This is a genomic window from Pseudomonas sp. ME-P-057 (genome assembly GCF_030208975.1).
GTDB classification, from domain to species: Bacteria; Pseudomonadota; Gammaproteobacteria; order Pseudomonadales; family Pseudomonadaceae; genus Aquipseudomonas; species Aquipseudomonas lutea.
The window spans coordinates 1-56,754 of record NZ_JARVSX010000040.1 but is presented as its reverse complement, the minus strand read 5'-3'; the positions used below and the strand labels follow the sequence as shown (position 1 = coordinate 56,754).

The following is a 56,754-nucleotide window of genomic DNA, read 5'->3' as shown; positions in this document are numbered from 1 at the left end:
TATCTCCCGTGAGCTTTTTCCGTCCTCGTTCAATGACGAGTCGGAGGCGGGAGATGCACCGCACTGAATCACGGACAAAAAAAAGCCGCTCTCATCGGAGCGGCGGAAAGGGAATGGAGGGTGGCGCACTGACGGTGCTGCCGAAATGGTTTCGAAGCCGGCTGCCTTGTGTGATCTGGCGGCGGGTCTTCGTGATGGGGCGATTATGCGAGTCGGGGCGGGTCGGCGGAAATCGTCTCTCGCTATGCCGTCGATAGTTTTTTCAAGCGTGGCACGCATCGCTATGAAGCGTGAGCGAGTGGGTGAGGGCGCATCGCGCACGGGAATGGTGCGAGTGGTCTGACTGGTTTAACCAACCCGTTGAAATATAAGCGTTTATGCCGATGGCACGGGCCTTGCGAAGGCTCTGATGTCCATGGTGACAAGGAGTACGGCATGATCCGCACCTTTTACGACGAGATGTACGATGCGGGCGGCGCAGTTCGTCCGCATTACCGGGAATTTGCCCGCTGGTTGGGTGAAGCGCCACCTGAGCTGCTTGCTCAGCGCCGGCGCGAGGCTGACCTTTTGTTTCATCGCGCCGGGATCACGTTCACGCTGTACGGCGATGAGCAGGGCACTGAAAGGCTCATCCCCTTTGACACCATTCCACGGAGCATTCCGGCCAGTGAGTGGCGCGTCGTTGAGCGCGGCTGCATTCAGCGCGTCAAGGCGCTGAACATGTTTCTGGCAGACCTTTACCACGATCAGCGCATCATCAAGGCCGGCATCATCCCCGCCGAGCAAGTCCTCGCCAACGAGCAGTATCAGTTGGCGATGCAGGGCCTGAATCTTCATCGAGACCTGTATTCGCACATTTCCGGTGTCGATCTGGTGCGCGACGGCGACGGCACGTATTACGTCTTGGAAGACAATTTGCGTACGCCCAGCGGCGTCAGCTACATGCTGGAAGACCGCAAAATGATGATGCGGTTATTCCCCGAGTTGTTCGCGGCGCAACGCATTGCCCCCATTGATCACTACCCGAACCTGCTGCTCGACACCTTGAAAAGCTCCAGCCCGCTGGATAATCCGAGCGTCGTTGTGCTCACGCCCGGACGCTTTAACAGCGCGTTCTTCGAGCACGCCTTTCTGGCGCGGGAAATGGGCGTCGAGCTGGTCGAAGGCGCCGATCTGTTCGTGCGCGACGACCGCGTGTTCATGCGTACCACCGATGGCCCCAAAGCGGTGGACGTGATCTACCGCAGGCTCGACGACGCGTTCCTCGATCCGCTGGCGTTCAACCCCGACTCAATGCTTGGAGTGCCGGGCCTGCTGGCCGCCTATCGTTCCGGCAACGTGGTGCTGGCCAACGCCATTGGCACCGGGGTCGCTGACGACAAGTCGGTTTACCCTTTCGTGACTGACATGATTCGTTTCTACCTCGACGAAGAGCCGATCCTCAAGAACGTGCCGACCTGGCAGTGTCGCAAGCCCGAGGAACTGTCTCACGTGCTCGCCAATCTGGGCGATCTGGTCGTCAAGGAAACCCAGGGCTCCGGTGGCTACGGCATGCTGGTCGGTCCTGCCGCCACGGCCGCTGAAATCGAGTCCTTCCGGGCGCGGCTCAAGGCCAAGCCCCATGCGTACATCGCGCAACCGACTTTGTGTCTGTCAACCTGCCCGACCTTCGTCGAAAACGGCATCGCCCCTCGTCACATTGACCTTCGCCCCTTCGTTCTGGCCGGCCGCGAGACCCGTGTAATGCCCGGTGGCCTCACCCGCGTTGCCCTGCGCGAAGGCTCGCTGGTGGTGAATTCGTCGCAGGGTGGCGGGACCAAAGACACCTGGGTGGTCGAGGATTAAGGATGCCTGCCAATGCTAAGTAGAACTGCCTCGGATCTGTACTGGATGTCGCGTTACCTTGAGCGCGCCGAAAACCTGGCGCGGATGCTCGACGTCAGTTATTCGCTGTCGCTGATGCCACAGGACGGACGCGGGGATGGCCTTAATGAAATGGCCATGCCCTTGTTGATCACCGGAACCCTGGACGATTACCTGGAGCGCCACGGCGACTTGCACGCCGAGCGCTTGCTGCATTTTTTTGCCCTGGACGCGGCCAACCCCGCGAGTATCTTCAGCTGCCTCGGCGCTGCGCGGGCCAGCGCCCATGCCGTGCGTGGGCGTATTACTGCGGACATGTGGGAGAACATCAACGCCACCTACCTGGAAATTCGCGGCATCGCGGAGCAGGGCCTGAGCCGCTATGGCATGAGCCGTTTCTGCGAATGGGTCAAGGAGCGTTCGCACCTGTTCCGTGGGGCCACTTACGGCACCATCATGCGCAACGACGCTTTCCGCTTCATTCGTCTCGGCACCTTCATCGAACGCGCCGACAACACGCTGCGCATGCTCGACGCGCGTTACGAGATGCTGGAGCTTCGCGGTCCTTCTGCCAATGCCGCAGCGGACAGTTCAGCGGCGGGTTATTACCAATGGAGTGCGTTGTTGCGCGCGTTGTCCTCCTTTGAGGCCTACACGGAGGTGTATCGCGATGCGCCCGGTGCGCGGCAGGTTGCAGAACTGCTGTTGTTGCGAGCCGATATCCCGCGTTCGTTACGCGCCTGCCTGGAGGAACTGGACCTCATTCTTGCCAGCCTGCCGGGCGCCAATGGCCGTCCCGCGCAGCGGCTGGCAGCCGAGCTGGACGCCCGCCTTCGCTACACCGGCATCGACGAAATCCTCGATGAAGGCCTGCATGAGTGGTTGAACGAATTCATTCCACTTCTGGCCCAACTGGGTAGCGTTATTCACACTTCTTACCTGGAGGCTGCATGAGACTCTCAATTAGCCACGAGACCACCTATCACTACGACGATCAGGTCCGCGCCAGCATCCAGTATTTGCGTCTGACTCCCCATGACAGCGAGCGCCAGCAGGTGCTGAGCTGGCAATTGGCATTGCCGCGCCCGGTGCGTGCTCAGATCGATCCCTTTGGCAATATTCTCCACGTTCTGACGCTGGACGAACCCCACGAAGCCATCGTCATTGGCGCGCGTGGCCAGGTCGAGATCGACGAGAAGCGCGAGGCGGAACATGAAAGCCAGTCTGCACTGCCGTTCCTGCGCTTTACCCGCCTGACCGAGGCCGACGAAGCGATTCGCGCCTTTGCCATCGCGCAGACCCACAAGCGCACCGACCGCACCGCGCTGATCGACATGATGCACGCGCTCAACGAGCACATCACCTATACGCCGGGCTCGACCGCCGTCGATACCAGCGCCGCGCAAGCGTTCGCCAATCGCGTCGGCGTGTGTCAGGACCACACCCATGCGTTTCTGGCCTGCGCCCGCAGTCTGGGGGTGCCGGCGCGCTATGTATCGGGTTATCTCTGCAGCGACAGCAGCGAACATCTGTCCAGCCATGCGTGGGCGGAGGCGTGGATTGACGACGCCTGGTACAGCTTCGACGTGACCAATCAATTGGCGATCCCGGCGCGGCATCTGAAGCTCGCCGTCGGCCTGGATTATCTGGACGCCTGCCCAGTGCGCGGCATGCGCCGTGGCGGTGGTTGCGAACAGATGCACGCCAAGGTTGTCGTATCGCCCACTGCGCCGATCGCAGTCCCGTCTGCGGCCAAAAAGACTGCTGCGCCCATGATCCAGGTGCAGCGGCAGGGTTGAGGCAGGTCGGTCAGGCGTCCTGACCGCCACTTGCTTTCAGCAATGCCCATCGACCCGCCACGTCCTCGATGAACAGCCGTGCAGGCCTGCCGGCTGGTACTCATTCGTTTTGAGCTACTCGCAAGTACGTGCACACCGAGAACGCTGCCTGCGCAATGCAGTCATCGGCGTGATCGGAGCACGAGCTTGCCGCCGGGAGGCTCACCCAAACAATCGGGTGAGGTTTGGCAATATGAGGAGCAGGGTCGTCGCGAAAACAATCAACCCGGCCTGACGAATTTTTGAGCGCTTGAACATAGTAGATGCCTTTTCTTGTTATTCCTGAGCGACAGAAACCCACAGGCTTCGGGGATGACCAAAGCGAAGGGTTGGCAAAGGTGAGGCAAAAGAGCAGGTTTCCCGGTCAGCAGACCGTGGACGACAGGCGCTTGATGAATCGATTTTGTTATCGCGCCACTGCTACTGACTTAACCTTAGAGCCCACGTGCCGCGCGGCTTAGATCGTTATGAACTGGACAGCCGGTTTCTCATAACCGAGATGTTTTTTGGCGAATTGCTATCACGCATACATTCCCCTCCTAGACGCCTTCACCGTTTACCGCCATTGTTCGTTACCTTGCTACCGTTCGTCTGAGTCCGAAACTTCTCACAACCAGCTACCCTATCAAGCGGTTCGGCAGCGACGGTCGCGCAGTGAGAGATAGACGCCAGTCAAACATCAAGGCAGCAGCGTGATGACAATCGTGCTGTCAGTGAACGAAAAAAGTGGGTTAGCGAGGACAGGATGACCGAAGCGTTTATTTATGATGCTCTGCGCACGCCGCGTGGCAGAGGCAAGCCGGACGGAGCGCTGTACAGCGTGAAACCAGTGGATCTGGTCACCGGTCTGCTAAAGGAGTTGCAACTGCGCAGTCATCTGGACACGGCCCAGGTCGACGACATTGTGCTGGGCTGCGTGACCCCGATCGGCGAACAGGGGGCTAACATCGCCAGAACGGCCGCGCTGGTGGCTGACTGGTCGACGCGAGTCGCCGGGCTGCAGGTCAACCGGTTCTGCGCCTCCGGCCTTGAGGCGGTGAACCTGGGCGCGATGAAAATCCGCTCCGGCTTCGAGGACCTCGTGGTGGTCGGCGGGGTGGAATCGATGTCGCGCGTGCCAATGGGCAGCGATGGCGGTGCATGGATGGGAGATCCGCACACCAACCTGCACACTCAGTACACCCCTCAGGGCATTGGCGCTGACCTGATAGCCACGCTGGAAGGTTTCAGTCGCGAAGACGTTGACGCCTTTGCGCTGGGCTCGCAGCGCAAGGCCGCACAGGCCCAGGCGAGCGGCGCGTTTCGCCGTTCGCTGGTGACGGTGCGCGACCAGAACGGCATGCTCTTGCTCGACCATGACGAGTGCATTCGACCGGACACTTCGCTGGAAGCGCTATCCAGCCTGCGGCCCAGCTTTGCGAACATCGGCAAAATGGGTTACGACGCCACAGCGCTGCGCGTCTACAGCCACGTCGAACGCATCGAGCACGTGCACACGCCCGGCAACAGTTCGGGCATCGTCGATGGCGCTGCACTGATGCTGCTGGGCACCGCACACATCGGTCAGTCCCTTGGGCTCAGGCCGCGTGCGCGCATCGTCATGACCGCCGTGACCGGTACCGATCCCACCATCATGCTGACCGGGCCGGCGCCTGCCGCGCTCAAGGCTCTGGCGCGGGCCGGGCTTGTGCTGGATGACATCGACCTGTTCGAGGTCAACGAGGCCTTTGCATCAGTGGTGCTCAAATTCATCAAGGACACCGGGGTCGACCCCGACAAGGTCAACGTCAATGGCGGCTCCATCGCCCTCGGTCATCCACTCGGGGCCACCGGCTGCATCGTGCTGGGCACCTTGCTCGACGAGCTGGAGGCCCGGCAGCTGCGTTATGGTCTGGCGACCTTGTGCGTCGGCGCCGGCATGGGCATTGCGACGATCATCGAGCGGGTATGAGCATGAACCCCGCGCACTTGACCGCACGCGTGTATCCGCAAACAGTTTCAGGAAGAACGACCGTATGACCGACGCCATTCGCTACGAGACGGGGGCCGATCAGATTGTCACGTTGACCCTCGACATGCCCGGCCAGCAAGCCAACACCATGAACGCCGCTTACCGTCAGGCCATGGCTGACATTCTGGAGCGCCTGCAGGCCGATAAGGCATTCATCGCCGGGGTCATCATCCGTTCGGCAAAAAAGACGTTCTTCGCCGGGGGCGACCTCAACGAGCTGGGCCAGGTCGATGCGTCCCGTGCCGCCGGGTTTTATCAAATGACCATGGGCATCAAGGCCCAGCTTCGCCAGTTGGAAACGCTCGGCAAACCCGTCGTCGCTGCCATAGAAGGCGCGGCGCTGGGCGGAGGGTTGGAGTTGTGTCTGGCCTGTCATCATCGCATTGCCCTGAAGGGCAGCCACGTCAAGCTGGGACTGCCGGAGGTCACCCTTGGCTTGCTGCCGGGAGGCGGCGGGACGGTGAGGCTGGTGCGCATGCTGGGGCTGGAGAAAGCCTTGCCGTTGCTGATGGAGGGGCGCGCGCTGAGTGCAGAACTTGCCCTGAAAACAGGTGTGATCGATCAGATTGCCAGCGATGCCGATGACCTGCTGGCCAAGGCACGGGCATGGATTGTGGTCAATCCGGCCCCGCTCAAAGCGTGGGATCAGCCCGGCTTCGAGTTGCCCGGCGGCACGCCAGCGAACCCGAAGGTCGCTCAGATGCTGGCCATCGCGCCCGCCATACTGCGCAGCAAAACCCAGGGCTGCTACCCGGCGCCGGAAAAGATTCTCGCCGCGGCGGTGGAAGGTGCCCAGGTGGACTTCCACACCGCCGAAAAGATCGAGGCGCGGTATTTTACCGAGCTGGCCATTGGTCCCATCGCCAAAAACATGATCGGCAGTTGGTTTCAGCTCAATCAAGTCAAGGCGGCCGAGGGCCGACCCAAGGCGCCGCCGGTGTTTCATATGCGCAAAGTCGGCATTCTGGGTGCTGGCCAGATGGGCGGCGGGATCGCTTATGTCACCGCGATGGCGGGCGTCAATGTGATCCTCAAGGACCTCAATCTGGCGGCCGCGCAGAAGGGCAAAGACCACTCCGTACGATTGCTGGACCGTCAGGTTGCCGCAGGACGCCTTACCGAGGCTCAGCGCGACGCGGTGCTGGCGCGGATCAAGCCCACCGGTCGCGACAGTGATCTGGAGGGTTGCGACCTGATCATCGAGGCGGTGGCCGAAGACCGCGAACTGAAAGCGCAGGTCAGTGCCGCCGCCGAGCAGGTGGTGGTGCCCAATGCAGTGATTGCCTCCACCACCTCGACGCTGCCGATTACCGGTCTGGCCAGCGCGATCAGCCGGCAGGAGCGGTTCGTCGGTATGCACTTTTTCAACCCCGTGGAAAAGATGCGCCTGGTGGAGATCGTCAAAGGCGCGCGCACCAACGACATGACCCTGGCCCGTGCGTTTGATTTCGTTCGGCAGGTGGGCAAAATAGCCCTTCTGGTGAACGACACGCGCAGCTTTTTCACTTCGCGGGTGTTCACTGCGTTCGCAGACGAGGGTATTGCGATGGTCGGCGAAGGGGTGAGTGCGCCGATGATCGAAACCGAGGCGCGCAAGGCCGGGATGCCCGCAGGCCCGCTGGCGATGTCGGATGCGGTGTCGTTGAGACTGATGAGCGACATTCGCCAGCAGACCCGCAAGGACCTCGCTGGACAAGGACCTGACATTGAGGTCAGGGTACATCCGGCCGACGCGGTGATTGAGCAGTTATTGACCGAGCATGGCCGTACAGGCAAAGCCGGCGGTGGCGGGTTTTACGATTACCCCGACGCCGCGCCCAGGCATCTGTGGCCGCGGTTGAAACTTCGTTTCGAAAAGCCCGAGGCGCACATCAGCGGTCAGGACATTCGCGACCGGTTGCTGTTTATTCAGGCCCTGGAGACCGTGCGCTGCCTGGAGGAGGGCGTCGTGCGCTCAACCGCCGACGCCAACATCGGATCAATGTTGGGTGTCGGTTTTCCTGCATGGAGCGGAGGGGCGTTGCAGTTCATCAATCAATACGGTTTGAAAGCCTTCATTACCCGCGTCCGCGCCCTGGCCGAGCGTTATGGTGAGCGCTTCCAGCCGCCGGCCCTGCTGCTGGAGAAGGCAGAAGAGGGGTCGCGGTTTTAATAACCGGCCTGAGATGCGCCCACGGCTGCGTTGCGCCTCCAAGTGAAGGCGCAACGGCGTGCGGTTGACAGGGCGCGCAACCCAACTGGGCCTTGCCTTGCCCGGGCCTTCAAGGCAGGCTTGGGCCGTGCATTTTCGCCTTTTCCGCTTCAGGGATTTATATGTCGTTACGCATCTGCATTCTGGAAACCGACGTCCTTCGCCCGGAACTGGTTGATCAGTACCAGGGTTATGGGCGGATGTTTGAAAGGCTTTTCGCACGTCAGCCGATTCCTGCCGAATTCGTCGTCTACAACGTCATGCAAGGCGACTACCCGCCTGATGAAGAGCAGTTTGACGCCTACCTGATCACCGGGTCCAAGGCTGATTCCTTCGGCACTGACCCATGGATCGAAACCCTGAAAACCTATCTGCTCGAACGCTACAAACGTGGCGACAAGCTGCTGGGCGTGTGCTTTGGCCATCAGTTGCTGGCGCTGCTGCTGGGTGGCAAGACCGAGCGGGCCACGCAAGGCTGGGGTGTGGGCATCCATCATTACAACCTGGCGCCGACCGAGCCCTGGATGACGCCTGCGGTGGATAAGCTCACGCTGCTGATCAGCCATCAGGATCAGGTCACGGCGCTGCCTGAAGGCGCGACAGTCATCGCTTCCAGCGACTTCTGTCCGCTCGCGGCGTATTACATCGGCGATCAGGTGCTGTGCTTCCAGGGCCACCCGGAATTCATCCACGACTATTCCCGGACGCTGCTCGACATCCGCCAGGACGCGTTGGGTGAGCAGGTCTATGGCAAAGGCATCGCCAGCCTGGAGGAAGACCATCACGGCACGGCCGTTGCAGAATGGATGATGAGGTTCGTTGCCAACAAGCGTCCAGCAGTGTGATGCGCAACCCGGCGCTTGCGGGCGCCGGACGTGCCCGGTTTACGCCAGGCGGGACGCAGCGACGCGGTTTGCAGCCAGGCTCTTATAGCCAACCGGAGCGCTTGAAGCTCGCGAACAAAATCCCGCATCCGCCCACGATCACGCCCAGCACCACGTAGTAACCGTAATGCCAGGTCAGCTCGGGCATGTTCTGGAAATTCATTCCGTAAATGCCGGCGATCGCTGTCGGGAACGCCAGTATCGCCGCCCATGCTGCGAACTTGCGTTGGGTGAGGCTTTGCCGGGATGACTCCAGCAGCAGGCTGATCTCGATGGTCTGGCTGGCAATGTCGCGCAGGTTGGCAAGGTCTTCCATCTGCCGCTTGACGTGGATCTCCACATCCCGGAAGTACGGCCGCATGTTCTTGTCGATGAAGGGAAAGCTGAGCTTCTGCAGCTCTTCACCGATTTCAACCATGGGCGCCACATAGCGGCGCAGGCGCAGCAAGTCCCGGCGCAGGGCGTGGATGCGATGGATGTCGGATTCGTTGAGGTCTTTGCGCAGCACATTGTGCTCAAGCTCTTCGAGCTCGCAGTGGATCGACTCGGTGACCGGCTGGTAGTTCTCGGTGACGAAGTCCAGCAGCGCGTAGAGCACGAAGTCCTCACCGTGCTCCAGCAGCAACGGCCTCGCCTCACAGCGCTGGCGCACCAGCCCGTAGGATTTGGAGTCGCCGTTGCGTGAGGTGATGATGTAACCCTTGCCGGCGAAGATATGGGTTTCGATGAAAATCAGCTTGCCGTTTTCGCGGATCGGCGCGTAGGTCACGATGAACAGGGCGTCACCGAAGGTCTCCAGCTTGGGGCGGCTGTGGACTTCCAGCGCATCTTCAATGGCCAGTTCGTGCAGATTGAATTGGCGTTGCAGGGTGGTGAGTTCCTCCAGACCGGGATGCTCCAGGCCGATCCAGACGAAATGCCCCGGCTTGGCTGCCCAGGCTGCGCCTTCATCCAGAGAGATATTGGTGACTTTCTTTCCAGCGCTGTAGACGGCAGCGGCAACCACTCGACCCATGATGATCTGCTTCTTCTTTTAGGAAACTGACGCGCAGCTTAGCGCGCTCCCAGATCAGAGTCGGCGGTTATCAGCGAGTTCGCATGTTTTTTTCAGCGTCGTTCAGCGTCTGTTTGGTCGGGCAGGGCATCGCCCAGTTGCGTGTCCATGCTGACAATGCAGGCCTGGATCTGCGCGTGGCACTGCGCGATGAGCTGGGGGATATCCTCGGCGGACAGGCCAGCGGTCCGGATGGCGGGCAGCGTGCGAATAATCACTTCGCCGCTGCGCCAGCGCTGCAAGTTCATGCTGCGCACATAGGTGCTGACGCATACCGGCACGATGGGCACGCCGGCCTCGATCGCCATCTGAAAGGCGCCGCGTTTGAAAGCGAGCAATCCATGACCCTTGTTACGGGTGCCTTCGGGGAAGACCCAGATAGAGGTGTCTTTATGCTGCAGGGTTTCGGTGGTCTGAAGAATGGAGCGACGCGCCCGCAACGGGTTGCCGCGATCGATCAGCACATTGCCCGCCAGCCAGAACAACTGGCCGAACAGCGGCACCCACTTGAGGCTTTTCTTGCCGATGCAGACCGTGCGGGGCGGCACGATGTTGCCGAGCACAAACAGATCGTAGTTGGATTGATGATTGCAGACGATGACGCAAGGCCGCGCCCGTGCGAACTGCGGGCTGAGCTGCGCGTCAAGGCGCAGGCCGAGAATCCGCATGGCGGGGCGCGCGTACAGGCGGGCACACAGGCGGCTATTGTCCGGGTTGAAAGGTCGACACAAGCCGAGCACCAGCCCGAGCACGCCCGCAGCGATAAAGTGCAGACCCATCAGCAACATACGCAGAACAAACAGCATGCGAAACCTACCCGGCAGGCGAAAAGCCGCGCAGTGTACGGGTGTGCACTGAAGTCGGCAATCGAACATGGCCCGCGCGGGGCTGGGGAATTTAACGGGATATTTCAGGACAACGCGCTGCGAGGTTCCAGCGCGATGCCGTGCCGGGTCAAAGGGGGATCTGGCGATCCAGTTCTATGGCGCGGTCGAGGGTTTCAAGCAGGTCCTTGCGCACTTTGAGCTTGGTCTGCTTGTGCGCGCGCATGTTGATCTTCTTCAGTTGCAGCGCCACGGTGCGCGCTGCTTCGGTGAGTTCGTCAGGCGCGACCACCTTGTCCAGGAAGCCGGCTTGCAGCGCACCTTTGGGGTCGAACATTTCGCCGCAAATCACCGAGCGGCCGAACGCACTTTTGCGCAGGCGGTCACGGGCCAGTTCGATGCCGGCGTGGTGCATGGTCATGCCGATCTGCACTTCGTTGAGGCCGATACTGAACGGGCCGTCAACGCCGATTCGGTAGTCCGCAGACAACAGCAGAAATGCGCCTTTGGCCACCGCATGACCGCCACACGCGACGACGATGGGAAACGGGAAAGACAGCATGCGCCGCGCGAGCGTAGAGCCCTCGGCCACCAGGCCCATCGCCGCTTCGGCGGATGAGGTCATGATTTTTAGATCGTAGCCGCCCGAGAGGATCCCCGGCTGGCCGGTGATGATGACCACGGCGCGGTCTTGCTCGGCGCGGTCGAGGGCGGCGTTGAACGCAGCGACCACATCATTGCTGATGGCGTTGACCTTGCCGTTGGCCAAGGTCAGCGTCGCAACGCCGTCGTCCAGCTGATAGGCGACCAAGTCACTCATGGAGCACGTCCTTTGTTGTTTTGAAGTGGCGCAGACGTTACTCACCCGGCGGTGAGAGGTAAAGCACAAAGGATGACCGGGGAGTCAGAGGGGGCGGGTCACCCAGCCTGGCGACCCGAGGGAGAGGGAGGGGCTAAACTTCGACTTCGTTGAGCTCGCAGTATTCTTCCCAGTCCATGTCCAGCGCTTCGGCGGCTTCCTTGTGTGCGGCCAGACGCAGTTCCTTGAGCTGTTCCGGGGTTTCGGCGATGAACGTCAATGCCAGTTCCCAGGTCGGGATGCCCAGGCTTTCCGCTTCATCCTCAAAGGCCCAGAGCGTTTGCTGTTGCTGCTCTTTCGGGCTCAAGTCCTGGATTTCAGCCTGCAACATCGGATTGGTCACGATGTACTTCGCCAAGGCAGCTTCGGTCCAGTCGTTTGCGTTCATGCGGGGGTGATCTCCTGTGGGTCGAGCTGACGTATTGCAGTGAATGGAAATTGAGGTGAGCCCGGATTGTGCGGGATGTCATTCGCTCGCGCCAGTCACCGATGGCCCGTCGGTCGGGGTGGCATGGATCACACGGCGCACGATGAAAAGCGCCTGCTTCAAAGCAGGCGCCTGGTCAACTGCGCCGGAAAATCAGCCGATCGCCATGGGTTTCTTCACATTGCGGTGCGCATTGTCGCCCAACAGCGGATGCGGCCCGTGCGCGCCATATACGCCAACCGGTTCCGGGAACGTGCGCAGCAGCGTGATGTAGAGCAGTGCTGCAAGGCCCAGGGTAATCGGCAGGCTGATGTCGATACCTCCGGCCAGATTACCCAGCGGACCGACGAACTGCCCCGGCAAGTTGACGAAGCACAGACCCACCGCCGCGCTGGGGATCCACGCACCCAGGCCGCGCCAGTTCCAGCCGTGCTCGAACCAGTAGTGACCGCCGCTCTGCCCCCGGGTGAACACCTGCAAGTCCGCCGGGTGATAAAAGCCACGACGCACGATCAGGCCCAGCACCATGATGATGATCCATGGCGAGGTGCAGGTCACGATCAACACCGCGAAGGTCGACACGCTCTGCACCAGATTGAAGGCGAACCGACCGATGAAGATAAAGGCAATCGCGGCGATGCCAATCAGGATCGTGGCCTGGGCACGACTGAGCAGGCGCGGAAACATGCTCGACATGTCCAGGCCTGTGCCATAGAGCGATGTTGTCCCGGTGGACATACCGCCGATGATCGCGATCAGGCACACCGGCAGAAAGAACCAGCCGGGCGACACGGCGAGCAGTCCGCCGACATAGTTGTTGTCTGCAATGTATTGCGGCGCCTGGGTGGCGACGATGGTGGCCGTGCACAGCCCGAACAGGAATGGAATCAGCGTGCACAGCTGCGCCAGAAAAACCGACGCCATTATGCGTTTCTTCGACGTCTGCCGCGGGATATAGCGCGACCAGTCGCCGAGAAACGCGCCGAAGGACACCGGGTTGCTCATGGCCAGCAACGCAGCGCCGATGAACGCTGCCCAGAAGCCTTCGCTGCCGTTATTCAGCGTGCCGGCGAAGCCTGCGTCAAAGCTGCCGCTGAAGGCGAAGATTCCCAGGAGGAACAAGAGGCTTGAGGCGAACACGGCGATCTTGTTGACCCACAGCATGAAGCGAAAACCGTAGATGCACACCACCAGTACCAGCACCGCGAAAACGCCATACGCCAGGCCCAAGGTCAGGTCATTCTCCGGCAGACCGGTCATGCGCTTCGCTCCGCCGATCAGGGCATCCCCGGAACTCCACACCGACAGAGAGAAGAACGCAACCGCCGTGAGCAGTGACAGGAACGATCCAACGATGCGACCGTGAACGCCGAAGTGGGCACCGGACGAAACGGCGTTGTTGGTGCCGTTGAGGGCGCCGAACAGGCCCATCGGCGCAAGGATGATCGACCCGAGCACGACGCCCAGTAGAATCGCCCAGACGCCCGCCTGAAACGACAGGCCGAACAACACCGGGAAACTGCCCAGCACGGCAGTGGCGAAAGTGTTGGCCCCGCCAAAGGTCAGACGGAAGAGGTCAAGTGGCGAGGCATCGCGCTCGGCATCGGGGATTTGCTCGACGCCGAAACTTTCAATTCGGTTGGCGGGGTGGGTCATGGGAGGTTCCTGCGCGCTGTCGTGTTGTTATAAGGCCGGCGGCGAGCGCTGGCCCGTTCTCTCGATCGTTTAACGATCGTGGCATTGGCAGTGGTCGCCATCGCGACCATCAATCACTGAAAGTGCTGGGTAGTACGGGCGACGGCCTCTGCGGGCCATTCGCCGGAATGGAGTAAGGCTAGCCAGACTGTACGGAGAGATGCTCGTGACAGGCCAGCCAGCGATTGCCGTACTGCCTGAAGACGATGGTCTCGCGCTCGCTCGAATGAGTGTCTTCATGGCCGAAGCGCACGTGCGTGTCGACGTCGTGCATGAAAATCGCCAGCTCGCCCTGAAGGCTGATGTGCGCGTTGCGTGACGCGCAACTCAGTACGGCAAAACCGTCGGCTTGCCAGCCAGCCCACACCTCCCGATAGGCGGCGCGCGACAACAGCGGGGCCGGCAAGGTGTGAAAAAGGAAGGTGGCGTCTTCAGTGAATGCGTCGAAATAGGCATCCGTATCGTTGCAGGCAAACGCGTCAATCAGCGTGCGTGCCGCGCGTAAAACTGCGTCGTGGCGGGGGTCGTAGATAGTCATGGCCGGCTCGTTTTTGTGATTCTGGCGATGGGGCCTGACTTTAAGCAGCTCGCCCTGGGCATCACATCTGCAGCCGTAAAAACTTAGTTCAGAAAATTGACAAGTATTTGAAGCGGCAAGCGCTTAGCCGCAAGCCGCAAGCCACGAGCCACGAGCGTTGATTGTGGGAGAGGGGGCGGAGGGGTCAGTTACCTGCGGATTTGATCAGGCCATTTTTCGTGGGCTGTCGCACGCGACCACCGGAGGGATCGAAGCAGGCGCTGTCGTAGCGGGGCGCGATGCAGGTTGAGGGGGCGGCCGGGGGAGGCGGGCGGATGCTCTGAAGGCGATCGGCGATTTCCCGTTCGTTGGTGATCACCAACTTGCGGCGTCGGCTGATCTGCAGGATCTCGGTGGCGTTCTTGTTCAGGCGGTACGGAAAGTCAGATTCTTCCCATTCGCTGGAGATGCGCGCCGGCCCCGGTCGTTGCAGGGTGGATTCACCGACGTACGTTGGGCATGGGCTGAACGCAAAACGAGTGGTGCCGTCGGCTGCGACACACTTGAAGACTTCGCCGTTGGCAGCATTCGCGGTGAGCAGAACGGACAACGCCAGTCCAGCGTTGAAGAGCGTAGAGAATTGAATCATCGAGACCTCCGTGGATGGCGCAAGGCTACCATCCCGGAGGCGTAATGTCAGGATTTGGGAATTACGGTCAGTGCGTCTCGTGTGCCGCTCGTTGCACCTTGGCCAGTGCCAACGCTGCAAACATGTCGGCGTCGCCTTGCAGCACTTTCAAGTGATCTTCCACGTGGTCGGTGCTGGAGCGAGCCTCCTCGGAATCCACCAGTCGGGTGACTTCGCACAAGGCATTTGCCGTAATCCACAGACTCTGACGCAGTTGGCTGATGATTTTCACCATGCTTTCCGAACTGTCCAGGTCTTCGTCGCTGTCCAGGCTCTGGCTGTCCTGCGCTGCCGGGAACACCGGAATCTCTTTGCGGGCCGTCGTTTCCACGCCGGTGACAACACGGGTGATGTCGACGCCCGCGGCGGCGATCCGGAACAGATAATCCGCCCTGGGCAAACGCTGCCCGCTTTCATAATGCCCCTGGGCATTGGCCTCGACGCCACCGATGGCGCCCAGCGCGCTTTGGGTCAGCTTCAGCCGTTTTCTTTCTTGTCTCAAACGCTTACCGATACCATTCATCAACCTTCTCCTGCGAATTCGCACCCTGCTCGTTGTGAAAGCGGGTGCGCAATGGGGGCCGGAACACGGGCTGTTTTCTCGTATGCAAAGCGAGCCACATGTGGGTGTTGGAACAATTCAAGCTCATACGATGATTAGACAGTAACTGCTCATGCACTCAAATGGCGATTTTTCCGACGCTTTGCGTGGAAAAATTCAACATCACGGGTGGCTTTGGCCGTTTAGAGCGTTGAGCCGGGATCGGTTACCGTGGGTTGTCGGATGGCAAGGGCTGCGAAGGTGGCGTAATCACCGAGCTGGCCTTGGGCGTAACGCTAACGATCTCGCAGGCAGGATTGCTTCTGGGTGCAGCATGGCCCTGGAAGGTCCGCATACGTCATGAATATTTGGGTTGTCTCGGTGTATCTCGTTTAAGACGGTACTGAGGAAGGAAAACAGCGTTGGCCGGGCTGCGATAAACACAGGCCAAACGCTTTGTTAAGTTCAGGCGGTCAGGTTTGTTTAAAGTTGTGTGGGTTGCTAAGAATTGTCTGACGGTGCTCTTTGCTGTTTCTGAAAATAACTTCGGCGGCTTCACGTTTAACTGCATCTATGTTTAAGTTTCTCCTTCGTCTGAAGATGAAGGAGTAAGAAATGTCTTTTGAAGCTTATCTGCAAATAGAAGGTATCAGTGGCGAAACACTGTCTGAAGGTTATGAAGGCTGGATCGAACTGCAAGACTTTGATCTGTCTGCAAACCAAACAGCCTCCGCAACATCTGCTTCCGCCGGTGGCGCAACGTCAGGGCGGGCCTATATGGGTGATTTTCTCGCGCGTAAAGCCGTTGATAATGCCACTGCCAAGATTCATGAGGCTTGCTGCAGTGGCAAACATTTCAAGCACGTGGTTGTGCATGTCTTTCGGGCGGGTGACCCAAAGGTAAAATATCTGGAGGTGTTGTTGGAGGAGGTTATTATCAGTTCGTTCGCGCTTGCCGGTAACGGGGACAAAAGAGATTCTTTTCCAGCTGAATTAATCGCTTTTAATTACGGGCGAATTCAGTTGATTTACTCGAAGCTAAGCCGTGTCAGCGGTCAGGGCGCGGGTCAAATCGCCGGCGGGTGGGATGCAATCAACAACACAATTTACGCCTGATTTCATAGTTCGTCCAAGGAGGGCGTGATGAGTTTCGAACTTCCTAAATCAAAGCCGCCAGCGGTTAATCTCGACGTCAACATGAAGATCGCCAATAATCAGTGGAGGAGGTCTTTTTCCGTGGTTACCTTCATGACGTGGTTCTACCAGCAAGTCCGTAACCGGGGCCCTTGGGATTTCAAGCAGAAGCATCCTGAGTGGGAGAACTTTGGTAACTTTCACTATGGTGCAGTGGGTAGGGGTGGCCAGTTGTCTGATCAGATTCTCTTGCGGGCAGCGGGATTCGCCCAGAATAGCGCAAGCACTCAAAGTGCCGAGGAAGACTGGGGAGCCTGGTATTGGAGACCTCCTTTCGGGGACGATCCCAAGGACCAGTACTGGATCATGCAAGGTATAGAATATGCAAAATCAAAAGGCTATTAACAGCGGTCGCATTTACAAGTACCTTTTTTGGATGCTTGGAAGTGCAGTGCTTATCTACTACGTGCTTGTGCATGTTCTGAGTGGAATGGCGGGCGCAGATGACCTTGTATTGAAACAAAAGCTAAACGGCGGTGCGTGGATGTACATCACTCATTATGGCGCGCCTGCCACTGATCTGGACACTTTAAGGTTTTACCTGACTGACCCGATCATGGGTTCTGATGAAGAAATTCTTCAGGCGCTTAATGACCGCAACTCATTCCTGATCACGGACAGCGCCCTGGAGGATGTAGTGGTCCGCGATACGCTCAACGGCGTGGGTATTACAGTGAAGGGGGTGGTATATCGCTATTTCAGCAAGCAATACACCAAGGCCGATGGTCTCAGATTGTACAGGGTGAGCCTGGACCAAAAGGATGAGCGGGAGTGAGCGGCTATGTCGGGCTGGAGCGCACGTTGCTGATCCAGGCCAGTCGGATAGCCAACCTCGTACTGGAAATGTAAGGGCCTCATAAAAAAAAATCCCCGCAGCTGACAGCATGCGGGGATTTTTTAAATGTGGCGGTGAAGGAGAGATTCGAACTCTCGATACAATTTCTTGTATACACACTTTCCAGGCGTGCTCCTTAAGCCACTCGGACACTTCACCGTGTCTCGTCAGACGTTCAGTCTGTCGAGGCGCGCTAATGTAGTCGAAAGCTTTCCCGAAGGCAAAACTTTTTTTCAGAATTTTCATGCGCTTAAGCCAGAAGCGCAAAGCCCCGGATGCTCATTGAGGTCCGAGGCTTGCCCTTTATGGCCACCGCGCAGGGATCAGGCGCCGAAGCCGCCGTCGATGGTCAGGCTGGCGCCGGTTACGTATCCGGCTTCCGGCCCGGCGAGGTAGGCGACCATGGCGGCGATCTCCTCGGATTTGCCATAGCGCGGGACGGCCATCAGGTTCATCAGTGAGTCAGCGAAGTCGCTATCGGCCGGGTTCATGTCGGTGTCCACCGGGCCTGGCTGTACATTGTTAATGGTGATGCCGCGCGGGCCGAGGTCGCGGGCCAGGCCTTTGGTCAGGCCGACCAGCGCCGATTTGCTCATGGCGTAGACGCCGCCGCCTGCAAAGGGCATGCGGTCTGCGTTGGTGCTGCCGATGTTGATGATGCGACCGCCTTCTTTCATGTGCCGCGCTGCCGCCTGACTGGCGATGAACACGCTGCGTACGTTGATGGCCAAGGTTCGGTCGAAGTCTTCGAGGGTGAATTCGTCGAGCGGGGCAATCGCCAGCACGCCGGCGTTGTTGACGAGGATGTCGATTCCGCCGAACGCCTCGACTGTCCTGTCGACAGCGCTGGTTATCTCTTCAGCGTTGGCGCTGTCAGCTTTGATGGCGAGGGCTTTACCGCCCGCTGCCGTGACGCTGTCCTGCAACTCCTGGGCTTTTGCTTGAGAGCTGACGTAAGTAAAGGCAACCGCTGTGCCTTGTGCCACCAGACGTTTCACGATGGCGGCGCCAATGCCGCGGGAGCCGCCTTGTACCAGTGCTGTTTTGCCGATCAGATTAGTGGGGTGAGTCATGTTGCTCTCCATTAACGGTAGGGCTTGAGTGGATGGGCATGAGTATCCGCCGGGCATTACCGCCGCGGTAGCCGGTATTCACGATAGTCTGTGTAAACCAAAAGTTGTGAGTGGGTGCGATGGATAACTTCAGCAGCATTGAGTGCTTCGTGCGCAGCGCCGAGGTCGGCAGCTTTGCCGAGGCGGCGCGGCGCTTGAGCCTGACCCCCGCCGCAGTGGGCAAAAGTGTCGCGAAGCTGGAGGCAAAGCTTGGCGTACGATTGTTTCAGCGCAGCACCCGCAAATTGGCTCTGACCGAGGCGGGCGCGCGCTTCCTCAACGAGGTCAGCGCCAGCCTGAACACCATCCAGAACGCCATCGCCAACCTGGCCAGCGCCGAAGGCTCTCCCGCCGGCACCCTGAAAGTCAGCGTCGGCACCCTGTTTGGTTGCCTGTATGTGGTGCCTCTGCTGGCCGAATTCCTCCGCCGTTATCCGGCCATCATCCCTGACTGGCATTTCGATAACCGTCAGGTGGACTTGATCGGGCAGGGCTTCGACGCGGCCATCGGCGGTGGCTTCGAACTCCCGCAAGGCGTGGTCGCCCGCAAGCTGGCGCCTGCTCACCGTGTGCTGGTGGCATCGCCGGAATGGCTACAGGCCAACACAGATATCGAGCACCCGGATGATTTGCACGATTGCGATGGAATTCTGATCCGTTCGCCGCAGACCGGGCGGATTCGTTCCTGGCCCTTGAGTCATCGCAGCCACACACAGAGCCCGTTGCGCATGAAAGTGCGCATGACCCTCAGCGATTCCGAGGCAGCGTGTCGGGCTGCCGGGCAGGGGCTGGGCGTTGCGTTGGTGAGCATGCCGTTTGCGCTGCCGTATTTGCGCAGCGGCGCTCTTCAGCGAGTGCTGCCCGAGTGGTATGTCGAGGACGGCAACATCTCCATCTATTACAGTGGGCACGCCCTGTTGCCGGGCAAGACCCGCGCCTTCGTCGACTTCATCATCGAGCAGTTCGCCGAGCAAAACTGGGCGCAGCATTTCAGCGCTGTGTAACCCGACAGCCCCCGTTGGGCATCCTGATAAGGCAAAAGGAATAACGATGCATATCCACCCCAAGGCCGCGCTGGTCCTTATCGACATGCAGCAGGGCATCAATCACCCCAAGCTGGGACGGCGCAACAATCCGGACGCCGAGCGACAGATGCTTGCGTTGTTGAGCGCCTGGCGTGACAGCGCGCGGACGGTCATCCACGTCCGGCATTTCTCCCGCTCTCCGGACTCGGTGTTCTGGCCGCAGCAATCGGGCGTCGAGTTTCAACCGGCGTTTGCGCCGTGGGACGGTGAGGGCGAGCTGCACAAACAGGTGCCCGATGCGTTCTGCCATTCGGCGCTGGAGGGTTGGTTGCGTGCGGACGGAATCAATCAGGTGGTGATTGTTGGCGTCGTCACCAACAACTCGGTGGAGTCGACCGCGCGCACCGGCGGCAATCTGGGCTTTGAGGTCATCGTGCCTCACGATGCCTGCTACACCTTCGACGGCGCGGACTTTTTCGGCAAGCCGCGCAGCGCCGAGGACATCCATGCCATGTCGCTGGCGAACCTGCACGGCGAATATGCGCAGGTGGTGGCAACCGAGGACCTGTTGAGCGCCCTCCGTTAAAAGCCTGTCGCCAGCAACCAGTCGCTTAGGCGTGCTGGACGCCTGCACGTTTGAGCAGCTTCTTGCAGCGTTCCGACAGATGCACCACGCGCAGATGCTTGCCGGCTTTCTGATAGCGCTCGCGCAGGGTTTTCAGCGCAGCGATTGCCGAATAGTCGACGAAGATCAGGTGGCGGCAGTCCAGGGTGACGTGCTGCGGGTCGTTCAGGTGATCGAACTGATCGAGAAACGGCGTCGTTGAAGCGAAGAACAGCGTGCCATGCAGGTGGTACATCTTGCTGCCATCGGGCTCGACGTGGCTGTCCGCATAAAGCTCGCGGGCCTGCTGCCAGGCGAAGTTGAGGGCGGCGATGAGGATGCCGAACAGAACAGCAGTCGCCAGGTCGGTGAGCACGGTGACGATGGTCACCGCGATGATCGCGAAGACGTCGTTCAACGGGACTTTGCGCAGCACCCGCAGCGACGCCCAGGCGAAGGTCTGCTGCGCCACCACGAACATCACGCCGACCAGCGCCGCCAGCGGAATGCGCTCGATCAGGGGCGACAGGAACAACACGAACATCAAGATCATCACACCGGCGACGATCCCCGACAGACGACCACGGCCACCAGAGCTGAGGTTGATCACGGTCTGCCCGATCATGGCGCAGCCGCCCATGCCGCCGCACAGGCCCGAGGCGATGTTGGCCACGCCCAAGGCCACGCATTCGCGGTCGGGGTAGCCACGGCTCTCGGTGATTTCGTCGGTGAGGTTCAGCGTCAGCAGGGTTTCCAGCAGACCGACCAGTGCCATCAGAATGGCGTAGGGCGCAATGACCCGCAGGGTGTCGAGGTTCCACGGCACGTCCGGCAGTGAGAGGCCGGGCAAGCCACCCGCGATGTGCGCCATGTCACCGAGGGTGCGCGTCGGCAGGTCGAAGAGGTAAACCAGCAGCCCAACGCCGAGAATCGCAACCAGCGCTGGCGGCACTGAACGGGTCAGACGCGGCAGCAGATACACCACCGCCATGGTCATGACCACCAGGCCGATCATCAGATAGAGCGGCGTGCCGCTGAGCCAGGATTCTCCGCTTTTGAAATGCTCCAGTTGCGCCATGGCGATGACGATGGCCAGGCCGTTGACGAAACCGAGCATGACCGGGTAGGGCACCATCCGCACCAGTTTGCCCAGGCGCAGCAAGCCGAAGGCGATCATCACCAGCCCGCCCAGTAGAATTGTCGCCAGCAGGTATTGCACGCCGTGTTGCACCACCAGCGCCACGATGACCACGGCCATCGAACCTGCCGCCCCCGAGACCATGCCGGGACGCCCACCGAACAGGGCGGTCAGCGTGCAAATGATGAAGGCGCCGTACAGGCCCATCAGCGGATTGAGGTGCGCCACCAGGGCAAAAGCGATGCACTCGGGCACCAGGGCGAAAGAGGTGGTAAGGCCGGCGAGAACGTCGGCACGAAGACGGGCGGGTTTCATGAAATACCTGACGTGCAATGCGCAAAAGGGGGCGATGTTACGGAATGTGAACGCGCACGGCCAGCCGCTTGAGCGTCGACATGGCACCGCGATGGATCGTGCAGGTGTCCAGTCAACCCCGATTGTGTAACCATGTTTGACCCGAAAATACGGCCGACTTGCCCGGCCTGTCATAAAGGATTGGACACGGATGCTCGCTGCGCTCAAGCACTACCCAGCTTCAGTCAATCTCCTGCTTTCGTCGTCGCTTTTTCTGACGCTGGGAAGGGCCATTACGCTGCCCTATCTGGTGATTTACCTGTCCTCCAACTTTGTCCTGAGCATGAGCGACATCGGGATGATCGTCGGTGGTGCGCTGATCGTCGGTTCGTTACTCAGCCTGTATGGCGGTTATCTCACCGACAAACTGTCCAGTTATCGCCTGATTCTGAGTTTCACCGGGTTCTTTGTGGCCGGCTTTATCGGCATGTGCGTGACCAGCAAACTCTGGCTGTTCTTTCTGTTTCTGGTGTCGTTCAATTTCGCGTACGCGGTGGTTGATATCGTGGTCAAGGCCGCCTTCGGCAAGCTGCTGCCGGTGAGCGAGCAAAGCAAGGTGTTCTCGGTGCGCTACACGCTGATCAATATTGGCTATGCGGTCGGGCCCTTCATTGGCGCCGGCCTGGCGCACTGGAACATGAAGCTGCCGTTCGTCATGTCCGCGCTGCTGGGACTCGGTTTCTTCCTTGTCTACGCGCTTTACGGTGACCGCAAGCTGAGTTCGGCGGACCCGGCCAATGCGCCGATTTCCTTCATCGCGGTGGGGCGCATTCTGCTCAAGGATCATCGCCTGGTCTGCTTTACCATCGGCGGTGTGCTCAGCGCCGTGGTGTTCGGTCAGTTCACGGCCTACCTGTCGCAATACCTCGTCACCACCCGCACGCCGGAATTCACTTATCAAGTGATCAGCTCAGTCGTCGCCGTCAATGCTGCCGTGGTGATTTGCCTGCAATACGTGGTCGGCAAGCGCATCAGCCATCAGTACCTCAACCAATGGCTGACCGCAGGGTTCAGCCTGTTCCTGATGGGCGTGGTGGGGTTTGCGATGTCGACCACGGTGCTGCACTGGTCGCTGGCTGTCGCGGTGTTCACCCTTGGCGAAATCATCGTGTTTCCGGCCGAATACATGTTCATCGACCGGATTGCGCCGACGCATTTGCGCGGTATGTATTACGGGGCGCAGAACCTGTCCAACCTCGGCGGCGCTCTGGGCCCGGTGCTGTGCGGGTTTGCCCTGGCGAGCCAGTCGGCACATTTCATGTTTTACATGCTGGCGGCGTTCATCATCGCTGGCGGCTGTTTTTATCTGTTGGGCGCTTCGTATTCCAGACGCCATGATCAAAACTCCTCTGTGCAGTGAAGCGTTAAATGACTGTTCTTTCTCCTCTTGATGCGTGGCAACACGCCGTCGACACGCAGGGTTTTCAGCCGGACGAGGCGCAGCGCAATGCGGCGCTGCACCTTCAAGCCTGCTGGCAGGCGTTGCACGACGGCAAGCGGGGCGGCGCCGTCAAAGGCGTGTACCTGTGGGGCCCGGTCGGGCGCGGCAAGACCTGGCTGATGGACCGTTTTTACGAGAGCGTGCAAGTGCCTGCTCGTCGCCAGCATTTCCATCACTTCATGCGCTGGGTGCATCAGCGTCTGTTCCAGCTCACTGGCGTGGCCAAACCGCTGCAGATCCTGGCCCGGGAGCTGGCGCAGGACGTGCGCGTGCTGTGCTTCGACGAGTTGTTCGTCAATGACATCGGCGATGCGGTGATTCTCGGCGGGCTGCTGCGTGCGATGTTTGAGGAGGGCGTGGTGCTGGTCTGCACCTCCAACCAATTGCCCGAACAGCTTTATGCCACCGGTCATAACCGCGAGCGTTTCGTGCCCGCGATCACAGCGATCAGCCACTTCATGGACGTCGTCTCGGTGGACGGCGGCGAAGACCATCGGCTGCATCCCGGTCAGGCGCATCAGCGTTACTGGGTCAAATCCGAGGCGGGCCCAAGCGCGCTGGTCGAGGTGTTCGAGACGTTGAGCAGCGGTGAATCCGTGTCAATTCAACCCGTGCCACTGGGGCGGCGGCATGTGCCAGTGGTGCGCAGCAGTCGCACGGTGGTCTGGTGCCGCTATGCCGAGCTGTGCGAGCAACCGCTGGCGGCGATGGATTTTATCGAGCTGTGTGACCGCTACAAGGCTGTGCTGTTGAGTGACGTTCCGGCGCTGAGCGCTCCCCAGCGCGAGGGGCGCATTGCCCGAGGCACCGAGGATGGTGTCGAACAGGTGACCGCGGGTGACCGTGAACTGCCGCAGCTTTCGCCTTATGACGACGGCGTGCGGCGTTTCATCGCGCTGGTCGACGAATGCTATGACCGCAAGGTGCCGCTGTACATCGAGGCGGCATTGCCGATGACCGAGCTGTATACCGAGGGCTATCTGGCGTTCGCCTTCCGGCGTACGTTGAGCCGGTTGCAGGAGATGCAACTGGCACGCTTCGGACGCTGACAGAAGATGCGGAGTCAACCGACGATCCCGTGGGAGCGAGCTCGCTCGCGAAGGCTGACATTCGGCAGACGCGCAGTGGTACTGGGCACTTGTCGATAGCCACTCACACGCTGTTGCGGCGTCGCTGCACCAGCACGTGCTTTGCGCCTTCGCCGACCAGCACCATCACCGCCAGCCAGATCGGCAGGTAGGTGAGCCATTCATCACGGCTGATGGATTCACCCAGCAGCAGGGCGACGCCGACCAGCAGCACCGGCTCGACGTAGCTCAGCAAACCGAACACGCTGAAGGCCAACAGGCGGCTGGCGCGAATGTAGCTGACCAGTGCAGACGCGCTGATCGCCCCCAGCACGGGAATCAGCACATAGAAGCGTGGGAATTGTTCGACCACCGACGGATTGCCCTGGCAGATGAACAGCACCGCCACGGGCAGGATCAGCAACATGTCCCACCACAAGCCACCAAGGTTATCGGTCTTGAGTTTGCGCCGCAGTATGAAATACAGCGGATAACCCAGGCACACAAGCAGGGTTTCCCAGGAAAAGCTGCCCAGCCGCAGCAGCTCATTGCCGACGCCGACCAGCGCACAACACGCAGCAATCTTCTGCAAGCGTGACAAATGCTCGCCATACACCAGGCGGCCGGTGAGGATCATGGTCAGCGGCAGCAGAAAATAGCCGAGCGAGACCTCCAGGCTGCGACCGTGCAGCGGCGCCCACATGAACAGCCACAACTGCGCGCCCATCAGCGCCGCCGACAACGCCATCGCGGCCAGCAGCGCGGGGGTCTGGCGCACTCGCACGGCCAGCGCGCGGGCGAGTTTCCAGTCTCCGCTGGAGAGCATGAACAGCGTCACGCAGGGCAGGGTCAGCAGCATGCGCCAACCGAAGATTTCTTCACCGCTCAATGGCTTCAGCAGTGAGGTGTAGTAGTACATGACCGCGAACAGGCAGGAGGCCATGACCGATAACGCAACACCCTTGTACACAGGGGCTCCTTGTTTTTCGATGAATCAGAATCAGGCGCAGGATTGCTTATGACGGTGGCTCTGGCGGCACACCTGAAGGACACGCAGTCGCAAAAAACGAGCAGAGTTTATCCGAGCGGCAGGGGGAGGTCCGCAGCAATCTGGTAAACCCCAGATGGGCTGGCAGTAAACGATGCACGTTTGGCAGAGAACGAGACCGCGTGCCGATTGAGCCGATCTGCACGCACGCCCAGACTTCTTCTCAACGCGCCATACCGGCGCGGCTGCTGGAGAAACCCCCCATGACCCAATCGATCGCCGGTATCACCCTTCCTGACAGCGCGCTGGCGCGCGCGACCACCGAATACATTCGCGATCAGGAGGGCGACCTGCTGTTCAACCATTCACGGCGGGTGTTTCTGTGGGGCGCGCTGACGGGTGAGCGCAAGGGCCTCAAGTACGACGCCGAGCAGCTTTATGTCGGTGCGATGTTTCATGACCTTGGTCTGGTGGAGCAGCATCGCAGTGCGGACCTGCGTTTCGAGGTGGATTCGGCCAACGCCGCGCGGGCGTTCATGCAGCCGTTCGGGTTGTCCGAGGGGGATATGGAGCAGGTCTGGTTGTCCATCGCGTTGCACACGACGCCGGGTGTCCCCGAGCACTTGCGGCCGAACGTTGCGCTGGTAACGGCGGGCGTCGAGATGGACGTGCTGGGCATCAACTACGCGCAGTTCAGCGAGGCGCAGCGTGAGGTCGTGACCCATGCGCACCCGCGCGGCGAGGACTTCAAGGAGTGCATTTTGTGCGCATTTGCCGATGGCTTTCGGCATAAGCCTGATACGACGTTTGGTACGGTGAACGCGGATGTGTTGGTGGATGAAGATCCTGAGTTCAAGCCGATGAATTTCGTGCAGATCATTCGGCAGTCGGCTTGGAGGGCGTGACCAGATCAAAGTCCTTGAGATCAAGGGCTTCGGCCTAACGGCCTCGGGTTTCGCCTTCGGCGAGTTACTTTTAAAAAGCCGGGAGCCGGACCAACTAAAAGTAACCAAAAGTGCCTGCTCCTGGTTTGGCCCCTCCTTCGTCGGGGTTCCTTCACTCCGGTCTCGCTCCGTGGGCCCGCCGCCATCCGCCATCCATGGCGGGGGGCGGCTCTCGCGGCATCCATGCCGCTCGGCCCACTCCACAAGACCTGCGTTCAGCCTGCACCCAAGTCGCGATTGGCGGTGACTGGGATTTTTGCGTACGGAGATCAAAAGCGCTCTTAAAGCAGATCAACCGCTTCCCGGCTGAAGCCAGTCCCACTAAAGCATCGTGTCCATTGAGTGGGGGCGGTGGTGGGGCTTAATTGAAGGAACGCGCCATGACTTGGTGGGACCGGCTTTAGCCGGGAAGGCGTCGAGCGACGCGCCGCAGAATGATGGGTGTACGCACAGGCCTCTTCCCGTCTGAAGCCGGTCCCACTGAAGCATCGTGTGCATCGATCATTCCCCACGCCCCGCGTGGTCATGCATCCTTCGGCGCTCGGCGTCGGTGTCTCGCAGACCGGTTGAGGCGTTCTTGAGGCCGGTCCCTTCAACATCCCTTCTTCGGCATTGTTTCAAGCTTTGTTAGGCTGGTCCCTATTTCGAGGGGGACTCATTTGTTTACATCGCTTCACCGTAAATGAATCTGTCCCCGTCCAGGCATTCAAGGGAGCGGCAATGACTTCCATCGGCACCGCAGCGCCTGTTGTACCGGGACGGCTGGAGCAGTTTTCCACACGTATCGCTTTTTTTGTTACCGGGTTCAGCATGTCCGCATGGGCTCCGCTGGTGCCCTATGCAAAAAGCCGGCTTGGGCTGGATGACGCGGGCCTCGGCCTGTTGCTGCTGTGCCTGGGCATCGGCTCGATTGTTTCGATGCCGTTGGCCGGCGCCATGACCGTGCGCTATAGCTGTCGGCGCCTGATTCTGCTGACGGGCATCATCGCCTGCCTGTGTCTGCCTCTGCTGGCGACACTGACCTCCGTGCCGTTGATGGTGCTCACACTCTTCGTTTATGGCGGGAGCATGGGCGCGCTGGGTTGCATCACCAACATCCAGGCCATCATCGTCGAACGGGCGAGCGGCAAGACCATGATGTCCGGTTTTCATGGTCTCTTCAGTTGTGGCGGGATTGTGGGCGCGGCAGGTGTTTCGGCTCTGCTCAGCGTCGGTGTTTTCCCCTGGCTGGCGATGGGCGTAGTGGCGTTTTTCATTGCGATTGCGCTGTACAAGGCGGCGCCGCATTTGCTGCCCTATGGCGGCGAAGCGGGAGGTCCGGCGTTTGCGATTCCCCGTGGCGTGGTGCTGTTCCTCGGCCTGATGTGCTTCACGGTGTTCCTCACCGAAGGCGCGATGCTCGACTGGAGCGCCGTGTTCCTCAGCGCGCAGCGCGGGGTCGAGCCGTCCTACGCAGGGTTCGGTTACGCGGTGTTCGCGCTGGCCATGGCGATCGGACGCCTGTGCGGCGATCCTATCGTCAGGCGTTTGGGGGTGCACAAAATCATCCTGTTCGGAGGCTTGTGCGCGGCGGCCGGCATGACCGTCGCCACGTTGATTCCGGTATGGCAGGCCGCGCTGTGCGGTTACGCGCTGGTGGGCATCGGCTGTTCCAATATCGTGCCGGTGTTCTACAGCGCGGTCGGGCGGCAGAAAACCATGCCGGAGAACGTCGCGGTGCCGGCGATCACCACCTTGGGGTACGCCGGCATTTTGATGGGGCCTGCCGGCATTGGTTTCGTCGCCCACCTGAGCAGCCTCGGTGCGGCGTTCATGGTGATCGCCGTCATGCTGCTGGGTGTGGCAATCAGTGGCCGGTTCTTGCGGGTGTGATGCCTGGCACCGGATCGATGCATCTTTTAAAGGTGCGTCCGTCAATGGGGGCGCGGCGACAGCGACGCCTGTGGGCGAGCAGGCTCATACAGCGCCGTCCTGTCGCCCGGACCGCGCTGAGTATCAGCCTGGCATCATCGCAAAGCCCACACCGAAGCGGTTCCAGGCATTGATGGTCGCCGCGGCCAATGTGATGTTGACCACTTCGGCCTCGCTGTAATGCTCCAGCAGCGCTTCGTATTGATGCTGCGGCGCGCGATGCACGGGCAGCAGGGTCAGGCTTTCAACCCAGGCGAGCACGACTTTTTCCTTCTCGGTGAAGAACTCGGTCTCTTCCCAGACGCTGAGCGTCTGCAGCCTGGCCTCGGTCTCACCGGCCTTGCGCGCATCATTGGCGTGCATGTTGACGCAATAGGCGCAGCCGTTCAGCTGCGAAGCCCGCAGGCGAATCAGCTCCAGCAATGAGTGGTCCAGCCCGGATTTACTCAGCACGACTTCGAGGCCAGCCATGGCTTTGTAGACTTCCGGAGATTTCTGCGCCCAGGCAATTCGTGTGTTCATGGCAAAGGGTCTCTTCGTAGGGGTCGGCGACTGTCGCTTCACGTGGCGAGACTTTACGCTTGGGCCGCGATGCGCCGAATAGCCAATAAAGAGGGTTTCCGGGAGTCCAATTACGCCGCGGTCAATCAACCATACAGGGGCGAGAGCGGGCGAGCAGACGCTCGCGAAGACGGTCGTAGGCGAGGTTGAACAGCATCGTGTACGGCAGAAACAGCAGCAGCAGGCCAATATCCAGCACAAAGGCTTCGAGCAGGCTGATCGACAGCCACCAGGCCACCATCGGCACCACCATAAACACCAGACCCACTTCAAAGCTGATGGCGTGCAAGGCTCGAGCTTTCAGGCTCATGGCGAAGCCAACGCGGGCCCGCAGCCGATCGAACAGCGCATTGAAAACCATGTTCCAGAGCATCGCCACTGTGGAAATCATCACCGTCATCGCGCCCATCTTGCCGATCGATTGCCCCAGCACCCAGGCCAGCCCGGGGGCGAACATCAATACGCCAATCAGCTCGAACAGCAGCGCATGCAGCGCGCGCTCCTTGAGGGACTTGGGCGCAACGACCGGTTTGGCGACCGGCTTCGATGACAGCGTGTGCAGGGGCATGTGGGCAATCGCTTTACGAGGGCAGGCGTGCATTGTCAGGTAGCCATGGGCTAGAGTGAAGATCGGTCCCATCGGAAAAACCGATGGCGACGCTATGTGCTGGCCAGAGGTGTCCACTGTGAGCTATTCCCCCGAAGCCCTTGAAGCGTTCGCCCAGACCATCGCGCTGGGTTCGTTCAGCGCCGCCGCACGGCGTCTGGGCAAAAGCCAGTCGACCATCAGCGAGGCCATTTCACGGCTGGAAATTGATCTCGGCGTCGAACTGTTTGATCGATCAACCCGCCATCCGGCGCTGACCGAAGCGGGCAGGGCGCTGGAAGGGCGCATCGAGGATGTGCTCGCCGCCTCCGATACGCTGCGTCGCGCGGCGGGCCGTCTGGTTGAAGGGATGGAACCGCGTCTGACACTGGTGCTGTCCGACGCCAATCAGTTCGCCGAATTCCAGGCCCGCATGACCGAGCTCGATCAACGCTTTCCGGAGCTGGAACTGGAGTGCGTGTTTGCCGAGCACGGCGACGCGATCAACTTGATCCAGACGGGGCGCGCGTCCCTGGGCTTGCTGTCCGCCCAGGCTTCATACCCGCCGGAAGTGGGCTACGCGACCATTGTCGAGCGCGCCGACTTTGGCATCTTCGTTTCCCACAGCCACCCGTTGGCCGCCGAAACGGCTGTTGATTACCGCCATCTGGCGCAGCATCGGGCGTTGTGCCTGAACACCATCGTCGATGAAAGCGTGCCCACCGACGACCTGCCCAGTGGGGCGCGACGCAGCTGGTCAGCGCCCAATTACTTGCTGTTGATGGACATGGCGATCTTTGGATTCGGCTGGTCGGCGCTGCCGCGCTGGCTGGTCAGCACCTGCGGTCAGGGTCGGTTGAAGGAACTCAAGGTGCCGGGCTGGCCGCGCAGCTCGGCGGTCGACGTGATCTGGTCCCGGCAAAAGAGCCTCGGCCCCGCAGGGACATGGCTGCTGGACACGCTGCTGGAAGGGCGCGGCGGGTATTAATCCAGTCGGTCTAAACGCATTGTTTTTGCCCGTCGGCCCGGCAGATAGCGCGCTCATAGGTCTGCATCCCTTTGTAGGAGCGCGCTTGCGCGCGATGCGTCAGACCAGACCGCACAAGTGTGTCAGGCCTATACTTTTCGCGGGCAAGGTGGAGCGCCACCCCGTTCGTTCCCACAGGATCTGCGTCTGCCATCAGTGCGGTAACGCGGGCGAATCCAATCCCTCCAGCCCAACCCCTGGCAGCACAAACCCCTCTGGCATCTCCTCGGCGAAGGCGTTCACCACCTCGCGGGTCAGGCCGACGATGTCTTCCACCAGTTCCATGCCGGCGCCGGTCCGCCAGCTGGCGACGATGTCCATCACGGGCGGCAGCGGCACGTTTTCGATCAGGGTCAACACGCCTTGGGCCAACTCCCCGTGCACCAGCGTGACCGGCAGCGCGCCGATGCCGAAACCGTCGCGCACCAGCCGGGTGATGGCCGATGCCGAGTTCACGCAGTTGATGCGCGGCGTGACGATGTGGGCGCTGTGCAACATGTTGAGGATGTCCTGGTGGGGCCGCGAGTTGCGCGAGAAAGTGACGATGCGCGCCTCGGCGATTTCTTCAAGGGTGACGTCGGGCCGGTCGAATGCCGATCCGGCCGGCACCACCCAGCGCAGGGGGTAGCGCGCCAGCACCGCATTGCGCGCGCTGTCGAAGCGCAGCACATCGGTCTGAAAGATGATGTCCTGATAACCCTTCTCCAGCTGCGAGCAAAGATTACTGGCGGTCTCGGCGGTCAGCTCGATTTCCAGATTCGGGTAACACTTCATCAGGCGTGTTACCAATGGGCTGAGCCAGGTGTGTATGACCGTATCCATGGCGCCGATGCGGATGCGGCCGCGCACCTGGTTCGGGTCTTTGATGGCCGCTTTCATGCTTTGCAGGGTGTCCATGATGTGTTCGGCATATTCCAGCACGCGCAGGCCTTCAGTGGTCAGCGACACGCCTCTGGAATCTCGAACGAACAGCCGCACGCCCATTTCATCTTCCAGCGCGGCGATACGGCTGGAAATGGACGCCTGGGTGCTGAACAGTTTTTCCGCCGTGAGGCGAAAGCTTTTAAGCCGCGCGACCCAGACGAAGGTTTCCAGAAACTTGAGGTTCACCAAAGAACTCCTTGAACAATGGAGGCCCGGAGACGTGCAGCACGCTCGTGGAATCGATGCGCGAGGCTGTCACCGCCGGAATAATCTGCAGACGCGGCAGCAGGTTGCATGCCACCCGGGCAACAGAAAATTTTATCGGGCATAGCGGTTTTTTCCCGTTGGACGTCGCGGCGCTGACTGCGGTGCCATGGGCCGGCGGCGCGATGACTACGCTGAGCATGGGCGCTGCCGTCGGCTCGTTTCGCCAATCCGTTTCTCATTTGTGCCCCAGCAAGGTATCGCAACCGCCACCGAGAATCCCATCATGCAAACCGCAATCAACCTCTGGCCGCTGCTCGGCGTGCTGGTCATCGTTCTGGGCTTCGTCCTGCGCTTCAATCCCATGCTGGTCGTGGCGCTTGCCGCGCTCGCCACAGGTCTTGCAGCCAGCATGCCGCTGGACACCCTGCTGGCCACCATCGGCAACGGCTTCATCAAGACCCGCACACTGCCGCTGATCATCCTGCTGCCGCTGGCAGTGATCGGCCTGCTTGAGCGGCACGGCCTGCGTCTGCATGCACAAAACTGGATCGCCCGATTCACCGGTGCCACGGCAGGGCGCTTGCTGATCGCTTACCTGTTCGTGCGAGAAACCACCGCGGCGCTGGGGCTTACCAGCCTGGGCGGGCATCCGCAAATGGTGCGCCCACTGCTCGCGCCGATGGCCGAGGGTGCCGCGGAGTCGCGCTTCGGCAAGTTGCCCGAGGCCTTGCGCATCAAGCTGCTGTCGCTGTGCGCGGCGACGGATAACGTCGGGCTGTTCTTCGGTGAGGATATCTTCGTGGCGTTTGGCGCGATTGCCCTGATGCACACCTTTCTGCTGGGCTCGGGCATTGACGTCGACCCCATGCACATCGCTTTCTGGGGCATCCCGACGGCCATTTGCGCGTTCGTCATCCACGCCATCCGCCTGCACCGTTTCGATCAGCGCCTTGACCGCGAACTGCAGGCGCTGCCGCCAGGCTCCGCTGCGCACAAGGAGCTCGCGCCATGATCATTTCCATTCAATACCTTTACTGGCTGGCGGGCGTGATTCTGGCGATCACCGCGTTCATGACCGTCACCGATCGCAGCAATCCCAAGCGCTGGACGACAGGGCTGTTCTGGGGCTTGTTCGCCATCGCGTTCCTGGTGGGCGAGCGCCTGCCGCCGGTGTGGGTGGGCGTCGGTGTGATCGTCATGGCGGTCATTGCCGGGTTCGGCGGCGTGGGTTTCGGCCAGCATGAGAACCTCAATGACCGGGCACGGCGCGAGAGTGCAGGGCGGTTGAAGAACAAACTGTTCATTCCGGCCCTGGCGATTCCCCTGGTCACCGTGGTCGGTGCGGTGCTGCTGAAGAACGTCAAGTTCGGCGATGTCTATTTACTGGACCCGGCCAACAGCACGTTCGTGTCGCTGGGCATTGGCAGTCTGGCGGCGTTGGGGCTGGCGTGCTGGCTGACGCGGGACACGCCGGTGCAGGCCATGCGCGAGTCGCGGCGTCTCACCGAAGCATTGGGCTGGGCGCTGGTCCTGCCGCAGATGCTGGCGATGCTCGGGCTGGTGTTCAACGATGCTGGCGTTGGCAAGGCGGTGGCGCACTTGGCAACGGCGTACATCAACCTTGATTTCCGGCTCGTCGCGGTGATGGTGTATGTGCTGGGCATGGCGCTGTTCACCATTGTCATGGGCAATGGCTTTGCGGCGTTCCCGGTAATGACGGGCGGCATCGGCGTGCCGGTGCTGGTGGGCATGTACGGCGCCAATCCGGCGGTCATGGCCGCGATTGGCATGTTTTCGGGCTACTGCGGCACCCTGATGACGCCGATGGCCGCGAACTACAACCTGATCCCGGCCGCGTTGCTGGAGCTGCCGGACAAATACGCGGTGATCAAAGCGCAGATACCGACGGCGCTGGCGATGTTGGTGACTAACATCTTGCTGCTGTATTTCCTGATGTAATTGGAGTTATCAGCTACCTTTCCCGATGAAATGACAGCGCTTGCCCGGACGCCTTCCCGGACAAGCGCGCTCCTGCGGCCTTCGCTCAGGATCAAAAGCCATCTCCATCCGCGTCTGGCCTTCGCTCAGGGTCGAGTGTCATCGCGGTCCTGTAGGAGCGCGCTTGCCCGCGATCTGGCGCGAAGCGGCAGCAAACCACGCAATCGATCCCTCCCTGCTTTTCCTGCCTCTTGCGCTGCCCAGCCTCGTCTCCAGACCAACTGTTCTGCCTCCCTGCACCCCAACCACCGACATTAAATCCCCTCATCGCAAACGTTTGCGCTAAACCGTGGTCTGTACGACCGGTGGTTGCAAAGCCTCTGTCTCAAGGCTTCCAACGACCCTCGGCGTGCGCTTTTCGCCGCTGGCGCACAAGCGCCTGTGAGCACCTGAAGAAATAGGTTGAATAGTCACACAAAATGTTATTTAAATAACAAAAATAAAACCGCGACGGCGGCTCATCTTCCGGGCCCAGCGGGTGCACAAGGTAATCACACACATGAACAAGATCGCGGTCATCGGCAGCAACATGGTGGATTTGATCACCTACATCGACCGGATGCCGGCGCAGGGCGAGACCCTCGAAGCACCCAATTTCGCCATGGGCTGCGGGGGCAAAGGTGCCAACCAGGCTGTAGCGGCTGCCAAGCTTGGGGCGGACGTGCTGATGCTGAGCAAGGTTGGCGACGACATGTTTGCCGACAACACCCTGGTCAACTTCACCCGCTACGGGATCGATGCCCAGTTCGTGCAGCGCGTGCCCGGGGTTTCCAGTGGCGTGGCGCCGATCTTCGTGCAGAGCGACTCGCACAACAGCATCCTCATCGTCAAAGGCGCCAATGCGCACCTGAAGCCGGCAGACATTGATGCGGCACAGGCGGCACTGCGCGATTGCGCGCTGATCGTGCTGCAGCTGGAAATCGAGCTTGAGACGGTTTACTACGCCATCGAATTCGCCAAGGCCAACGGCATTCCAGTGCTGCTCAACCCTGCGCCGGCCGTCAAAGGCTTGAGCCGTGAGCACCTGTCGCAGCTGGACTTTTTCATCCCCAACGAAACCGAGCTGGCGTTGATCACCGGGCAGACCGTCGATTCCCTTGAATCGGCACGCGCCGCAGCCTTGCAACTGGTACAGGACGGTATCCGCCACGTCATCGTGACCCTGGGTGAGAAGGGCGCGCTGTACGTGGGCGAAGAAGGCGAATTTCGCGTTGAGGGCATCAAGGTCGACGCCCGCGACACCACCGGCGCAGGCGATGCGTTCATTGGCTGCTTCGCCCGCCACTGGAGCGAAGACGGCGACATGCGCAACGCCATGACACGTGCGGTGGCCTATTCCGCCTGTTCGGTCACAGGCCTCGGCACCCAGAGTTCCTACCCGGACGCTGCCGCGTTCGCCCACTTTCTAGACACCCTTTGAGCCGCCGCGCCCTGCCGATCGCCTGATCGGTGGGGCGGGGTATTCCCTGCACTTCCCGGAGAACAACAATGACAACGCCCGCGCTCCAACAATCACCGGACGGGTTCTACCTGAACCGCACGCCGTGGTTCGCCTTCCTGCTGCTGTGCTGCTGCTTCGCGTTGTGGGCGGCGGCGGCGAGCATGAACGACGTGCTCATCGCGCACTTTAAAAAGGCCTTCCTGCTCAGCGACGTGCAGACGTCCTTTGTGCAGTCGGCGTTCTACCTCGGTTACTTCTTCGTGGCGATTCCGGCGGCCATGGTCGTCAGGCGTTTCAGCTACAAGACCACCATCCTCATCGGCCTGGTGCTGTACATGGCGGGTTGCTCGCTGTTCTTCCCGGCGGCGTCGATGGCCAAATACGGCATGTTCCTGATGGCGCTGTTCGTCATCGCGGCCGGCCTGGCGTTCCTTGAGACCGCATGCAACACCTACTCGACGCTGATGGGCCCGCGTGAAACCGGCACCCGTCGCCTGAATATCTCGCAGACCTTCCACCCGTTCGGCGCGATGACCGGCGTGTACGTGGGCAGCTTCGTGATGTTCAAGGACACCGATGCGACCACCGAGCAACTGACGCAGATGAGTGCTTCGGAGGCCGCCATCCAGCAACTGCAGATGATCCAGTCAACGCTGCTGCCGTACAAATGGATGATCGCGGTGCTGATCCTGATGTTCGTGCTGATCGCCTTCACCAAGTTTCCGGCCTGCAAAGGCAACGTCCAGACCCAGGTCAAATCCAGCAGCATCGGCCAGAGCCTGTCGCGTTTGTGGCGTAACCCGCGCTTCACCTTCGGTGTGCTGGCGCAGTTCCTGTACGTGGGCGCGCAAGTCGGCGTGTGGAGTTTCACCATTCGCCTGGCCATGCAAATGGGCGGGATGAACGAGCGCAGTGCGTCGTGGTTCCTGCTGACCACTTTCGCGGCTTACTTTGTCGGCAAGATGGTTGCCAACCTGCTGATGCGCAAAATGGCCCCGGCCAAGGTGCTGGCGATCTACGGCGTACTGACCATCGTGCTGCTGGCGTACACCATTCTGGTGCCGAACATCAGCGCGGTGTATGCGGCCGTTGGCGTGAGCATTTTCCTGGGCCCTTGCTGGCCGACCATCTACGGCCTGACCATTGACGGTCTGGGCGAAGACACCGGCGTCGGCGGCTCGCTGCTGGTGATGAGCATCGTTGGTGGCGGCGTAATGCCGATCTTCCAGGGGCTGCTGTCCGATGCCACCCACGGCAACATGCAGATTGCCTACACCGTACCGTTGCTGTGCTTCGTGGTAATCGTGGCCTACGCGATCAAATGCATGCGCGACCCGCTGAGCGCCAAGGCACCGGTTGGTGCGGTGACGGCATCATGATGGCGACGGACAAGCGCACCACCATTTCGTTGCACCCTGAACTCTTCGGCACAGATGAGAAAACACTGCTGGCGTCTGCCGACTTTCGTGTGCTGGCCTGGACCTACCCCAGCGGTGTGAAGGCCCTGGCGCTGGAGAACAATCGGGGCCGGGTCGTGGTGTTGCCTTATCAGGGTCAAATGGTCTGGTCGGCGGTGTTTGACGGCTGCGACCTGACCATGCGCAACATGTTCGAACAGCCGCGCCCCAGCCCGACGGTGATTGGCACTTACGGCTGCTTCATGTTTCACAGCGGTCTGCTGCGCAACGGCTGCCCGACGCCGAATGACGACCACCCGCTGCACGGCGAAATGCCCTGTGCGCCCATGGACCGGGCGTGGCTGGAAGTCGGTGAGGATGCCGCCGGACCGTTCCTGCGCCTCGGCGGCGAATACGAGTACGTGATGGGCTTCGGTGACCACTATCGCGCGATGCCCAGTGTGACCTTGCGCGCAGGTTCGGCGCTGTTCGACATCGGCATGGACGTGCGCAACCTGGCCGGCAAGCCGATGGAGCTGATGTACATGGCGCACATGAACTACGCCTACGTAGACGGCGCTCGTTTCGTCGAACCGCTGGGCGTGGAGCGTACGCGGGTGCGCAGCAGCGTTCCCGCCCACGTAAAGCCGACGCCGGCGTGGTCGGCGTACATGGCCGAATTGACGGAAGATCCTGCGCGGCTTGAAAGCCTTGATACGCCCGAGCTGTACGACCCGGAGATTGTCTGCTTCTTCGACGGCGCCCGGGCGGACCCGCAAGGCAACGCGCATTTTCTGCTCAAGCATCCCGACGGCCCGGCGTTTTACACGCGCTACCAGCCAGCACAGTTCGATCACGCCGCCCGATGGGTATTGCACAACGCTGATCAGCAAGTGGCCGCCTTCGTGCTGCCTGCGACCTGCGAGCCGGAGGGTTATCTGGCGGAAAAGGCCAAGGGCAATGTGCGCGAATTGGGCGCAGGGCAGAGCGCCTCGTTCAGCGTGACCACGGGGTATCTGGCCGCTGAAGAAGTGCAGCAGCTGGAAGGGGATTTGAAACGCTGAGGGATCAGTCAACGTCGGGCGTCGAGGCTGTACGCAGTCACTGTACGCGCTGCGGCAGCCCCGGCCGTCGGGGCTGTACGCAGTCACTGTAGGAGCTGCTGGAGGTTACGACAGTGGCGAACGCGTTGGCCCAGTTGCGCACCCGCTGGCAGGCAGACCGCATTCGCCAGCACGGTGGAGCCCCCCGGCGGCTCCTGCGGATCAGGAATGTGTCGCACACCGCACACCGGGCAGCGCCACTGACTGGGCGTTGCTCACACCACCCAACGCGCCCCATACCCCTCGATCAAATCCCGATAGGCTTTGGGCAGCTTCTTGTCGCTCACCACCACGTGAAAATCCTGCAGCGTGGCGAAGTGCGCGGTACGCACGGCATCGAACTTGGAATGGTCGGCCAGCAGCATGCAATGCCGGGCCTGGCGCAGGACCTTTTGCTTCACCTCCACTTCGTTGAAGTTGAAGCAGGTCACGCCGAGTTCATCGCTGACACCCGCAGCCGAGACAAACGCCCAAGTCAGGCGAATGCCATCAAGAATCGTGGCTTCGCTGTGGTGCTCGAACACCTGATTCTTGCGATGAAAGGTGCCGCCGCACAGCACGATGGAACAATTGGGTTTCTGCTGCAGCTTGAGCAGCACGTTGAGCGAGTTGCACACAGCAGTGAACTCCAGCTCATCCGGTATGAAGTCAATGACAAAAGGAATGGTCGTCCCACAGTCAAAAAATACCGTGTCGCCTGGCTGAATGAACGCGGCGGCCAGTTTGCCGACGCGCCGCTTTTCTTCCACGTGACGCATGCCTTGCTCGGTGACCTTGTAGTCACTGGCCTCGGCCGGATCGAACGCCAGGGTGATGTGCCCGCCCAACAAATGAAATTTGTCGGGGTGCCGGGTCAAGTCGCGGCGCAGGGTCATCTCCGAAACATCCAGCAGGGCGGCCATTTCCTTCAGATGAATGGCCTTCTGGTCTTGCAGGGCTTGCTGGATCAATTTGATGCGGTCGGATTTTTTACTGTCCACGGGCATTCCGATTGTCGAATGGATATGGTAAAAAAATAACATTCATTGTTATATTTACAACATAAAATGATGCGCTCAGGCATGAAGCTTAAAGCGTGTCGCCGGTTACCGCTTCACTATCAGGAAACGATTTGCCATGAAGATTGAACCCGCAGCACTCGCGCAGTACATCGACCACACGTTGCTGGCCGCCGACGCCAGCCGCGAGCAGATCGCAACGCTGTGCCGCGAGGCCCAGGAGCACGGATTCTATTCGGTGTGCGTGAATTCCGGCCAGGTGCCTTATGCCGCGTCGTTGCTGCAGGGTCAGGCCGTCAAGGTCTGCGCCGTGGTGGGCTTTCCACTCGGCGCCGGGCTGAGCGACACCAAAGCGTTCGAGGCCAGGCAGGCGATCGCTACCGGTGCTGGCGAGATCGACATGGTCTTGAACATCGGCTGGTTGAAAGACGGTCTGTTCGACGAAGTGCGTGATGACATTGCGGCGGTCAAAGACGCGTGCGGTGCCGTGCCTTTGAAAGTGATCTTCGAAACCTGCCTGCTGGACGATGCACAGAAAACCCGCGCGGCCGAAATCTGTCGCGAGCTCAATGTCGCGTTCGTCAAAACGTCCACGGGTTTCAGCCGCAGCGGCGCGACCCTGGAAGACGTAGCGTTGATGCGCAAAGTGGTCGGGCAGGGCGTCGGTGTGAAAGCCTCCGGCGGCGTGCGTGATTACGCGACGGCTGTGGCGATGATCGAAGCGGGCGCCACGCGGCTGGGCACCAGCTCCGGGATCGCCATCGTTACCGGCGCAACGGCGTCGGGCTCCGGTTACTGATTGCCCCCGGTCGGAGAGCGCTGCACCCATTGCTTGCAGCGCTCCCGATCCGTCCGGACTGTTGAGGGAAGGCTTTGCGACGGAAAGCCTTGCGACGAAAGGCCTTTCAGCGGAAAGAAGAGGACCCACCCCGCCAATGAATGGCAAACTGCCGGTGCATTCATTTCTGCACCGGACACTCATCCCCCATGCAAACATTCTCCCTGGCGAGGCTCAAGGCTCGCTGGTTCTTCTGGCTGTGCCTGCTGGTGATCGTCGTCGGTCTGCCGGTCGGGTGCGCGGCGTTGCAACACAAGGAGCGTGAGCTGGTTTTCATGATCGAGCCCGGTACCGCGAGCTGGTACCACGGTCTGCCGTCCGATGTGCAAGAGCTTGAGCTCAAGGCGCCTTCCTTCGGCATCACCCAGAACATCCATGCGTGGTGGTGGCCGTCGGACAAAAAAGACGCCCCGGCGATTCTGTATCTGCACGGCTCGCGCTGGAACCTGACGGGCCAGCTGTTTCGTATTGAGCAATTGCGCGCGCTGGGTTTCTCCATCCTCGCCATCGACTACCGCGGCTTCGGCCAGAGCAAGGGCCAGTTGCCTTCTGAGGCGTCGGTGTATGAAGACGCGCGCATCGCCTGGGAGCGCCTTGTGCAGCTGCAGCCCGATCCGCAAAAACGGCTGATCTACGGGCATTCGCTGGGTGGCGCTGTGGCGGTCGATCTTGCTGCCGAGTTGGGCCGCGATGCGCAGAAAAGCGACGAGCCGATCCAGGCGCGCGGCTTGATCATCGAATCAACGTTCACCAACTTGGCCGACGTGGCGTCCTCGGTCGCCAGTAAACGCACCTCGTTGCCGGTACGCTGGCTCGTTTCGCAGAAATTCGACTCCATCGACAAAATCGCCGACGTGCACATGCCTGTGCTGATCGTCCACGGCACGGCGGACCAGTTCGTCGCGCCGCAATTCAGCGAGGCGCTGTTCGAGGCCGCGCAAGAACCCAAACGTTTGTTGATGGTGCCCGGCGGCAATCACAACAACAGCATGAGCCTCGGACGTCAGGCCTATACCCAGGCCATCCAGAACCTGCTCAGCGCGAAGCCGCCCGCGGCGCATGCCTCCGCCGCCGAGCCCGCACCGCTCAAACAGGCCGGCTAGTCTCTTCACGATGGCGGAGCGCTACCGATGGCCACTCACTCTCATGACGATGCACATCTGACCCACTCACCGCATGACTGGGTACTGCGTGCGGCGCCGCTGCCGCAGGTGGAAAGGATCGAGGCGTATTTTCACGGGCACGGGTTCGACATGCACCGGCACGACACCTACGCCATCGGTCATACCTTGTCGGGTGTGCAGAGCTTTCGATACGGAAAAGAAAGGGTGAATAACCTGCCGGGCCGCACGCTTGTGCTTCACCCGGATGAGGCGCATGACGGGCGTGCCGGCACCGAGGACGGCTTCCGCTACCGGATGTTCTATCTGGAGCCGGCCATGATCCAGCAGGTGCTGGGCGGCACGCCACTGCCGTTCATCAAGGGCGCAGCGTCAAATCATCCCGGTTTGTTCAGGGCGACCCAGGCGTTGTTGGCCGACCTCGACGCAGCGCTGGATCCGCTTGAGCTGGACGACGCCCTCTACGACATTGCTGTCGCGCTGCAGGCCGCCGCCGGCGTACGCAAGGGGCGGCAGACGGTCAATTACGCCGGCGCGCAGCGTGCGCGTGAATTGCTGCGGGCCAGTCTTGAGCAGGGTGTCAGCCTGGCTGAGCTGGAGCACGCCAGCGATACCGATCGCTGGCGCCTGTCGCGGGATTTTCGCGCGCTGTTCGGGACCACGCCTTATCGCTACCTGACCCTGCGCCGGCTGGACCAGGTTCGCCATTCGATAGCGCTGGGCGTCTCGCTCACCGACGCGTCAGCCATGGCAGGCTTCGCCGACCAGAGCCACATGACTCGCCATTTTGTGAAAACCTTCGGCTACCCGCCGGGACGCTGGTTGAAGATGTTGAAGGTCCAGCGAGCCGTCTGAATGGCGTCACACGAGGAATTTGGCGCCGGTCGCAAACCTGCGGGAATGCGCTTACTGGCGAAGGCGGTGTGTCAGTTGCCGGGTATCTCTCCAAGCGACCGGGTTCGCCAGCGAGCCGGCTCCTGCAGAGTGAATGGCGTCAAACGAGGAATTTGGCGCCGGTCGCAAAACCTGTGGGAATGCGCTTACTGGCGAAGGCGGTGTGTCAGTTGCCCGCTATGTCTCCGAGCTACCGGGTTCGCCAGCAAGCCGGCTCCTACAGAGTGAACGGCGCCAAACGAGGAATTTGGCGCCGGTCGCAAACCTGTAGGAGCGCGCTTGCCCGCGAAGGCGGTGTGTCAGTTGCCGGGTATATCGCCGAGCGACCGGGTTCGCCAGCAAGCCGGCTCCTACAGAGTGAACGGCGCCAAACGAGGAATTTGGCGTCGGTCGCAAAACCTGCGGGAACGCGCTTGCTGGCGAAGGCGGTGTGTCAGTTGCCGGGTATGTCGCCGAGCGACTGGGTTCGCCAGCAAGCCGGCTCCTGCAGAGTGAACGGCGTCAAACGAGGAATTTGGCGTCGGTCGCAAAACCTGCGCGAATGCGCTTACTGGCGAAGGCGGTGTGTCAGTTGCCGGGTATGTCGCCGAGCGACTGGGTTCGCCAGCAAGCCGGCTCCTACAGAATGAACTGGCCGCGACTTCAACCATGCAATAACGTTCAAGACCTCACCCACCTCTACGTTCAAGATTGGCTCCACATCAACCCCTTCGGAGCCGCTCACGTGTCCACGTCCAAAACCCGCCACACACCCATCAACTTTGCCCAGAAATACAGCCTGTTCACCGAGCAATGGCAACCAAAGGTCATCGCGCAGATGAACGACTACCAATTCAAGCTGGCGCGGCTGGAGGGGGATTTTCTCTGGCACCGCCATGACGACACCGATGAAACGTTCATCGTGCTCGAAGGGTGCCTGCGCATTGATTTTCGCGACGGCTTTGTCGAGCTCAATGCAGGCGAGCTGTATGTGGTGCCCAAGGGGGTGGAGCACAAGCCCTCCGCCGAGCAGGAAGTGAAGCTCATGCTGATCGAGCCCGTAGGTGTGATCAATACCGGCAACGACACCAACGCGCGCACCGCTCAGAACGACGTCTGGATCTGATTCACGTCGCCGGCTGCTCGGCCTCGGGCTTGGGCAGCAGCACTGCAATCAGCGCCCTGACCACCCCGGGCAGGGCGTCCAGTTCACGCACCAGAATGCTGCGTTCACGCACCGCCCATGGCTCGTCGAGCTCAATGGTCGCCAGCTCCATGGTGCGGCTGTGGCGCAAGGCGGCCGACTCCGGGATCACCCCGATCCCCACGCCTGCTTCCACCATCCGGCAGATGGCTTCAAAACTCGATACCTGGATCCGCAGTGACAACTGCTGGCCCATGCGCTCGACGTGATCGCGCAGAAAGCTCAGCAATGTGCTGCCTTCGTGCAGGCCGATGTGCTGAAACGCCAGAGTTTGTTTGAACGTGACCTTTTTCTCCCCTGCAAGCTCATGGCCCACCGGCACCGCCAGCACCAGCCGGTCGGTGCTGAAGTGGATCACCTGCAAGCCCGCCGCTTCAACCGGGCCGGCGATGATGCCCATGTCGCTGCTGCCGTCAAGCACGCCGCGCACGATGTCCCGCGACAGACGCTCTTGCAGGTCGACCGTGACACCGGGCCGCTGCGCAAGAAAGCCGGCCAATACCTCAGGCAAAAACTCGGTCACGGCCGTGGTGTTGGCGAAGATACGGATGTGTCCGGCCGAGTCGGTGCCGTAGTGGGTGAACTCGCTCTTGAGGTAATCCACCTGGCTCATGATCAGCCGCGCGTGTTTGAGCAGGCGCTGGCCGGCCGGGGTCAGTTCAACCCCGCGGCTGTCGCGGTACAGCAGGCGAGTGCCGAGCTGGCCTTCCAGCGCCTTGATCCGTGCGCTCGCCGCTGCAGGAGAGAGGAAAGCCCGGCGCGCGCCCTGGGTCAGGCTGGGTGATTCTCCGATGTGGATGAAGAGGCGCAGGTCAGCAAGGTCGAAGTGCATGGACGTGTCCGGGCTGTGCAGAAGGCGTTCAGCATACCCGAACGCCGCTATTCGCAAATGCAAATTCACAGAATGCCGGCGCACTTTCATGATCAGCCCACAACAACAAAGCCGGAGGGTTACTTCCAATGAGTGCTGCAGATACGCCCATGGATTTCACTGCCTGGATTGGGCGCACCGAAGAAGCCCAAGATCATCTGAGCGTCAACCTGATCAAGCGCATCGCCGCCACTTTTGGCGAGCCGACCCCGGCCATTGGGGATCCTCTGCCGCCGCTGTGGCAGTGGTGTTTCTTTCAGGAACCGGTGTTTGAATCGCAGCTCGGCGGTGACGGCCATCCGGCCCGCGGCGGCTTTCTGCCCCCTGCGGACAATCGCAACCGCATGTGGGCCGGTGGCCGGGTTGAGTTCCTCCGGTCGCTCAAAGTGGGCGCTGATGCGCATCGTCTGTCGACCATCCTGCACATTGAAGAAAAGCACGGCCGTACCGGCTCGCTGCTGTTCGTGACGGTGCGTCACGACTATTCGCAGCAGGGCGAACTGTGCGTCCGCGAAGAGCAGGACATCGTTTACCGCGAGCCGAACCCGCCCAAGCTTAATAGTGGCGACGCGCCGGAGCAGGGCGACTGGAACGAGGTCATCGAGCCGACTCCGACGCTGCTGTTCCGCTATTCGGCAGTGACCTTCAACGGTCATCGCATTCATTACGACTATCCCTACGTCACCGACACCGAAGGCTACTCAGGCCTGGTCGTGCACGGGCCGATGATCGCCACGTTCAATCTTCGGGCGTTCATCCGCGCCAACCCCGACAGGCACGTGCGGCATTTCGGCTATCGCGGCGTGCGACCGCTCAACGTGCCGGCGGCCTTCCGCGTAGGTGGGCGCGTCGTCGAGCCTGGCAAAGCGCAGTTGTGGGCGGGCAACGATGCCGGCGTGGCCCAGAGCGCTGAAGTCCTCTTTGACTGATTGCTTCTTTTACTGAGCTAGCGTGGCGGTCATCCCCGCGCCGGCCGATGCGAGTGAACACCATGAATCCCTACGAAGACGAAGACCTCAATGCCATCCGTGACGGCGTGCGTGCGCTGTGTGCCGAGTTCCCTGCCGAGTACTGGCGCAGGATCGATGAAGAAAAAGGTTTCCCGGAAGCATTCGTCAAGGCGCTGACCGATGCCGGCTGGCTGTCGGCGATGATCCCCGAGGAATACGGCGGCTCCGGCCTGGGCCTGGCGGAGGCCTCTGTCATCCTCGAAGAAGTGAACGCCTGTGGCGGCAACTCCGGCACGGTGCACGGCCAGATGTACAACATGTTCACCCTGCTGCGCCATGGCAGCGAGGCGCAGAAAAGTTACTACTTGCCCAAGCTCGCCAGCGGCGAATTACGCCTGCAGTCGATGGGCGTGACCGAGCCCACCACCGGCACTGACACCACCAAAATAAAAACCACGGCGGTCAGGCAGGGCGACAAGTATGTGATCAACGGCCAAAAGGTGTGGATCTCCCGCGTGCAGCATTCCGACCTGATGATTCTGCTCGCGCGCACCACGCCGCTCGCCGAGGTCACCAAAAAGTCCGAAGGCATGTCGATCTTCCTCGTCGACCTGCGTGACGCCATTGGCAACGGACTGACCGTTCAGCCCATCGCCAACATGGTCAACCACGAAACCAACGAGCTGTTTTTCGACAACCTTGAGCTGCCCGCCGACAGCCTGATAGGCGAGGAAGGCAAAGGCTTCCGCTACATCCTTGATGGCCTGAACGCAGAACGCACACTGATCGCCGCCGAGTGCATCGGTGACGGGCGCTGGTTCATCGAAAAATCCGCCGCCTACGCCCGTGATCGCGTCGTATTCGGTCGTCCGATCGGGCAAAACCAGGGCGTGCAGTTCCCCATTGCCGAAGCGCACATCGAGATCGAGGCCGCGGACCTGATGCGTTGGCGTGCCTGTGAAGAATACGACGCCGGCAAGAACGCCGGGGCCAGCGCCAACATGGCCAAATATCTGGCCGCAAAGGCATCGTGGGAGGCTGCCAATGCCTGCCTGCAAACACACGGCGGCTTCGGCTTCGCCTGCGAATACGACGTGGAGCGCAAATTTCGCGAAACCCGCCTGTACCAGGTCGCGCCAATCTCCACCAACCTGATTCTTTCCTACGTCGCCGAGCACTTGCTCGAACTGCCACGCAGTTTCTGAGGATTCCCCTATGAGCCATACCCAGGCATTGGCGGGGTTCCTCGCCGAGCTGACCTACGAGCAAATCCCAGGCGTCGTACTCGACCGCACCGAAGACCTGTTTCTTGACTGGATCGGCTCGGCGCTGGCCAGCCAAGGCGCACGGCCCATCCCGCTGTTCGAGCGCTACGCCGAACGCATGGGGCCGCAACAGGGCAAGGCAAAGATTCTGGTCAGCGGTCGCGGCACCTCGGCGTATTTCGCCGCGCTGGTGAATGGCGCGTCGTCGCACCTGGTCGAACAGGACGATCTGCACAACAGCTCGGTGTTGCACCCGGCAACCGTGGTTTTTTCGGCGGTGCTGGCAGCGGCGCAGGACCTCGGCAAAACTGGCCAGGACTTGTTGCTGGCGTCCGTGGCCGGCTACGAGGCCGGCATTCGCATCGGCGAATTCATGGGCCGCTCGCACTACCGCATCTTTCACACCACCGCGACGGTCGGCACCCTCGCCGCAGCGGTCGGTGTGGGTAAGCTGCTGAACTTTGACAAGGAACACTTCATCAACCTGCTGGGCACCGCAGGCACGCAGGCCGCAGGCTTGTGGGAGTTCTTGCGTGACGCTGCCGATTCCAAACAGCTGCACACCGCCAAGGCCGCAGCCGATGGCCTGCTGGCGGCGTACCTCACCGAAGACGGCCTGACCGGCGCGCGCAATATTCTGGAGGGTGATCAAGGCATGGCGGCGGGCATGTCCAGCGACAGCGATGCCACCAAATTGTCCGACCGTCTCGGCAGCCGCTGGGCGCTGGTTGAAACCTCGTTCAAATTTCACGCGTCGTGCCGGCATACCCATCCCGCCGCTGATGCGTTGCTGCACCTGATGCAACGGGAAGGCCTGCGCCATGAGCAGATCGCCAGGGTCGTCACGCGGGTGCATCAGGGTGCCATTGATGTGCTGGGTCGGGTTGATGTCCCACAGACCGTGCATCAGGCCAAGTTTTCCATGGGCGCGGTGCTGGGCCTGATCGCAGTCCACGGCAGTGCTCAGTTGATCGAATTTCGCGATCTGGCGCTGACGGATCCTGACGTTGCTGCGTTCCGCGAAAAGGTTTCGATGGAGCTGGACCCGGAAGTGGACAACGCCTATCCCGCGCGCTGGCTGGGCCGGGTCATTGTGACCACCACCGATGGCCGCACCCTGAGCGCGGGCATTGATGAGCCCAAAGGCGATCCGGGCAACACCCTGTCCAGGGCCGAGCTTGAGGACAAGGTCCAGCGCCTGCTGGCGTTCTCCGGTGCGCGCACGGTGGAGCAGGGCACGGCGTTGATTCAGCGGGTCTGGCAGCTGCGCGACGCGCGGGATTTGCACGACCTGATCTAACAGCAACCCTTTTTTGTAGGAGCGCGCTTGCCCGCGATGCGGTGTGTCAGAGACAGCGCCGGTGACTGGCACTCCGCAATTCGCGGGCAAGCGCGCTCCTACAAGATCGTCGCCCGGCATGGGCTATGAGGTTTACGAACATGACTCAACAACCCCTCCGTCCCCTCGACGGCATCACCGTGGTCAGCCTCGAACACGCCATCGCCGCGCCGTTCTGCACCCGGCAACTGGCGGACCTGGGTGCGCGCGTGATCAAGATCGAGCGCCCCGGCGTTGGCGATTTCGCCCGCGGTTACGACCAGCGTGTCGATGGCCTGGCCTCGCATTTCGTCTGGACCAACCGCTCCAAGGAAAGCCTGACCCTGGACCTCAAGCAGGACGAGGCCGGCGATATTCTGGAGTCGCTGCTCGGTAAGGCCGACGTGCTGGTGCAGAACCTCGCGCCGGGCGCTGCGTCGCGCATGGGCCTGTCGTTCGAGACCCTGCATGCACGTTTCCCGCGGCTGATCGTGTGCGACATTTCCGGTTACGGCGAAGGCGGGCCGTACGAGAAGAAGAAAGCCTACGACCTGTTGATCCAGAGTGAAGGCGGCTTTTTATCGGTGACCGGCGGGCCTGGCGAAAACGAAATGGCCAAGGCCGGATGCTCCATCGCCGATATCGCCGCTGGCATGTACGCCTACACCGGCATCCTCTCGGCGCTGATGCTGCGCGACAAGACCGGGGAGGGCAGCCGCATCGACGTCAGCATGCTCGAAAGCCTGGTGGAGTGGATGGGTTACCCGATGTATTACGCCTACAACGGCGCATCGCCGCCGCCAAGGGCCGGAGCATCGCATTCGACGATCTATCCGTATGGGCCGTTTCCTACGGGCGGTGGCGGCACCATCATGCTCGGTCTGCAGAACGAGCGGGAATGGGCGCTGTTCTGCGAGAAAGTCCTGCTTGAGCCGGCGCTGGCGACGGACGAGCGCTTCTCGGCGAACTTCAAACGTTCTGAAAACCGCGAGGTGCTGAGACAAATCATTGTCGATGGCTTCGCCGCGCTGACGGTCGACGACGTGGTTGCACGCCTGGAAGACGCCCAGATCGCCAACGCCCGCGTCAACGACATGCAAGGCGTCTGGGACCATCCGCAGCTCAAGGCGCGTGACCGTTGGCGGGAAGTCGACAGCCCGTCCGGCCCGTTGCCCTCGCTGCTGCCGCCGGGCCACAACGCGGCGTTTACTCCGCGTATGGACGGCGTGCCGGGCTTGGGTCAGCACACCGCCAGCATCCTCGGCGAGCTGGGGTTTTCTGCCGAAGACCAGACGCGAATGGCGGCGGGCGGGGTGGTGTAAGCCTCACGACCGCGTGGACCTGTCGCCAATGCCCGTCTTTATTGGAACGCGCGGTCCTTTCGCCATCGCAGAGCGCGGTCCATTGCCGCTGCCCGCTATTGCAGGACCATGCGGACTACTTGCCGCTGCCCACCATTGCACGACCATGCGGACTACTCGTCGCTGCCCACCATTGTAGGAGCGCGCTTGCCCGCGAAGAGGCCGGATCATCCGCCTTATCTTCTGCGGCTGAAAACAGGCATCGCTATTTAGATCCAGCGCCTTCCGGTCACGCCAGAGGGTTGCGCCGACAATCGTTATTCAGGAGCTTCAATCATGCCGCACCCCCTCATTCGCTCCGCCCTGTTCGTTCCCGGTAGTCGCCCCGAGCGTTTTGCCAAGGCGCTGGCCGCAGGCGCCGATGCGGTAATTGTCGATTTTGAAGACGCCGTCGAAGAACCGCTCAAGCGCCAGGCGCGGGACAACCTTGCGGCCTTCCTCAACAGCCATCCACAAGCGGCCGTATGGGTCCGGGTCAACGCACCGGCCCATGCCGAGCATGCCGATGACCTGGCGTTTTGCCGACAACAGGCCGGGGTTGTCGGGGTGCTCTTGCCCAAGGTCGAAAGCGCTGCTCACGTGGCGGCCGTCTGGCAGGCGGGCAAGCCGGTGTGGCCGATCATCGAAAGCGCAAAGGGGTTGCTGGCACTGGATCAGATCGCTCACGCCACTGGCGTCCAGCGTTTGTCATTCGGCGGGCTCGATCTGGCCCTGGACCTGAACCTCAATACGGGCACCCCCGCCGCACAGATGTTTCTGGATCAGGCGCGGATGTCGGTGCAGCTGCACTCCAGAGGCGCGGAACTGCTGCCACCGCTGGACGGTGTCTATCCCGCGATCGGCGATCAGCAGGGCCTGCATCGCGCGGTCCGGCACGCGTACGACATGGGCTACGGCGGCGCGCTGTGCATTCATCCGGCGCAAGTTCCGGTCATCCACGCCGCGCTGGCGCCCAGTGCCGAAGACCTCAACTGGGCACGCAAGGTGATCGATGCCAGCGCCGCAGCACGGGGTGCCGGGGCTTTTCAGCTGGATGGGCAAATGATCGATGCACCCGTGCTGCTGCGTGCTCAGCGCTTGCTGGCATTGGCGGCGGGATAAGCGCACCTGAACGCATGCTCGCGTTCAGCACCGGCGAACGCCGGCTTAGACAAAACCTGATTCTCCAAACACTCGGGGTTGGTCATCGTGACATTGCACTATGCTCATGCTCTCCACCTGCTCCTGCAAACATAAGCTCCTACAAAAATAAGAAGGTGATATCGATGTTGAAGCTGACCAAAGCGCTTTTCTGCGCGGCCGCTGTTTCCGTGGCCGGCCTGGCACACGCCGCTGACCCGATCACGATCAAGTTCGCCCACGTGGTGGCCGAAAACACACCGAAAGGCCAAGGGGCCTTACTCTTCCAGAAAATGGTCGCCGCTGACCCCGCCTTGAAAGACAAGGTCAAAGTCGAGGTCTACCCGAACTCTTCGCTGTTCGGCGACGGCAAGGAAATGGAAGCCCTGCTGCTGGGTGATGTGCAGATGCTGGCGCCGTCTCTGGCCAAGTTCGAGCAGTACACCAAGAAAGTGCAAATTTTCGACCTGCCGTTTCTGTTCAATGACCTGGCCGCCGTTGACCGTTTCCAGCAAGGCCCTCAGGGCAAGGCCCTGCTGACCTCGATGGACGACAAAGGCATTCACGGCCTGGCGTATTGGCACAACGGGTTGAAGCAACTGTCGGCCAACAAGAAGCTGGTCGAACCGAAGGATGCGCGCGGCCTGAAATTCCGCGTTCAGGCATCCAGCGTCCTCGAAGCCCAGTTCGTTGCCCTGCGCGCCAACCCTCGCAAGATGAGCTTCGCCGAAGTCTATCAAGGCCTGCAGACTGGTACCGTCAACGGCACTGAAAACACCTGGTCGAACTACGAAAGCCAGAAGGTCAACGAGGTGCAGCCGTTCTTCACCGAATCCAATCACGGCCTGATCGACTACATGGTCATCACCAACTCCAAGTTCTGGAACGGCCTGCCAGCGGACGTGCGTGACGAACTGCAGAAGATCCTCGACCAAGTGACTGTCGAGGTGAACAAGCAGGCCGAAGCACTGAACCAGACGGCGAAGCAGAAGATCATCGACGCCAAAACCAGCGAAATCGTGACGCTGACTCCCGAGCAGCGCGCCAAGTGGCGTGAAGTCATGAAACCGGTCTGGGACAAGTTCTCTGAAGACATCGGCGCCGACCTGATCAAGGCAGCCGACGATTCCAACAAGGCGCCCTGAGCCTTAGATCGTTTCTGGTTACAGACAGTGACGGTCCGGCGACCACCCCACGTGCGGGTGGTCAGCCCGCACGACCTGCGCTATGCCTGGCTACGTGTGGCGTCTTTTGGAGAGAATACCTATGCACCCGCTGACGCGATTCTGGGAGCATCTGGAGGAGGGCATGATTGCCTTCCTGCTGGCTGCCATGACCCTCGTGACATTCGTCTACGTGGCGTTGAACAACATTTACACCCTGTTTTATTCCCTCAGCGATCAATGGGCGGTCAGCAGTGACTTATTCGCCGGCATCGGCGATCACCTCATGGGCTATGCGCAAGCGATGACCTGGAGCGTGGCGCTGACCAAGGCGCTGTTTGGCTGGCTGATCTTTTTCGGCATTTCCTATGGCGTGCGCACCGCGGGCCACCTGGGCGTCGATGCGCTGGTCAAGAAAACCAGCAAACCGGTGCAGCGCGTGCTCGCCATGCTGGCGTGTGCCTGCTGCCTTGCCTACGCCGGTCTGTTTCTCGTCGCCAGCTACAAGTGGGTGTCGGCGCTGTTCGTGGCCGGCATCGGTGCCGAAGACCTCGACCGGTTCGGCATCGAGGTGGCGTACATCGCGATCATCGTACCGATCGGCTTTGGCCTGGTGATAGCGCGTTACCTGGAAATCCTCTACCGCATCTGGACGCACCGGCAGACCGGGCTGGGTCTGGCTGACGAAGCGGCCGAAGCGAGCAAGCTGGCCAACCCTGCCGAGGAGCAGCACTGATGACCGTTATCTGCCTGTTCCTGTTGCTATTCGTTTTCATGTTTCTGGGCGTGCCCATCGCGATTTCCCTCGGATTGTCCGGTGCTGTTTCGATCCTCATGTTCAGTCAGGATTCGCTGAGCTCGCTGGCGATCAAGCTGTTTGAAACGTCCGACAGCTACACCTTTCTGGCGATCCCGTTCTTCCTGTTGTCCGGCGCCTTCATGACCACGGGCGGCGTCGCCCAGCGTCTGATCGACTTTGCAAATGCCTGCGTCGGCCACATTCGTGGCGGCCTTGCAATTGCCGCAGTGCTGGCCTGCATGCTCTTTGCGGCGTTGTCCGGTTCCTCGCCTGCAACGGTCGCAGCCGTCGGTTCGATCGCCGTTGCCGGCATGGTGCGTTCCGGTTACCCGAAGGAGTTCGGCGCCGGGATCATCTGCAACGCCGGTACTTTGGGCATTCTTATTCCGCCGTCCATCGTGATGGTGGTGTACGCCGCAGCCACCGAGACCTCGGTCGGCAAGCTGTTCATCGCAGGCGTGATTCCCGGCATCCTGCTGGGTCTGGCGCTGATGGTGGTGATCTACATTGTGGCCCGGGTCAAGAAACTTCCGGCCCAGCCACGGGTGACTTTCCGTCAGTGGCTGCACACCGCGCAACGCGCTTTCTGGGGCCTGATGCTGCTGGTGATCATCCTCGGCGGGATCTACAGCGGCATGTTTACCCCCACCGAAGCGGCGGCCGTGGCAGCGGTCTATTCGGCGTTCATCGCGTTGTTTGTGTACAAGGACATGAGCTTCAAGGACTGCCCGAAAGTCCTGCTGGAATCGGGACGGCTGTCGATCATGCTGATGTTCATCATCGCCAACGCGATGCTGTTCGCCCATGTGCTGACCACCGAGCAGATCCCCCAACAGATCACCGCCTGGGTCATCTCTGAAGGCCTGACGCCGATCGGTTTCCTGATCATGGTCAACATCGTGCTGTTAATTGCCGGCAGCTTCATGGAGCCTTCGGCAATCATCCTGATCCTTGCGCCGATCTTCTTCCCGATTGCCATGAAGCTGGGGATTGATCCCATCCACCTGGGCATCGTCATGGTGGTCAACATGGAAATCGGTCTGGTCCACCCACCGGTCGGGCTCAACCTGTTCGTGACCTCCGCCGTGACTGGCCTGACGCTGGGGCAGACCATTCGCGCGGCCTTGCCGTGGCTGTCGATTCTGCTGGTGTTCCTGCTGCTGGTGACATACGTGCCCTTCATCTCACTCGCGCTGCCTAACTGGCTGGGCATGCCATGACAGCGTGAGCGATTCAACCGAACTGTGAGCACAGTGCCTTTGCCCCCGATGACGCACGTCTTCGGGGGCTTTTTTGTGCCCGATATTTCCAGTGCGCAAGGGTGCAGTGCTGGCGAGAAAACAGCTGATCTGTACGCATAATCGGGTTGAAGTGGTTGGTGCCGGGTCGGCGTTTTGGCCGACTGTGTAGGGCGATTCCTGACTTTTATTAGGACGCTTCTCCTTCGCGTTTTGGCTATGGAATGGGGCTTTGAAATGCCTCATCTTCGCCCGCCTCAGCCCTCTCTCATGGACGAGTTGATCCGGTTTTGCCTGACCGGTCAGAGGCGCCTTTTCCTGCCAGGGACGCTCATCCATGCTCACCGCACTGCCACCTTTCTTTGATCACAGCCGCCACACGCTCGTTGTCCATAGCCTGCCTGTCTCGCTCGATGTTTTGGCGTTCGAGGGCGAAGAGCAACTGAGCCAGCCGTTTCTGTACCGCATCGAATTCACCTCCCTTGATCGCGACATTGCGGCCGATCAAATCCTCGGCAAGAGCGCCCAGTTCAGCCTGCATGCCGCCCCCCATACCTTGCCCAGAGCCATTCGGGGCTTGCCGGTGCCGAAGGTCGAAGCGCTGCGCACGCTGCATGGTGTCATTACCGGTTTCAAGCGGCTCTCGGGTTCGGCGGATGAAGCACGTTATGAAGTGACCTTGCAGCCGCTGCTGGCCTTGCTTGGGCGTGGCAAGCAATTCCGGATCTACCAGCACCAGTCGGTGCCGGAGATCGTCGAGAGCATCTTGCGCACGCGGCATGATTTCGAGGGGCAGGATTTCCGGTTCACTCTTGTGCGCGAGTATCCACGTCGCGAGCAGGTGATGCAGTACGGCGAGAGTGACCTGGCCTTCATTTCGCGCCTGCTCGCAGAAGTGGGCATTTGGTACCGGTTCACCAACGACGAGCGGTTGGGTCTTGCGGTGGTCGAGTTTCATGACGATCAGCGGCATTACGTCAAGCCGAGGATCAGTCTTCCGTATCGCTCGCAGTCGGGTTTGGGAAGCAGTGGCGAGGATGGCGTCTGGCAGTTGCAGGCGAGTCATGAGGTGGTCGAAAAGAACATTCACTTTCGGGCTTATCACCCTCGCGATGCCCGGGCGTGGCTGGACGGAGCGGTCGATCAGACGCGGGGGGATACGACGACTTATGGTGAGGCGTATCACTATGCCGAGCCCTATACCGCGCTCGGCGACAAGCTTGATCAGGATGAGGACCTGCTGGGGGAAAGCGGGTTCTTCTATGGGCGGTTGCGGCATGAGCGGTATCTGAATAATCAAACCCGGCTGAGCGGTGTTTGTAGCAGTGCGTCATTGGGGTTGGCGCAGGTGCTCGACGTTTCAGGCGGTGCCCCCCAGGCGTTTGAACCGGGTGCGGTTGTTACCCGATTGCTACTGCGTGCCGCGCGGGACCGCAGTTTCGAGCTGAGCTTCGAGGCGATTCCCTATTCGGAAAGCCTGTGCTTCCGACCGCCGTTGCTTGGAAAACCGAAGATGGCCGGGACTGTTCCGGCGCGTGTGACCAGTTCGCTGACCAACGATCCGTACAGCCACATCGACAGTGAGGGCCGCTACAAGGTCAGCTTTTTGTTCGACCGCGACAGCTGGAAGCTGGGTCAGGAGAGCCTGTGGTTGCGTTTGGCCAGACCTTATGCCGGCGACACTCATGGCCTGCACCTGCCGCTGATCTGCGGCACCGAAGTGGCGATTGCGTTTGAACAAGGCGACCCCGACCGGCCCTACATCGCCCACGCGTTGCACGACAGCCGCCATCCCGACCACGTCACGCTGCTGCGCCGCGATTACACGCGCAATGTGCTGCGCACCCCGGCCAACAACAAACTGCGCATGGAGGACGAGCGCGGCAAAGAGCACATCAAGCTCAGCACCGAACACGCCGGCAAGAGCCAGCTGAATCTTGGGCATCTGGTGGATGACGAGAAGCTAAAACGCGGCGAAGGGTTTGAATTGCGTACCGATGCTCAGGGTGCGATTCGGGCCGGAGGCGGGTTGTTTATCAGTGCGGATGAACAGACCAAAGCCCAGGGCAAGCAGCTGGACATGGACGCTGCAGTGGGTCGCTTGCAGCACGCCGGCGAACAGCTCGAACGGCTATCGGCCGACGCCGCTCTCAGCCAGGCAGACCCAGCGAACGTGCAAGCTCAGCTCGATCTGCTGACAGACAAGCTCAAGGCGCTGCAGCAATCCGTCCTTCTGCTCAGCGCCCCGCAGGGCATTGCGCTGACCAGCGGCGGGCATCTGCAGCTGGCCTCGCAAGACAACCTGATGCTCAACGCGGGCGGCGCGGCCGACATCAGCGTGGTGAAGAAAATGTTCATGGGCATCGGCCAGGGGCTGAGCGTGTTCGTGCGCAAGCTCGGGATCAAACTGATCGCCAACCAGGGACCGGTGAGTATCCAGGCGCAAAATGATCGTCTGGAGCTGCTGGCCCGCCAAGGCCTGAACATCACCAGCACCGAAGACGAAATTCACATCACCGCCAAGAAACGCATCGTTCTCAATGCAGGCGGCAGCTACCTCGCCATTGAGCAATGCAGCATCGAATCCGGCACCGCCGGCGACTACCTGATCAAGGCCGCGCACTTCGACTTCAGGCCAAAAGCCACACAGGCGGCAATTCTGCCCGTCTTGCCGGCGGGGCTGGAGGCTCCATCGGACCTGCATGGGCTTGGACCCAGCCTTCGCGGCAGTAACACCCACTCCGAGCAGAGCGCGACGGGCGATACCGGGCCTGAGCTAGAGCCCGAGCCATTGGAAGAGGAAGAAGAGGAAGAAGAGATCACCGAAGCCGTCACTGAAGGCATCACCCTGAGGATTGGCCTGTTCTTCGACGGCACCGGCAACAACCAGAGCAATGCGGCGGCGACGGAGCAGTGTCGGCGTCAGGATCTGAACAGTTTCACGGCCGAAGAACTGGAGAGCATTGCGGCAACGTGCGAGCAATACGGGTTTGGTGAGTTTGACGGTAGCGGGTTCAACAGCGCGCCGGATAACAGTTACGGGAATGCGCCGAGCAATGTGGCGCATTTGTATGACTTGTATCCGGATAACACGGCTACGCCGTTAAGCGAAGATGCCGAGATTGGGTACGTCAGGGTTTACGTCGAAGGTATTGGTACTCGCAGCGGTGGTGCAGATGCAACGCTGATAGGCCAAGGTCTTGGTCAGGGGGAAACGGGTGTGGTGGCGCGGGTGCGTCAAACGCCGGATATGCTCTCCAAGCAACTGGGTTTTTTCCAGCAAAAGAACCCCGGCATCACTATTCGCAATTTAGAGTTCGACCTTTTTGGGTTCAGCCGAGGCGCTGCCGCAGCACGACATTGCGCAAACGAAGTGCTTAAACCAAGTCGTGGGTTGTTCAGCGAACTGCTTGCCGGAGGCTCGGCAGGCCTATTGAAACATGTTAATTCGGTATCTGACGTCTGTATCAACCTGATCGGTCTTTTCGACACCGTTGCCGCGATCTCAGACCCTTTGCATGGCGACTTCAGTCCCGGTAATGACGTCGATCGTGGCGTCAATCTCTACCTTCCACCTGACTGCGCCCGACAAGTCATCCAGCTGCACGCTCTTGACGAATATCGGGCTGATTACTCTCTTAAGGCCGTGCACTCCACCCACCTGCAAATCGGCCTGCCCGGCGCGCATTCGGATATCGGTGGCGGCTACCTGCCTCGTGCCCGAGAAAAGTTATGGATGATACGGCCGCGCAAGGCCAGTGTCGGCGAGCATCAGAGAATCGAATCCCATCCGATGTGGCTCAGCGCGGACGGCCAGGCCAAGGTGCTACGTGAATTAGGCGCGGCGCGCGAAGGGACTGTTGTGGTCAAGGCCTGGCCTGCACCGACCAGTCCTCGTGGCAGGGCTGAGTCGGTTACGCAGGATTACTGGATTACCGTCACCCTGGAGCGACAGGTGCGCGGCGAATTGGCCCTGATTGCGCTTCGCGTAATGCGCGAGTTGGGCATGCGCCATGGCGTTCCTTTCGACGTCATCACTCGCGAGGATGAAGGGCTTGAATTGCCAGACGAACTCAAGCCTATCAACGAGCAAATCATGCGGCAGGTCTTTGCGGACGGGGTCGTGGGACTTGAACCCGCGCAAAAGGCATTGCTCAGCGCGCGTTACATTCACATGTCCGCGCACTGGACTCCCAAAGGGCCTTTCCTACTGAGCAAACCGGCGGCATTGAACCGCCGTAACGTGCACCTCAATCGTCCGCAAGAAGGTTATCCAGCATGAGGCGCCTGGCTTCTGCGGTACTTATGTTATGCAGCCTAAGTGCGTGCGCAAATGGGCCGAGATTGCCGCCGACGCCTAATCTGCCGTACCCGGCTTGGTATGTGG

General features: G+C 60.9%; 51 protein-coding genes, 1 tRNA gene and 1 pseudogene. 35 read left to right on the top strand and 18 right to left on the bottom strand.

Translation table 11 applies throughout. From position 1 onward, the window contains the following. Positions 1-435: 435 nt before the first annotated feature. From QRN48_RS21795 to QRN48_RS21770, 6 genes are all read left to right on the top strand, one after another. Complete coding sequence (locus tag QRN48_RS21795) at positions 436-1,845, top strand: circularly permuted type 2 ATP-grasp protein (RefSeq protein WP_285353205.1); 1,410 nt, start codon at positions 436-438, stop codon at positions 1,843-1,845. Between the two features lie 12 nt (positions 1,846-1,857). Continuing rightward, a complete protein-coding gene (locus QRN48_RS21790) occupies positions 1,858-2,817 on the top strand; it encodes an alpha-E domain-containing protein (RefSeq protein WP_037009090.1) in 960 nt (319 codons plus the stop codon). Next, positions 2,814-3,662, top strand: a complete 849-nt coding sequence (locus tag QRN48_RS21785; RefSeq protein WP_285353202.1) for a transglutaminase family protein — start codon at positions 2,814-2,816, stop codon at positions 3,660-3,662. The genes QRN48_RS21790 and QRN48_RS21785 overlap by 4 nt, the downstream gene beginning before the upstream one ends. Before the next feature lie 784 nt (positions 3,663-4,446). After that, positions 4,447-5,652, top strand: coding sequence for an acetyl-CoA C-acetyltransferase (locus QRN48_RS21780; RefSeq protein WP_285353199.1), 1,206 nt, complete (start codon positions 4,447-4,449; stop codon positions 5,650-5,652). 64 nt (positions 5,653-5,716) lie between these two features. Beyond that, on the top strand, positions 5,717-7,864 hold the full coding sequence (locus tag QRN48_RS21775) for a 3-hydroxyacyl-CoA dehydrogenase NAD-binding domain-containing protein (RefSeq protein ID WP_285353196.1): 2,148 nt from the start codon (positions 5,717-5,719) through the stop codon (positions 7,862-7,864). Between the two features lie 161 nt (positions 7,865-8,025). Beyond that, positions 8,026-8,748 (top strand): amidotransferase, encoded by a 723-nt coding sequence (locus QRN48_RS21770; protein WP_037009098.1) that lies wholly within the window; start codon positions 8,026-8,028, stop codon positions 8,746-8,748. Positions 8,749-8,830: 82 nt separating this feature from the next. Here QRN48_RS21770 and QRN48_RS21765 read toward each other — a convergent pair whose 3' ends face one another. The 8 genes from QRN48_RS21765 to QRN48_RS21730 form a co-directional block, all read right to left on the bottom strand. Beyond that, complete coding sequence (locus QRN48_RS21765) at positions 8,831-9,802, bottom strand: magnesium and cobalt transport protein CorA (protein WP_191945102.1); 972 nt, start codon at positions 9,800-9,802, stop codon at positions 8,831-8,833. Positions 9,803-9,894: 92 nt separating this feature from the next. Further along, the gene (locus tag QRN48_RS21760) at positions 9,895-10,647 is read right to left on the bottom strand and encodes a lysophospholipid acyltransferase family protein (protein WP_285353193.1); all 753 of its coding nucleotides are present in this window, start codon (positions 10,645-10,647) and stop codon (positions 9,895-9,897) included. Positions 10,648-10,795: 148 nt separating this feature from the next. Beyond that, positions 10,796-11,485 carry a crotonase/enoyl-CoA hydratase family protein gene (locus tag QRN48_RS21755; RefSeq protein ID WP_285353191.1) on the bottom strand — a complete coding sequence of 230 codons (690 nt, stop codon included), beginning with the start codon at positions 11,483-11,485 and terminating at the stop codon, positions 10,796-10,798. Positions 11,486-11,618: 133 nt separating this feature from the next. Next, positions 11,619-11,912, bottom strand: a complete 294-nt coding sequence (locus QRN48_RS21750; RefSeq protein ID WP_037009104.1) for a DUF6388 family protein — start codon at positions 11,910-11,912, stop codon at positions 11,619-11,621. A gap of 192 nt (positions 11,913-12,104) precedes the next feature. Then, on the bottom strand, positions 12,105-13,607 hold the full coding sequence (locus QRN48_RS21745) for a purine-cytosine permease family protein (RefSeq protein WP_191945104.1): 1,503 nt from the start codon (positions 13,605-13,607) through the stop codon (positions 12,105-12,107). Positions 13,608-13,785: 178 nt separating this feature from the next. Further along, positions 13,786-14,184, bottom strand: a complete 399-nt coding sequence (locus QRN48_RS21740) for a YybH family protein (RefSeq protein ID WP_285353187.1) — start codon at positions 14,182-14,184, stop codon at positions 13,786-13,788. A 184-nt stretch (positions 14,185-14,368) separates the two neighbouring features. Then, positions 14,369-14,812, bottom strand: a complete 444-nt coding sequence (locus QRN48_RS21735; RefSeq protein ID WP_052074947.1) for a DUF4124 domain-containing protein — start codon at positions 14,810-14,812, stop codon at positions 14,369-14,371. Positions 14,813-14,879: 67 nt separating this feature from the next. Then, positions 14,880-15,374 (bottom strand): helix-turn-helix domain-containing protein, encoded by a 495-nt coding sequence (locus QRN48_RS21730; RefSeq protein ID WP_191945106.1) that lies wholly within the window; start codon positions 15,372-15,374, stop codon positions 14,880-14,882. A gap of 633 nt (positions 15,375-16,007) precedes the next feature. On the opposite strand from QRN48_RS21730, the gene QRN48_RS21725 reads away from it, so the two are divergent. Genes QRN48_RS21725 through QRN48_RS21715 form a run of 3 tightly spaced genes read left to right on the top strand, consistent with a single transcriptional unit; the run spans position 16,008 to position 17,361 of the window. After that, positions 16,008-16,508, top strand: coding sequence for an Hcp family type VI secretion system effector (locus tag QRN48_RS21725; RefSeq protein ID WP_285353182.1), 501 nt, complete (start codon positions 16,008-16,010; stop codon positions 16,506-16,508). Positions 16,509-16,535: 27 nt separating this feature from the next. Continuing rightward, positions 16,536-16,931, top strand: a complete 396-nt coding sequence (locus QRN48_RS21720) for a polymorphic toxin type 44 domain-containing protein (RefSeq protein ID WP_285353180.1) — start codon at positions 16,536-16,538, stop codon at positions 16,929-16,931. After that, positions 16,909-17,361: a hypothetical protein gene (locus QRN48_RS21715; RefSeq protein WP_285353177.1), complete on the top strand. Its 453-nt coding sequence runs from the start codon at positions 16,909-16,911 to the stop codon at positions 17,359-17,361. The genes QRN48_RS21720 and QRN48_RS21715 overlap by 23 nt, the downstream gene beginning before the upstream one ends. Positions 17,362-17,490: 129 nt before the next feature. Here the strand turns inward: QRN48_RS21715 and QRN48_RS21710 are convergent. Next, positions 17,491-17,580: transfer RNA gene (locus tag QRN48_RS21710), tRNA-Ser, on the bottom strand. 164 nt (positions 17,581-17,744) lie between these two features. Continuing rightward, complete coding sequence (locus tag QRN48_RS21705; RefSeq protein ID WP_285353175.1) at positions 17,745-18,494, bottom strand: 3-oxoacyl-ACP reductase family protein; 750 nt, start codon at positions 18,492-18,494, stop codon at positions 17,745-17,747. Positions 18,495-18,613: 119 nt separating this feature from the next. Here QRN48_RS21705 and QRN48_RS21700 point away from each other — a divergent pair, with 119 nt between their 5' ends. Both QRN48_RS21700 and QRN48_RS21695 read left to right on the top strand, forming a co-directional pair. After that, a complete protein-coding gene (locus QRN48_RS21700; protein WP_285353172.1) occupies positions 18,614-19,537 on the top strand; it encodes a LysR family transcriptional regulator in 924 nt (307 codons plus the stop codon). A gap of 46 nt (positions 19,538-19,583) precedes the next feature. Beyond that, positions 19,584-20,144 carry a cysteine hydrolase family protein gene (locus tag QRN48_RS21695; protein WP_285353170.1) on the top strand — a complete coding sequence of 187 codons (561 nt, stop codon included), beginning with the start codon at positions 19,584-19,586 and terminating at the stop codon, positions 20,142-20,144. Between the two features lie 25 nt (positions 20,145-20,169). Here the strand turns inward: QRN48_RS21695 and QRN48_RS21690 are convergent, their stop codons facing one another. Continuing rightward, positions 20,170-21,615 carry a SulP family inorganic anion transporter gene (locus QRN48_RS21690; RefSeq protein WP_285353168.1) on the bottom strand — a complete coding sequence of 482 codons (1,446 nt, stop codon included), beginning with the start codon at positions 21,613-21,615 and terminating at the stop codon, positions 20,170-20,172. Positions 21,616-21,805: 190 nt separating this feature from the next. Here QRN48_RS21690 and QRN48_RS21685 point away from each other — a divergent pair, with 190 nt between their 5' ends. Together QRN48_RS21685 and zapE are read left to right on the top strand one after the other, a co-directional pair. Beyond that, the gene (locus tag QRN48_RS21685; RefSeq protein ID WP_285353166.1) at positions 21,806-23,014 is read left to right on the top strand and encodes an MFS transporter; all 1,209 of its coding nucleotides are present in this window, start codon (positions 21,806-21,808) and stop codon (positions 23,012-23,014) included. An 8-nt stretch (positions 23,015-23,022) separates the two neighbouring features. After that, a complete protein-coding gene (gene zapE / locus QRN48_RS21680; RefSeq protein ID WP_285353164.1) occupies positions 23,023-24,144 on the top strand; it encodes a cell division protein ZapE in 1,122 nt (373 codons plus the stop codon). Positions 24,145-24,247: 103 nt separating this feature from the next. Here the strand turns inward: zapE and rarD are convergent, their stop codons facing one another. Continuing rightward, on the bottom strand, positions 24,248-25,132 hold the full coding sequence (gene rarD / locus QRN48_RS21675) for an EamA family transporter RarD (protein WP_285353162.1): 885 nt from the start codon (positions 25,130-25,132) through the stop codon (positions 24,248-24,250). A 281-nt stretch (positions 25,133-25,413) separates the two neighbouring features. On the opposite strand from rarD, the gene QRN48_RS21670 reads away from it, so the two are divergent. Further along, on the top strand, positions 25,414-26,055 hold the full coding sequence (locus tag QRN48_RS21670; RefSeq protein WP_285353160.1) for an HD domain-containing protein: 642 nt from the start codon (positions 25,414-25,416) through the stop codon (positions 26,053-26,055). 759 nt (positions 26,056-26,814) lie between these two features. Beyond that, the gene (locus tag QRN48_RS21665; protein WP_285353158.1) at positions 26,815-27,966 is read left to right on the top strand and encodes an MFS transporter; all 1,152 of its coding nucleotides are present in this window, start codon (positions 26,815-26,817) and stop codon (positions 27,964-27,966) included. Positions 27,967-28,089: 123 nt separating this feature from the next. Here QRN48_RS21665 and QRN48_RS21660 read toward each other — a convergent pair whose 3' ends face one another. Beyond that, positions 28,090-28,527 (bottom strand): carboxymuconolactone decarboxylase family protein, encoded by a 438-nt coding sequence (locus tag QRN48_RS21660; protein WP_037009129.1) that lies wholly within the window; start codon positions 28,525-28,527, stop codon positions 28,090-28,092. Between the two features lie 121 nt (positions 28,528-28,648). Continuing rightward, a complete protein-coding gene (locus tag QRN48_RS21655; protein ID WP_285353154.1) occupies positions 28,649-29,134 on the bottom strand; it encodes a multidrug/biocide efflux PACE transporter in 486 nt (161 codons plus the stop codon). A gap of 118 nt (positions 29,135-29,252) precedes the next feature. Between QRN48_RS21655 and QRN48_RS21650 the strand changes: the two genes are divergently transcribed. Continuing rightward, positions 29,253-30,140 (top strand): LysR family transcriptional regulator, encoded by an 888-nt coding sequence (locus tag QRN48_RS21650; RefSeq protein WP_285353152.1) that lies wholly within the window; start codon positions 29,253-29,255, stop codon positions 30,138-30,140. A gap of 192 nt (positions 30,141-30,332) precedes the next feature. On the opposite strand, the gene QRN48_RS21645 is transcribed toward QRN48_RS21650, so the two are convergent. Further along, positions 30,333-31,289, bottom strand: coding sequence for a LysR family transcriptional regulator (locus tag QRN48_RS21645; RefSeq protein WP_037009130.1), 957 nt, complete (start codon positions 31,287-31,289; stop codon positions 30,333-30,335). Further along, positions 31,243-31,509 carry a hypothetical protein gene (locus QRN48_RS21640; protein ID WP_285353149.1) on the bottom strand — a complete coding sequence of 89 codons (267 nt, stop codon included), beginning with the start codon at positions 31,507-31,509 and terminating at the stop codon, positions 31,243-31,245. The genes QRN48_RS21645 and QRN48_RS21640 overlap by 47 nt, the downstream gene beginning before the upstream one ends. A gap of 84 nt (positions 31,510-31,593) precedes the next feature. Between QRN48_RS21640 and QRN48_RS21635 the strand changes: the two genes are divergently transcribed. From QRN48_RS21635 to QRN48_RS21615, 5 genes are all read left to right on the top strand, one after another. Continuing rightward, positions 31,594-32,322, top strand: a complete 729-nt coding sequence (locus QRN48_RS21635; protein ID WP_191945118.1) for a DUF969 domain-containing protein — start codon at positions 31,594-31,596, stop codon at positions 32,320-32,322. Then, a complete protein-coding gene (locus tag QRN48_RS21630; RefSeq protein ID WP_191945119.1) occupies positions 32,319-33,269 on the top strand; it encodes a DUF979 domain-containing protein in 951 nt (316 codons plus the stop codon). The genes QRN48_RS21635 and QRN48_RS21630 overlap by 4 nt, the downstream gene beginning before the upstream one ends. A 538-nt stretch (positions 33,270-33,807) precedes the next feature. After that, positions 33,808-34,728 (top strand): ribokinase, encoded by a 921-nt coding sequence (rbsK, locus tag QRN48_RS21625; protein ID WP_191945120.1) that lies wholly within the window; start codon positions 33,808-33,810, stop codon positions 34,726-34,728. A gap of 68 nt (positions 34,729-34,796) precedes the next feature. Continuing rightward, complete coding sequence (gene fucP, locus QRN48_RS21620) at positions 34,797-36,128, top strand: L-fucose:H+ symporter permease (protein ID WP_285353145.1); 1,332 nt, start codon at positions 34,797-34,799, stop codon at positions 36,126-36,128. Then, the gene (locus QRN48_RS21615; RefSeq protein ID WP_244653712.1) at positions 36,125-37,210 is read left to right on the top strand and encodes an aldose 1-epimerase family protein; all 1,086 of its coding nucleotides are present in this window, start codon (positions 36,125-36,127) and stop codon (positions 37,208-37,210) included. The genes fucP and QRN48_RS21615 overlap by 4 nt, the downstream gene beginning before the upstream one ends. A 254-nt stretch (positions 37,211-37,464) precedes the next feature. Here QRN48_RS21615 and deoR read toward each other — a convergent pair whose 3' ends face one another. Continuing rightward, positions 37,465-38,235: a DNA-binding transcriptional repressor DeoR gene (deoR, locus tag QRN48_RS21610; RefSeq protein ID WP_037009138.1), complete on the bottom strand. Its 771-nt coding sequence runs from the start codon at positions 38,233-38,235 to the stop codon at positions 37,465-37,467. 130 nt (positions 38,236-38,365) lie between these two features. On the opposite strand from deoR, the gene deoC reads away from it, so the two are divergent. The 4 genes from deoC to QRN48_RS21590 all read left to right on the top strand — a co-directional run bounded on the left by deoC (position 38,366) and on the right by QRN48_RS21590 (position 42,205). Beyond that, the gene (gene deoC / locus QRN48_RS21605; RefSeq protein WP_191945122.1) at positions 38,366-39,046 is read left to right on the top strand and encodes a deoxyribose-phosphate aldolase; all 681 of its coding nucleotides are present in this window, start codon (positions 38,366-38,368) and stop codon (positions 39,044-39,046) included. Between the two features lie 188 nt (positions 39,047-39,234). After that, entirely contained in the window at positions 39,235-40,188 is a 954-nt protein-coding gene (locus tag QRN48_RS21600) for an alpha/beta hydrolase (protein ID WP_285353142.1), read from the top strand. A gap of 27 nt (positions 40,189-40,215) precedes the next feature. Continuing rightward, on the top strand, positions 40,216-41,061 hold the full coding sequence (locus QRN48_RS21595; RefSeq protein WP_285353140.1) for an AraC family transcriptional regulator: 846 nt from the start codon (positions 40,216-40,218) through the stop codon (positions 41,059-41,061). 763 nt (positions 41,062-41,824) lie between these two features. Continuing rightward, positions 41,825-42,205, top strand: a complete 381-nt coding sequence (locus tag QRN48_RS21590) for a cupin domain-containing protein (protein WP_285353138.1) — start codon at positions 41,825-41,827, stop codon at positions 42,203-42,205. A gap of 1 nt (position 42,206) precedes the next feature. Here the strand turns inward: QRN48_RS21590 and QRN48_RS21585 are convergent, their stop codons facing one another. Further along, positions 42,207-43,115 carry a LysR family transcriptional regulator gene (locus QRN48_RS21585; protein WP_285353136.1) on the bottom strand — a complete coding sequence of 303 codons (909 nt, stop codon included), beginning with the start codon at positions 43,113-43,115 and terminating at the stop codon, positions 42,207-42,209. A gap of 128 nt (positions 43,116-43,243) precedes the next feature. Between QRN48_RS21585 and QRN48_RS21580 the strand changes: the two genes are divergently transcribed. The 10 genes and pseudogenes from QRN48_RS21580 (at position 43,244) to QRN48_RS25190 (ending at position 56,649) form a co-directional block, all read left to right on the top strand. Then, positions 43,244-44,083: an HTD2 family dehydratase gene (locus tag QRN48_RS21580; protein WP_285353134.1), complete on the top strand. Its 840-nt coding sequence runs from the start codon at positions 43,244-43,246 to the stop codon at positions 44,081-44,083. 62 nt (positions 44,084-44,145) lie between these two features. Continuing rightward, positions 44,146-45,309, top strand: coding sequence for an acyl-CoA dehydrogenase family protein (locus QRN48_RS21575; protein ID WP_037012722.1), 1,164 nt, complete (start codon positions 44,146-44,148; stop codon positions 45,307-45,309). Positions 45,310-45,319: 10 nt separating this feature from the next. Continuing rightward, positions 45,320-46,669, top strand: a complete 1,350-nt coding sequence (locus tag QRN48_RS21570) for an MmgE/PrpD family protein (RefSeq protein ID WP_285353131.1) — start codon at positions 45,320-45,322, stop codon at positions 46,667-46,669. 140 nt (positions 46,670-46,809) lie between these two features. Then, positions 46,810-48,009, top strand: a complete 1,200-nt coding sequence (locus QRN48_RS21565; protein ID WP_285353129.1) for a CaiB/BaiF CoA transferase family protein — start codon at positions 46,810-46,812, stop codon at positions 48,007-48,009. 315 nt (positions 48,010-48,324) lie between these two features. Then, the gene (locus QRN48_RS21560) at positions 48,325-49,149 is read left to right on the top strand and encodes an HpcH/HpaI aldolase/citrate lyase family protein (protein WP_285353126.1); all 825 of its coding nucleotides are present in this window, start codon (positions 48,325-48,327) and stop codon (positions 49,147-49,149) included. A gap of 164 nt (positions 49,150-49,313) precedes the next feature. Next, positions 49,314-50,312, top strand: a complete 999-nt coding sequence (locus tag QRN48_RS21555; protein ID WP_037009157.1) for a TRAP transporter substrate-binding protein — start codon at positions 49,314-49,316, stop codon at positions 50,310-50,312. A 121-nt stretch (positions 50,313-50,433) separates the two neighbouring features. Beyond that, positions 50,434-51,066, top strand: coding sequence for a TRAP transporter small permease (locus tag QRN48_RS21550; RefSeq protein WP_285353122.1), 633 nt, complete (start codon positions 50,434-50,436; stop codon positions 51,064-51,066). Then, on the top strand, positions 51,066-52,349 hold the full coding sequence (dctM, locus tag QRN48_RS21545) for a C4-dicarboxylate TRAP transporter large permease protein DctM (protein WP_037009159.1): 1,284 nt from the start codon (positions 51,066-51,068) through the stop codon (positions 52,347-52,349). Before QRN48_RS21550 ends, dctM begins: the two co-directional genes overlap by 1 nt. A gap of 355 nt (positions 52,350-52,704) precedes the next feature. Next, a pseudogene (locus QRN48_RS21540) lies at positions 52,705-54,967 on the top strand (type VI secretion system Vgr family protein); the annotation flags it as partial. A 650-nt stretch (positions 54,968-55,617) separates the two neighbouring features. After that, on the top strand, positions 55,618-56,649 hold the full coding sequence (locus QRN48_RS25190; RefSeq protein WP_350310479.1) for a T6SS phospholipase effector Tle1-like catalytic domain-containing protein: 1,032 nt from the start codon (positions 55,618-55,620) through the stop codon (positions 56,647-56,649). Positions 56,650-56,754 lie beyond the last annotated feature (105 nt).

Excerpts from the sequence above, each read along its gene's own strand:
- QRN48_RS21780 (WP_285353199.1), top strand. The coding sequence starts at position 4,447 with ATGACCGAAGCGTTTATTTATGATGCTCTGCGCACGCCGCGTGGCAGA.
- QRN48_RS25190 (WP_350310479.1), top strand. The coding sequence starts at position 55,618 with ATGCTCTCCAAGCAACTGGGTTTTTTCCAGCAAAAGAACCCCGGCATC.
- QRN48_RS21700 (WP_285353172.1), top strand. The coding sequence starts at position 18,614 with ATGGATAACTTCAGCAGCATTGAGTGCTTCGTGCGCAGCGCCGAGGTC.
- QRN48_RS21725 (WP_285353182.1), top strand. The coding sequence starts at position 16,008 with ATGTCTTTTGAAGCTTATCTGCAAATAGAAGGTATCAGTGGCGAAACA.
- QRN48_RS21560 (WP_285353126.1), top strand. The coding sequence starts at position 48,325 with ATGCCGCACCCCCTCATTCGCTCCGCCCTGTTCGTTCCCGGTAGTCGC.
- QRN48_RS21565 (WP_285353129.1), top strand. The coding sequence starts at position 46,810 with ATGACTCAACAACCCCTCCGTCCCCTCGACGGCATCACCGTGGTCAGC.
- QRN48_RS21720 (WP_285353180.1), top strand. The coding sequence starts at position 16,536 with ATGAGTTTCGAACTTCCTAAATCAAAGCCGCCAGCGGTTAATCTCGAC.
- QRN48_RS21735 (WP_052074947.1), bottom strand. The coding sequence starts at position 14,812 with ATGATTCAATTCTCTACGCTCTTCAACGCTGGACTGGCGTTGTCCGTT.
- QRN48_RS21575 (WP_037012722.1), top strand. The coding sequence starts at position 44,146 with ATGAATCCCTACGAAGACGAAGACCTCAATGCCATCCGTGACGGCGTG.
- QRN48_RS21715 (WP_285353177.1), top strand. The coding sequence starts at position 16,909 with ATGCAAAATCAAAAGGCTATTAACAGCGGTCGCATTTACAAGTACCTT.
- QRN48_RS21765 (WP_191945102.1), bottom strand. The coding sequence starts at position 9,802 with ATGGGTCGAGTGGTTGCCGCTGCCGTCTACAGCGCTGGAAAGAAAGTC.
- QRN48_RS21760 (WP_285353193.1), bottom strand. The coding sequence starts at position 10,647 with ATGCTGTTTGTTCTGCGTATGTTGCTGATGGGTCTGCACTTTATCGCT.
- QRN48_RS21705 (WP_285353175.1), bottom strand. The coding sequence starts at position 18,494 with ATGACTCACCCCACTAATCTGATCGGCAAAACAGCACTGGTACAAGGC.
- QRN48_RS21785 (WP_285353202.1), top strand. The coding sequence starts at position 2,814 with ATGAGACTCTCAATTAGCCACGAGACCACCTATCACTACGACGATCAG.
- QRN48_RS21790 (WP_037009090.1), top strand. The coding sequence starts at position 1,858 with ATGCTAAGTAGAACTGCCTCGGATCTGTACTGGATGTCGCGTTACCTT.
- QRN48_RS21740 (WP_285353187.1), bottom strand. The coding sequence starts at position 14,184 with ATGACTATCTACGACCCCCGCCACGACGCAGTTTTACGCGCGGCACGC.
- QRN48_RS21635 (WP_191945118.1), top strand. The coding sequence starts at position 31,594 with ATGCAAACCGCAATCAACCTCTGGCCGCTGCTCGGCGTGCTGGTCATC.
- QRN48_RS21630 (WP_191945119.1), top strand. The coding sequence starts at position 32,319 with ATGATCATTTCCATTCAATACCTTTACTGGCTGGCGGGCGTGATTCTG.
- QRN48_RS21695 (WP_285353170.1), top strand. The coding sequence starts at position 19,584 with ATGCATATCCACCCCAAGGCCGCGCTGGTCCTTATCGACATGCAGCAG.
- QRN48_RS21755 (WP_285353191.1), bottom strand. The coding sequence starts at position 11,485 with ATGAGTGACTTGGTCGCCTATCAGCTGGACGACGGCGTTGCGACGCTG.
- QRN48_RS21585 (WP_285353136.1), bottom strand. The coding sequence starts at position 43,115 with ATGCACTTCGACCTTGCTGACCTGCGCCTCTTCATCCACATCGGAGAA.
- dctM (WP_037009159.1), top strand. The coding sequence starts at position 51,066 with ATGACCGTTATCTGCCTGTTCCTGTTGCTATTCGTTTTCATGTTTCTG.
- QRN48_RS21615 (WP_244653712.1), top strand. The coding sequence starts at position 36,125 with ATGATGGCGACGGACAAGCGCACCACCATTTCGTTGCACCCTGAACTC.
- QRN48_RS21770 (WP_037009098.1), top strand. The coding sequence starts at position 8,026 with ATGTCGTTACGCATCTGCATTCTGGAAACCGACGTCCTTCGCCCGGAA.
- QRN48_RS21595 (WP_285353140.1), top strand. The coding sequence starts at position 40,216 with ATGGCCACTCACTCTCATGACGATGCACATCTGACCCACTCACCGCAT.
- QRN48_RS21795 (WP_285353205.1), top strand. The coding sequence starts at position 436 with ATGATCCGCACCTTTTACGACGAGATGTACGATGCGGGCGGCGCAGTT.
- zapE (WP_285353164.1), top strand. The coding sequence starts at position 23,023 with ATGACTGTTCTTTCTCCTCTTGATGCGTGGCAACACGCCGTCGACACG.
- deoR (WP_037009138.1), bottom strand. The coding sequence starts at position 38,235 with ATGCCCGTGGACAGTAAAAAATCCGACCGCATCAAATTGATCCAGCAA.
- QRN48_RS21555 (WP_037009157.1), top strand. The coding sequence starts at position 49,314 with ATGTTGAAGCTGACCAAAGCGCTTTTCTGCGCGGCCGCTGTTTCCGTG.
- QRN48_RS21665 (WP_285353158.1), top strand. The coding sequence starts at position 26,815 with ATGACTTCCATCGGCACCGCAGCGCCTGTTGTACCGGGACGGCTGGAG.
- rbsK (WP_191945120.1), top strand. The coding sequence starts at position 33,808 with ATGAACAAGATCGCGGTCATCGGCAGCAACATGGTGGATTTGATCACC.
- QRN48_RS21750 (WP_037009104.1), bottom strand. The coding sequence starts at position 11,912 with ATGAACGCAAACGACTGGACCGAAGCTGCCTTGGCGAAGTACATCGTG.
- QRN48_RS21775 (WP_285353196.1), top strand. The coding sequence starts at position 5,717 with ATGACCGACGCCATTCGCTACGAGACGGGGGCCGATCAGATTGTCACG.
- QRN48_RS21660 (WP_037009129.1), bottom strand. The coding sequence starts at position 28,527 with ATGAACACACGAATTGCCTGGGCGCAGAAATCTCCGGAAGTCTACAAA.
- QRN48_RS21655 (WP_285353154.1), bottom strand. The coding sequence starts at position 29,134 with ATGCCCCTGCACACGCTGTCATCGAAGCCGGTCGCCAAACCGGTCGTT.
- fucP (WP_285353145.1), top strand. The coding sequence starts at position 34,797 with ATGACAACGCCCGCGCTCCAACAATCACCGGACGGGTTCTACCTGAAC.
- QRN48_RS21580 (WP_285353134.1), top strand. The coding sequence starts at position 43,244 with ATGAGTGCTGCAGATACGCCCATGGATTTCACTGCCTGGATTGGGCGC.
- QRN48_RS21570 (WP_285353131.1), top strand. The coding sequence starts at position 45,320 with ATGAGCCATACCCAGGCATTGGCGGGGTTCCTCGCCGAGCTGACCTAC.
- QRN48_RS21690 (WP_285353168.1), bottom strand. The coding sequence starts at position 21,615 with ATGAAACCCGCCCGTCTTCGTGCCGACGTTCTCGCCGGCCTTACCACC.
- QRN48_RS21640 (WP_285353149.1), bottom strand. The coding sequence starts at position 31,509 with ATGCTCAGCGTAGTCATCGCGCCGCCGGCCCATGGCACCGCAGTCAGC.
- deoC (WP_191945122.1), top strand. The coding sequence starts at position 38,366 with ATGAAGATTGAACCCGCAGCACTCGCGCAGTACATCGACCACACGTTG.
- QRN48_RS21670 (WP_285353160.1), top strand. The coding sequence starts at position 25,414 with ATGACCCAATCGATCGCCGGTATCACCCTTCCTGACAGCGCGCTGGCG.
- QRN48_RS21550 (WP_285353122.1), top strand. The coding sequence starts at position 50,434 with ATGCACCCGCTGACGCGATTCTGGGAGCATCTGGAGGAGGGCATGATT.
- QRN48_RS21600 (WP_285353142.1), top strand. The coding sequence starts at position 39,235 with ATGCAAACATTCTCCCTGGCGAGGCTCAAGGCTCGCTGGTTCTTCTGG.
- QRN48_RS21685 (WP_285353166.1), top strand. The coding sequence starts at position 21,806 with ATGCTCGCTGCGCTCAAGCACTACCCAGCTTCAGTCAATCTCCTGCTT.
- QRN48_RS21730 (WP_191945106.1), bottom strand. The coding sequence starts at position 15,374 with ATGAATGGTATCGGTAAGCGTTTGAGACAAGAAAGAAAACGGCTGAAG.
- QRN48_RS21745 (WP_191945104.1), bottom strand. The coding sequence starts at position 13,607 with ATGACCCACCCCGCCAACCGAATTGAAAGTTTCGGCGTCGAGCAAATC.